Origin of the sequence: Actinomadura sp. GTD37, from assembly GCF_041951365.1 — a bacterium.
Classification (GTDB): Bacteria; Actinomycetota; Actinomycetes; order Streptosporangiales; family Streptosporangiaceae; genus Spirillospora.
This window is the reverse complement of the sequence record NZ_JBGNUS010000005.1, coordinates 454,931-512,601: the sequence shown is the minus strand read 5'-3', so window position 1 is coordinate 512,601 and position 57,671 is coordinate 454,931. Positions and strand designations below refer to the sequence as shown.

50 protein-coding genes (1 of these 50 cut by a window edge) are annotated in these 57,671 nt (G+C 72.9%); 35 read left to right on the top strand and 15 right to left on the bottom strand.

Features of this window, described 5'->3' with window-relative positions:
* Positions 1–8: 8 nt before the first annotated feature.
* The 5 genes from ACA511_RS26865 to ACA511_RS26845 form a co-directional block, all read right to left on the bottom strand.
* Positions 9–935 (bottom strand): SDR family NAD(P)-dependent oxidoreductase, encoded by a 927-nt coding sequence (locus ACA511_RS26865; RefSeq protein WP_375027382.1) that lies wholly within the window; start codon positions 933–935, stop codon positions 9–11.
* Positions 928–2,811 carry a flavin-containing monooxygenase gene (locus ACA511_RS26860; RefSeq protein WP_375027381.1) on the bottom strand — a complete coding sequence of 628 codons (1,884 nt, stop codon included), beginning with the start codon at positions 2,809–2,811 and terminating at the stop codon, positions 928–930. The genes ACA511_RS26865 and ACA511_RS26860 overlap by 8 nt, the downstream gene beginning before the upstream one ends.
* A 105-nt stretch (positions 2,812–2,916) precedes the next feature.
* Positions 2,917–4,275, bottom strand: coding sequence for an SRPBCC family protein (locus ACA511_RS26855; protein WP_375027380.1), 1,359 nt, complete (start codon positions 4,273–4,275; stop codon positions 2,917–2,919).
* A gap of 17 nt (positions 4,276–4,292) precedes the next feature.
* Entirely contained in the window at positions 4,293–5,141 is an 849-nt protein-coding gene (locus tag ACA511_RS26850; protein ID WP_375027379.1) for an SDR family NAD(P)-dependent oxidoreductase, read from the bottom strand.
* Positions 5,142–5,148: 7 nt separating this feature from the next.
* The gene (locus tag ACA511_RS26845) at positions 5,149–6,750 is read right to left on the bottom strand and encodes an SMP-30/gluconolactonase/LRE family protein (protein WP_375027378.1); all 1,602 of its coding nucleotides are present in this window, start codon (positions 6,748–6,750) and stop codon (positions 5,149–5,151) included.
* A gap of 253 nt (positions 6,751–7,003) precedes the next feature.
* Here ACA511_RS26845 and ACA511_RS26840 point away from each other — a divergent pair, with 253 nt between their 5' ends.
* Positions 7,004–7,750: a Clp protease N-terminal domain-containing protein gene (locus ACA511_RS26840; protein ID WP_375027377.1), complete on the top strand. Its 747-nt coding sequence runs from the start codon at positions 7,004–7,006 to the stop codon at positions 7,748–7,750.
* On the opposite strand, the gene ACA511_RS26835 is transcribed toward ACA511_RS26840, so the two are convergent.
* From ACA511_RS26835 to ACA511_RS26820, 4 genes are read right to left on the bottom strand one after another with little or no spacing between them, the layout of a single operon-like run.
* The gene (locus ACA511_RS26835; protein ID WP_375027376.1) at positions 7,701–9,419 is read right to left on the bottom strand and encodes a class I adenylate-forming enzyme family protein; all 1,719 of its coding nucleotides are present in this window, start codon (positions 9,417–9,419) and stop codon (positions 7,701–7,703) included. The genes ACA511_RS26840 and ACA511_RS26835 overlap by 50 nt on opposite strands.
* 28 nt (positions 9,420–9,447) lie before the next feature.
* Positions 9,448–10,734, bottom strand: coding sequence for a MaoC family dehydratase N-terminal domain-containing protein (locus tag ACA511_RS26830; protein WP_375027375.1), 1,287 nt, complete (start codon positions 10,732–10,734; stop codon positions 9,448–9,450).
* 15 nt (positions 10,735–10,749) lie between these two features.
* The gene (locus ACA511_RS26825; RefSeq protein ID WP_375027374.1) at positions 10,750–11,955 is read right to left on the bottom strand and encodes a CaiB/BaiF CoA transferase family protein; all 1,206 of its coding nucleotides are present in this window, start codon (positions 11,953–11,955) and stop codon (positions 10,750–10,752) included.
* Positions 11,952–13,451 (bottom strand): aldehyde dehydrogenase family protein, encoded by a 1,500-nt coding sequence (locus ACA511_RS26820; protein ID WP_375027373.1) that lies wholly within the window; start codon positions 13,449–13,451, stop codon positions 11,952–11,954. The genes ACA511_RS26825 and ACA511_RS26820 overlap by 4 nt, the downstream gene beginning before the upstream one ends.
* 153 nt (positions 13,452–13,604) lie before the next feature.
* Between ACA511_RS26820 and ACA511_RS26815 the strand changes: the two genes are divergently transcribed.
* From ACA511_RS26815 to ACA511_RS26765, 11 genes are all read left to right on the top strand, one after another.
* A complete protein-coding gene (locus ACA511_RS26815; protein WP_375027372.1) occupies positions 13,605–14,471 on the top strand; it encodes a mycofactocin-coupled SDR family oxidoreductase in 867 nt (288 codons plus the stop codon).
* A gap of 50 nt (positions 14,472–14,521) precedes the next feature.
* The gene (locus ACA511_RS26810; RefSeq protein ID WP_375027371.1) at positions 14,522–14,713 is read left to right on the top strand and encodes a ferredoxin; all 192 of its coding nucleotides are present in this window, start codon (positions 14,522–14,524) and stop codon (positions 14,711–14,713) included.
* 61 nt (positions 14,714–14,774) lie between these two features.
* Positions 14,775–16,133 (top strand): cytochrome P450, encoded by a 1,359-nt coding sequence (locus tag ACA511_RS26805; RefSeq protein ID WP_375027370.1) that lies wholly within the window; start codon positions 14,775–14,777, stop codon positions 16,131–16,133.
* Positions 16,133–17,458, top strand: coding sequence for a cytochrome P450 (locus tag ACA511_RS26800; RefSeq protein ID WP_375027369.1), 1,326 nt, complete (start codon positions 16,133–16,135; stop codon positions 17,456–17,458). The genes ACA511_RS26805 and ACA511_RS26800 overlap by 1 nt, the downstream gene beginning before the upstream one ends.
* A 44-nt stretch (positions 17,459–17,502) precedes the next feature.
* The gene (locus tag ACA511_RS26795) at positions 17,503–19,167 is read left to right on the top strand and encodes an OB-fold domain-containing protein (RefSeq protein ID WP_375027368.1); all 1,665 of its coding nucleotides are present in this window, start codon (positions 17,503–17,505) and stop codon (positions 19,165–19,167) included.
* 22 nt (positions 19,168–19,189) lie between these two features.
* The gene (locus ACA511_RS26790; RefSeq protein WP_375027367.1) at positions 19,190–19,702 is read left to right on the top strand and encodes a DoxX family protein; all 513 of its coding nucleotides are present in this window, start codon (positions 19,190–19,192) and stop codon (positions 19,700–19,702) included.
* Positions 19,703–19,784: 82 nt separating this feature from the next.
* Positions 19,785–20,636 carry an acyl-CoA dehydrogenase family protein gene (locus ACA511_RS26785; protein WP_375027366.1) on the top strand — a complete coding sequence of 284 codons (852 nt, stop codon included), beginning with the start codon at positions 19,785–19,787 and terminating at the stop codon, positions 20,634–20,636.
* Positions 20,633–21,781 (top strand): acyl-CoA dehydrogenase family protein, encoded by a 1,149-nt coding sequence (locus tag ACA511_RS26780; RefSeq protein ID WP_375027365.1) that lies wholly within the window; start codon positions 20,633–20,635, stop codon positions 21,779–21,781. The genes ACA511_RS26785 and ACA511_RS26780 overlap by 4 nt, the downstream gene beginning before the upstream one ends.
* 10 nt (positions 21,782–21,791) lie before the next feature.
* On the top strand, positions 21,792–22,604 hold the full coding sequence (locus tag ACA511_RS26775) for an enoyl-CoA hydratase (RefSeq protein WP_375027364.1): 813 nt from the start codon (positions 21,792–21,794) through the stop codon (positions 22,602–22,604).
* Positions 22,605–22,626: 22 nt separating this feature from the next.
* Positions 22,627–23,460, top strand: coding sequence for an NAD(P)-dependent oxidoreductase (locus tag ACA511_RS26770; protein WP_375027363.1), 834 nt, complete (start codon positions 22,627–22,629; stop codon positions 23,458–23,460).
* Positions 23,461–23,473: 13 nt separating this feature from the next.
* Positions 23,474–24,928, top strand: coding sequence for a class I adenylate-forming enzyme family protein (locus tag ACA511_RS26765; RefSeq protein WP_375027362.1), 1,455 nt, complete (start codon positions 23,474–23,476; stop codon positions 24,926–24,928).
* Here the strand turns inward: ACA511_RS26765 and ACA511_RS26760 are convergent.
* Positions 24,919–25,602 carry a TetR/AcrR family transcriptional regulator gene (locus ACA511_RS26760; RefSeq protein WP_375027361.1) on the bottom strand — a complete coding sequence of 228 codons (684 nt, stop codon included), beginning with the start codon at positions 25,600–25,602 and terminating at the stop codon, positions 24,919–24,921. The two genes, ACA511_RS26765 and ACA511_RS26760, sit on opposite strands and share 10 nt — an antisense overlap.
* Before the next feature lie 229 nt (positions 25,603–25,831).
* Between ACA511_RS26760 and ACA511_RS26755 the strand changes: the two genes are divergently transcribed.
* From ACA511_RS26755 to ACA511_RS26735, 5 genes are all read left to right on the top strand, one after another.
* A complete protein-coding gene (locus tag ACA511_RS26755) occupies positions 25,832–27,133 on the top strand; it encodes an amidohydrolase family protein (protein WP_375027360.1) in 1,302 nt (433 codons plus the stop codon).
* A gap of 52 nt (positions 27,134–27,185) precedes the next feature.
* Positions 27,186–27,380 carry a ferredoxin gene (locus ACA511_RS26750; protein ID WP_375027359.1) on the top strand — a complete coding sequence of 65 codons (195 nt, stop codon included), beginning with the start codon at positions 27,186–27,188 and terminating at the stop codon, positions 27,378–27,380.
* Between the two features lie 5 nt (positions 27,381–27,385).
* Positions 27,386–28,585, top strand: coding sequence for an NAD(P)/FAD-dependent oxidoreductase (locus ACA511_RS26745; protein WP_375027358.1), 1,200 nt, complete (start codon positions 27,386–27,388; stop codon positions 28,583–28,585).
* 78 nt (positions 28,586–28,663) lie between these two features.
* Entirely contained in the window at positions 28,664–29,272 is a 609-nt protein-coding gene (locus ACA511_RS26740; RefSeq protein ID WP_375027357.1) for a TetR/AcrR family transcriptional regulator, read from the top strand.
* Between the two features lie 29 nt (positions 29,273–29,301).
* Entirely contained in the window at positions 29,302–29,757 is a 456-nt protein-coding gene (locus ACA511_RS26735; RefSeq protein WP_375027356.1) for a hypothetical protein, read from the top strand.
* Between the two features lie 200 nt (positions 29,758–29,957).
* On the opposite strand, the gene ACA511_RS26730 is transcribed toward ACA511_RS26735, so the two are convergent.
* Positions 29,958–31,118 carry an amidohydrolase family protein gene (locus ACA511_RS26730; protein WP_375027355.1) on the bottom strand — a complete coding sequence of 387 codons (1,161 nt, stop codon included), beginning with the start codon at positions 31,116–31,118 and terminating at the stop codon, positions 29,958–29,960.
* 69 nt (positions 31,119–31,187) lie between these two features.
* Between ACA511_RS26730 and ACA511_RS26725 the strand changes: the two genes are divergently transcribed.
* Entirely contained in the window at positions 31,188–32,354 is a 1,167-nt protein-coding gene (locus ACA511_RS26725) for an aromatic ring-hydroxylating dioxygenase subunit alpha (protein ID WP_375027354.1), read from the top strand.
* A gap of 29 nt (positions 32,355–32,383) precedes the next feature.
* Here the strand turns inward: ACA511_RS26725 and ACA511_RS26720 are convergent, their stop codons facing one another.
* Positions 32,384–33,883 (bottom strand): aldehyde dehydrogenase family protein, encoded by a 1,500-nt coding sequence (locus ACA511_RS26720; protein ID WP_375027353.1) that lies wholly within the window; start codon positions 33,881–33,883, stop codon positions 32,384–32,386.
* Positions 33,884–33,975: 92 nt separating this feature from the next.
* Between ACA511_RS26720 and ACA511_RS26715 the strand changes: the two genes are divergently transcribed.
* From ACA511_RS26715 to ACA511_RS26700, 4 genes are read left to right on the top strand one after another with little or no spacing between them, the layout of a single operon-like run.
* Positions 33,976–35,199 (top strand): cytochrome P450, encoded by a 1,224-nt coding sequence (locus tag ACA511_RS26715; protein WP_375027352.1) that lies wholly within the window; start codon positions 33,976–33,978, stop codon positions 35,197–35,199.
* A 31-nt stretch (positions 35,200–35,230) separates the two neighbouring features.
* Positions 35,231–36,481, top strand: coding sequence for an amidohydrolase family protein (locus ACA511_RS26710; protein WP_375027351.1), 1,251 nt, complete (start codon positions 35,231–35,233; stop codon positions 36,479–36,481).
* On the top strand, positions 36,478–39,942 hold the full coding sequence (locus ACA511_RS26705; RefSeq protein WP_375027350.1) for an indolepyruvate ferredoxin oxidoreductase family protein: 3,465 nt from the start codon (positions 36,478–36,480) through the stop codon (positions 39,940–39,942). The genes ACA511_RS26710 and ACA511_RS26705 overlap by 4 nt, the downstream gene beginning before the upstream one ends.
* Positions 39,939–40,583 carry a hypothetical protein gene (locus ACA511_RS26700; RefSeq protein WP_375027349.1) on the top strand — a complete coding sequence of 215 codons (645 nt, stop codon included), beginning with the start codon at positions 39,939–39,941 and terminating at the stop codon, positions 40,581–40,583. The genes ACA511_RS26705 and ACA511_RS26700 overlap by 4 nt, the downstream gene beginning before the upstream one ends.
* Before the next feature lie 4 nt (positions 40,584–40,587).
* Here the strand turns inward: ACA511_RS26700 and ACA511_RS26695 are convergent, their stop codons facing one another.
* Together ACA511_RS26695 and ACA511_RS26690 are read right to left on the bottom strand one after the other, a co-directional pair.
* Positions 40,588–40,917 carry a hypothetical protein gene (locus tag ACA511_RS26695; protein ID WP_375027348.1) on the bottom strand — a complete coding sequence of 110 codons (330 nt, stop codon included), beginning with the start codon at positions 40,915–40,917 and terminating at the stop codon, positions 40,588–40,590.
* On the bottom strand, positions 40,914–42,401 hold the full coding sequence (locus ACA511_RS26690; protein ID WP_375027347.1) for an aldehyde dehydrogenase: 1,488 nt from the start codon (positions 42,399–42,401) through the stop codon (positions 40,914–40,916). Before ACA511_RS26690 ends, ACA511_RS26695 begins: the two co-directional genes overlap by 4 nt.
* Positions 42,402–42,509: 108 nt before the next feature.
* Here ACA511_RS26690 and ACA511_RS26685 point away from each other — a divergent pair, with 108 nt between their 5' ends.
* A complete protein-coding gene (locus ACA511_RS26685; protein WP_375027346.1) occupies positions 42,510–44,180 on the top strand; it encodes an amidohydrolase family protein in 1,671 nt (556 codons plus the stop codon).
* Positions 44,177–45,373 (top strand): cytochrome P450, encoded by a 1,197-nt coding sequence (locus ACA511_RS26680; protein ID WP_375027345.1) that lies wholly within the window; start codon positions 44,177–44,179, stop codon positions 45,371–45,373. Before ACA511_RS26685 ends, ACA511_RS26680 begins: the two co-directional genes overlap by 4 nt.
* 27 nt (positions 45,374–45,400) lie before the next feature.
* Here the strand turns inward: ACA511_RS26680 and ACA511_RS26675 are convergent, their stop codons facing one another.
* The gene (locus tag ACA511_RS26675) at positions 45,401–46,627 is read right to left on the bottom strand and encodes a PucR family transcriptional regulator (protein ID WP_375027344.1); all 1,227 of its coding nucleotides are present in this window, start codon (positions 46,625–46,627) and stop codon (positions 45,401–45,403) included.
* Positions 46,628–46,741: 114 nt separating this feature from the next.
* Here ACA511_RS26675 and ACA511_RS26670 point away from each other — a divergent pair, with 114 nt between their 5' ends.
* From ACA511_RS26670 to ACA511_RS26620, 11 genes are all read left to right on the top strand, one after another.
* On the top strand, positions 46,742–47,953 hold the full coding sequence (locus ACA511_RS26670; RefSeq protein WP_375027343.1) for a cytochrome P450: 1,212 nt from the start codon (positions 46,742–46,744) through the stop codon (positions 47,951–47,953).
* Between the two features lie 150 nt (positions 47,954–48,103).
* On the top strand, positions 48,104–48,949 hold the full coding sequence (locus ACA511_RS26665) for an MlaE family ABC transporter permease (RefSeq protein WP_375027342.1): 846 nt from the start codon (positions 48,104–48,106) through the stop codon (positions 48,947–48,949).
* Positions 48,950–48,960: 11 nt separating this feature from the next.
* Positions 48,961–49,812: an ABC transporter permease gene (locus tag ACA511_RS26660; RefSeq protein WP_375027341.1), complete on the top strand. Its 852-nt coding sequence runs from the start codon at positions 48,961–48,963 to the stop codon at positions 49,810–49,812.
* The gene (locus tag ACA511_RS26655; RefSeq protein ID WP_375027340.1) at positions 49,809–50,867 is read left to right on the top strand and encodes an MCE family protein; all 1,059 of its coding nucleotides are present in this window, start codon (positions 49,809–49,811) and stop codon (positions 50,865–50,867) included. Before ACA511_RS26660 ends, ACA511_RS26655 begins: the two co-directional genes overlap by 4 nt.
* Entirely contained in the window at positions 50,867–52,027 is a 1,161-nt protein-coding gene (locus ACA511_RS26650) for an MCE family protein (RefSeq protein WP_375027339.1), read from the top strand. The genes ACA511_RS26655 and ACA511_RS26650 overlap by 1 nt, the downstream gene beginning before the upstream one ends.
* Complete coding sequence (locus tag ACA511_RS26645; protein WP_375027338.1) at positions 52,027–53,112, top strand: MCE family protein; 1,086 nt, start codon at positions 52,027–52,029, stop codon at positions 53,110–53,112. The genes ACA511_RS26650 and ACA511_RS26645 overlap by 1 nt, the downstream gene beginning before the upstream one ends.
* Positions 53,109–54,161, top strand: coding sequence for an MCE family protein (locus tag ACA511_RS26640; RefSeq protein ID WP_375027337.1), 1,053 nt, complete (start codon positions 53,109–53,111; stop codon positions 54,159–54,161). The genes ACA511_RS26645 and ACA511_RS26640 overlap by 4 nt, the downstream gene beginning before the upstream one ends.
* A 10-nt stretch (positions 54,162–54,171) precedes the next feature.
* Positions 54,172–55,203: an MlaD family protein gene (locus tag ACA511_RS26635; RefSeq protein WP_375027336.1), complete on the top strand. Its 1,032-nt coding sequence runs from the start codon at positions 54,172–54,174 to the stop codon at positions 55,201–55,203.
* Positions 55,200–56,495, top strand: coding sequence for an MCE family protein (locus tag ACA511_RS26630; protein ID WP_375027335.1), 1,296 nt, complete (start codon positions 55,200–55,202; stop codon positions 56,493–56,495). Before ACA511_RS26635 ends, ACA511_RS26630 begins: the two co-directional genes overlap by 4 nt.
* 1 nt (position 56,496) lies before the next feature.
* A complete protein-coding gene (locus ACA511_RS26625) occupies positions 56,497–57,444 on the top strand; it encodes a hypothetical protein (RefSeq protein WP_375027334.1) in 948 nt (315 codons plus the stop codon).
* A protein-coding gene (locus ACA511_RS26620) for an acyl-CoA thioesterase (RefSeq protein ID WP_375027333.1) crosses the window boundary here: on the top strand, positions 57,441–57,671 show its start. The gene runs 669 nt beyond the window's last position; only the first 231 of its 900 coding nucleotides appear in the window; it begins with the start codon at positions 57,441–57,443; the stop codon falls past the right edge of the window. The genes ACA511_RS26625 and ACA511_RS26620 overlap by 4 nt, the downstream gene beginning before the upstream one ends.

Below are 57,671 nucleotides of genomic sequence, written 5' to 3'. Positions count from 1 at the left end.
GGTGTGTCTCAGTCCTCGTGGGTTGGCTGCGCGGCCGCCATTGCGAAGCTGTCGCGGATGTGGTCGTTGTGGCCGGAGGGCACGATCGGCAGGACCCAGGGGGCGGCGGTGTCGCGGATCTCCGCCATCCGCTCGCCGACCTGCTCGATCGTCCAGGACGGCCGGTGCACGCCCGGCGTCTCGGCGATGAAGGCGCGCGCGACCCGGCCCGCGATGGTCACCAGCATCTCGCCGGTGATCGAGCAGGACTCGTGCGCGAGCCAGCCCACGGCCGGGGCCGCGAGGCCGGGGTCCATGGGCGGGTAGGCCGAGGTGTCGATCCCCTCGGCCATCCTCGTCACGGCGGCGGGAACGACGACGTTGCATTTCACGCCCGCCGCCGCCCCTTCCAGGGCCACCACGTTGGACAGCCCGATCACGCCCGCCTTGGCGGCGGCGTAATCGGCGACCCCGTGGTTGCCGTAGAGCCCGCCGATCGACGAGGTCAGCACGACCCGGCCGTAGCCCGCCTCGCACATGTGCGGGAAGGCGGGCCGGACGACGTGGAACGCGCCCCGCAGATGGACGTCCAGGACGGCCTCGAAGTCCTCGTACGGCATCTCGGCCAGCGGCGCCGGACGATGGATCCCGGCGTTGTGGATCAGGACGTCGATCCGCCCGTAGCGGTCGAGCGCCGACTCGATGACGGCCCGCCCGCCGGCGGCCGTCGCCACGGACTCGGTGCAGGCGACGGCCTCGCCCCCGGCCGCCGCGATCTCCTTGACGACCGCCTCGGCGGGGCCGCCGTCGGCGCCCTCGCCGCGCAGGCCGACCCCCGGATCGTCGACGACGACCTTGGCCCCCTTCGAGGCGAGCAGCAGGGCGTAGGCGCGCCCCAGCCCGCGTCCGGCCCCCGTGATCACGGCCACGCGGCCGTCGAACCTGAGGTCACCCATGAGTGCCGCTCTCCGGGACGCCGCTCTCCGGGACGCCGCTCTCCGGGGCGCCGCCGAGGACGAGGCCGTCCATCGCGCCCGAGTCGCGCCAGTTCCGCAGCAGTTCCTCCATGGCGTAGAAGCCGAGCCAGTAGGGCTCGCCCAGGTGCGACCGCTGCTTCTGCTCGCCCTCGCTGTTGTAGTAGCCGGGCGTGCATTCCCGGTTGAACGTCGCGTTGCTCTCCATCGCGGTCGCTCTGACGGTCTCGCACCACTCGTCCTGGGCCTCGGCCGTGGCCTCCACGGTGGAGGCGCCGCGTGCCAGCGCCTCCTTGACGATGTGGGAGATGTGGACGGCCTGCTGCTCGAACATCGCCGTCGTGCTCGCGGTCACGCCGCCCTGGACGAACCCGGTGAAGAACAGGTTCGGGAAGCCGTGGCTCGTGATGCCGTGCAGGGTGCGGTACCCGTCGGCCCAGTGGTCGTAGAGCGACAGGCCGCCGCGCCCGCTGAACGGCGCGATGCCGAGCCGGCGGTCGAGGTCGGTGGTGATCTCGAAGCCGCTGGCGAAGACGATGCAGTCGACCGGGTGCTCGGCGCCGTGGGCGATGACGCCCCGCTCGGTGATGCGCTCGACGCCCTTGGTGCCCGAGACGTCCACGAGGGTGACGTTCGGGCGGTTGAAGGTCGGCAGGTACTGGTCGTTGAAGCACGGCCGCTTGCACAGGAACCGGTAGTAGGGCTTGAGCGCCTCGGCCGTGTCCTCGTCGTCGACCAGGGCGTCGACGCGGTCGCGCAGCCGCTGCATGACCTCGTAGTCCTTGATCTCCCTGAGTTCCAGGAACGTGGGCAGGTCGGCCAGCGCGGCCCAGCCGCCGGTGGCGTCCAGGTGCGCGGCCAGGTTCCGGCTGATCTCCGTCCAGCCGTCGCAGACCAGGTCCGGGTCGCCGGGCCCGAACGCCTCGAACGCCGCGGTGTGGAAGTTGCGCTGCCGCTCCTTCTGCCACCCCGGCTTCAGCGTGCTCGCCCACTCGGGGTCGGTCGGCACGTCGCCGCGCTCGTCGATGGTGGACGGCGTGCGCTGGAAGACGTAGAGGTGCCCGGCGGAGCGGGCGATGTGCGGGATCACCTGGATGCCGCTCGCGCCCGTGCCGATGACGGCGACGCGCTTGCCGTCCAGTCCGTCCAGGCCGCCGGTCATGTCGCCGCCGGTGTACGCGTAGTCCCAGCGCGCCGTGTGGAAGGTGCGGCCCTGGAAGTCGGCGATGCCGGGGATGCCGGGCAGTTTCGGCTTGTTGAACGGGCCCTGGCACATCACGACGAAGCGGGCGCGGATGTCGTCGCCCCGGTCGGTGCCGACCCGCCAGCGGCCGATCTCCTCGTCCCACTCCAGGGAGCGGACGAGGGTGCCGAAGACCGCCCTGTCGTAGAGGCCGAAGTGCTTGCCGATGCGCCGGCAGTGCTCGAAGACCTCGTCGCCGAAGGCGTACTTCCGCTTCGGCATGTAGCCGGTCTCTTCGAGCATCGGCAGGTAGCAGTAGGAGTCGGTGTCGCACTGGATGCCCGGGTACCGGTTCCAGTACCAGGCGCCGCCGAAGTCGCCGGCGTGCTCGATGATCCGGAAGTCGGCCACACCGGCCTCGGTGAGGCGGGCCCCGGCGATGAGTCCCGCGAAGCCGCCGCCGAGGACCGCGACGTCGATGTCCTCCGAGATCGGGGGCCGGGGGACGGGCGGCGTGTACGGGTCCCCCTCGTGGAACTCCCCGAACGCGCCCTCGGCCGCGATGTACTGCCGCTGCCCCTCGGAGCGGAGCCGTTTGTCGCGCTCGGCGAGGTACTTCGCCCTGAGGGCCGCGTGGTCGATCTCGGGTGTCCGCGTCGGTTCGCAATGCTGCATGGTCGAGAGTCCTCAGGGGTCATGCGGGACGGTGGTTCGGGGCGGGCCGTTGGTTGAGGCGGGGCGGCGGTTCGGGCGGGGCGGCGGTTCGGGCGGGGCGGTGGTTCAGGTGAGGTCGCGCGGTGCGCCGGTGCCCATGTACCGGGCCAGGTTGCGGTGCAGGTTCACGACGCTGCGCTCGCGGTAGGGGTTGGGCTTGGGGCCGGAGAAGCCGCGCGCCTTCATGCCCTGCTGGACGGCGGCCATGTTGGAGAAGTCCTGCGGCAGGACGGTGCGCCAGCCCGGGTCGTCCTCGGGCGTGAACACCCATTGCGTCTCCGGCTCCTCGCCGGCCGGGAACAGCTCGTAGACGGCCGCCTCGAAGACGCACCTGTCGGGGTCGTAGCCGTAGGGCCGGGCGCTGTAGCACAGCATGTTGTTCAGGCCGTGCCCGATCTGGAAGTTGGGGAAGATCTGCCAGGCGGTGCCGCTCTTCGCGACGATCTCGGGGTCGACGGTCGGCCAGACCACGCCGCGCTCGGCGTCCTCGCGCCGGGACGTCTCCAGCCAGTAGCGGAGCACGTCGGCGGGGGGAGTCCCCTCCGGCAGCTCGTCGACCAGCCGGTTCGCGACCTCGACGAGGGTCTCGGTCGTGTTGGTGTTGGCGTTGGCCCAGGTGAAGTTCTGCAGCTCGGCCGTCGACACGCGGGCGTCGGGCCCGTCGCCGACCCGGATCTTCGCCTGGTTCTCCTCCATGCCCTTCGGCGCGTCATAGCCGATGTTGCTGTGCTTGCCCTGCGCCCTCGCCCAGCCGAGGAAGGCGCCGAAGGGCCTGAACTCCGGGTGCGTGTACGGGACGTGGTAGGTCTCCATGAACGCTTCGAGCGCGGTCTTCCAGTTGCAGTCGAAGACGAGCCAGCGGCGCCACCGGTACCGCATGTTCTCCAGGTGGAACGGGTCGAGGAGGGTGGCGGCGGGCTCCAGGTAGTCGCGCAGGGGCTCGCAGTCCGGATCCGGGTTGATCCAGATCCAGCCGCCCCAGGTGTCGGCCTCGACCTGCTTGAGGGCGATCCTCTCGTCGGTCAGCCCGCACGGCCAGTCCTCGCGCTCGGCCACGAAGGTGCACCGGCCGTCGATGTCGTAGCGCCAGCCGTGGAAACCGCAGACGAACTGCCGGCCCCGGCCGCGGGCGTCGTGCGCGCCGGGCGGGGTGTCGACGAGCCGGCGGCCGCGGTGCGAGCAGACGTTGTGGTAGGCGCGGAACCGGTCCGGCGCCGTCCGCACCACGATGAACGAGTCGTCGAGGATCTCGTAGGTGAGGAAGGACCCGACCTCGGGCAGCTCCTCGACGCGGCCGACCTGCTGCCACACCTTGGCCCACAGCCGGTCGCGCTCGCGCCTGGCGTACTCCTCGGAGATGTACGCCTCCACGCCGATCGTCTGCGGCTCCGACAGTTCCTGGACCTTCTCCGTGGTTTCGCCCATGACCTTCTCCGCGGGTTTCAGAAGCGCGTTATCTCCGCGCGGAACGATTCGTCCTTGAGGAATAGTGAGGTGTTGTCGGAATCCAGCCACGTCCATTTCAGGTTGAGGCCGCCGTCCACCAGAATGGTCTGCCCGGTGATATAGCTCGACAGATCGGAGAGCAGGAAGAGGATGGGACCGGCCTGTTCCTCCGGGGCGGCGCGCCGCCCCATGGCGATGGCGCGCGCGTCCCGTTCGGGGTCCTCGTCGACGTAGGTGCGGGAGGCCGGGGTCGCGGTCACGCCGGGGGCGACGGCGTTCACCCGGATGCCGTGCAGGGCCAGTTCGACGGCCATGGTGCGGGTCGCCGCCACCAGCGCAGCCTTGGCCGTGCCGTAGCCGATGTGGAACGGCGCCGTGTTCATGCCGCTGATCGAGGAGATCGAGACGATCGACCCCGGCCGGCCCCGCGAGCGCAGCTCGTCCGCGACCGCCCGGCTCATGAAGAACATCGTTTCGAGGTTCTGCGCGAGCAGCGCCCGCCACGACTCGCGGGTCACCCTCGTCCACGGCATCCACTCCGAAGGCGCGGCGCCGCCCGCGACGTTGACCAGCCCGTACAGCTCGCCGTCCGCTCGCGCGGCGCAGTCCAGCGCCGCCGCGATGCCCTCGTCGGTGGACGCGTCGGCCGCGACCGGCACGACCGGCAGGCCCTGCTTCACCAGCGGCCCGATGTGCGTGTCCAGGTTCTCCCGGGAGCGGCTCACCGCGATCACCGTGGCCCCGGCGCGGGCGGCCATCTCCGTGACCGTGGTGCCGATGCCGCCGCCGGCCGCGCCGGAGACGATGACGACGCGTCCGCTCATGCCGAGGAAGTCGTGGCCCATGCCGCGCTCACCTCGCCCTGCGGAGCGCGAGGACGCTGCCCTCGGCGTCGGCGGTGACGTAGAGGGTGCCGTCCGGACCGGCGGCGATGCCGGCGAACAGGCCCTGGGGCCCGGTGAACGGCATCAGCCCCTTGAGGGGCTTCGGCGGCTCCCCGAGCGGGGCGCCCACCGGCAGGTCGCGGGCGATGACGGTGCGGGCCTTGGTGCCGAGGTCGACCTCGACCAGCGTCTTGGCGCCGGCGTCCACGATCGTGAGCGTGCCGTCGCGCACCAGGATGCCCTGCGGCGCCTCCAGGCCGTCCACCACGGTGTCGACGCCGGAGCCGGTGACCGCGACGACGCGTCCGGCGCCGGACTCCGAGACCAGGCAGGCGCCGTCCGCGCCGAACGCCACGCCCATCGGCCGGTCGAGCCCGGCGGCCAGGGTCGCGACCTTGCCGCCCCGCACCGACACCACGCGGCCGGCGCCGAGCTCGGCGGCCGCCACGGCGCCGTCCGGCGCCGCGGCCACGCCGTAGAGCTGGTCGAACGGTACGTTCCCGCCCGCCAGCACCTCGTGCTCGCCGCTCGCGGGCCGCCAGGCGGAGATCTGCCCGAGGGACGTGGTGACGACGAACTCGCCGTCGCCCGCGGCGGTCACGCCGCGGATGTAGCCCGGCCAGCCGGGGCTGAAGAGCATCCCCAGCGTCTGGAGCGCGCCGCCGGGCGGCAGGGCGTAGAAGTACGTGCCGTCGGCGATGTACAGGGTGCCGTCGCCGCCCACGGTGAGGTCCAGCGGCCAGGTGAGGCCGCCCGGGAGCACCGTCCGGGTCCGGCCCTCGCCGAGGATCTCGGTGATCTGCCCGGTGAAGCCGGAGACGAACAGGCGGTCCCCGACGAACGTCAGGTTGTCCAGGCCGGGGGCGATCGTGGCGAGGACGGTGCGCTCGCCGCTGCGGGGGTCGATCCGCAGGACCTCGCCCGTGCCGACCTGGGTCGAGACGATGCGGCCCGCGGCGTCGAACTTGACGGCGTCCGGGACGCCGAGGTCGCCCGCGACGCGCTCGGGCTCGCCGCCGTCCGGGTCGATCCGCCAGATGTCGTTGGTGCCGAGGAGCGGGTAGTACAGCTTGCCGTCCGGCCCGAACTCCATGGCGTTGGGCAGCGGCAGGCCCTCCAGCAGGACGCGGGGGGCGCCGCCGTTCAGGTCCATCTCCAGCAGGCGCCCGCCGATCCGGCACTCGTCGACGAACAGCCGGCCGTCGTGGAAGGTGATGCCGTTCGCGCCCGGCACGTCGTCGCGCAGCACCCGCGTGCGGCCGTCGGCGCCGCGCACGCTCACGCGCCCGTCGTAGTACTCGGTGGCGTAGAGGTCGCCCCGGGCGTCGAAGGCGACGTCGTCGGGCGCGACGATGTCGGATCCCTGCGCGCTGACGGTCTCCAGGTCGCCGGTGTCGACGTCGAGGGCGCTGATCCGGCTGCCCGCCACCTGCGCCACGTAGATCCGGCCGTCCGGGCCGGTGCGCAGGCCGTTCGCGCCGAACAGCCTGCTCGGCGGGGTGAGCCGCGCCAGGCTCCAGCCCTCGGCGAGTTCGATCGATGTGGCGCCGCTGTGGCGCGTCCCATTCATCAAGGCGGAGTCTCCCGTGCCGATGAGCCCGTGCCGACGAGAACGCACAGGGGAACACGGGTCCGCTCCGGCCGGACGTAAAGGAGGCCGGGGGTGGTAATCGTGTTTTCTGTGCTGAGAATGATGCTTCCACGCAGCAGTGCGAGCGTCAAGGCGAACATTTCGAGCAGATTGGTCCGTCAAGCCGCGGTTGACATTTCGGAACTGTCAACGAGCCATTGACAAAGTGGAATCGCGGACCGATTCTGGTGGTGTGGCACTCCCGGATCTCGACGCGCTCGTCGCCGAAGTCGAACGCACCTGCGGACCGTCCGCCGCCGGGGACCGGCCCGCCCGGACCGGCCGGCTCACGGCCGCGGCCGCGGTGGCCGAGCGGCTCCGCGGGCTGGCCGACGACCTCATCGACGACCAGGTCGAGCAGTGCCGGCTCGACGGCCTCTCCTGGGCCGAGATCGGCACGGCGCTCGGCGTCAGCCGCCAGGCCGTCGAGCAGCGGTACCGCGCGCCCCAGGGCGCGGGCGGCCCCGGCGAGTTCGCCGAGGAGATCTGCACCGCGGTGGCGCACATGAAGGAGGCCGCCGTCCGGCACCGCAACAACGTGATCGGCACCGAGCACGTGCTGTGCGGGCTGCTGGCCGAGAACAACAGCGCGGTCCGGCTGCTGTCGTCCCTCGACGTCCCGGCCGGCCCGCTCCGGCGGCGCGTCCAGGACTCCCTGACCGTGGGGGCGTCGCACGCCGCCAAGCGCTTCGCCTGGACGCCCCGCACCCGCAAGGTCCTGACCACCGCGCAGCGGCTCGCCGCCGAGGACGGGCGCCCGGTCGGCTGCGAGCACCTGCTGCTGGGGCTGGCCGCGCTGGGCCGCGGCCCGGCCGCCGCCGCGCTCGCCGAGGCGTCCGCCGGCCCGACCGCGCTGGCCCGGGCCCGGTCCCGGCCGCCGGGCGGCCCGGCTACGCCCGCAGGCGCGCGGCGACCAGATCGCGCAGATCGCTCGTCTTGATCTTCGCGCTGCCCGTCAGGGCGACCTCGTCCTCGCGGAGGAACAGCACGTGCCGCGGCACCTTGTAGCTCGCCAGCCGCTCCCGCAGGAACCCGCGGACGTCCTCGGCGCCGAGGCTCCCGTCGGCGTGCGGCACGACGCACGCGACGACGACCTCGCCCAGCGTCTCGTGGGGCACGCCGAGGGTCTGCGTCACCTTGACGCCCGGGTGCGCGGCGATCGCCTCGTCCACCTCGCGCGGCGAGACGTTCGCGCCGCCCGTCTTGATGATGTCGGTGAGCCTGCCCTGCCAGAAGAGCCGGCCGGCCTCGTCGAGGTGGCCGCCGTCGCCGGTGTGGAAGAACCCCTCGGCGTCGAGGGTCTCGTCCAGCGGCACGCCGAGGTAGCCCAGCATGAGCGTGGGGCCCTTGACGCAGATCTCGCCGCGCTCGCCGCGCGGGACGACGCCGCCCGCGAGCGGCTCCACGATCTTCACCGTCACTCCCGGCAGCGCCTCGCCCATGCTGCCGCCGTGCACCTCGTCCGGCGTGTTCGCGGGGAAGCAGGTCGCGATCGTGAACGTCTCCGTGGTGCCGAAGGCGTGGCCCGGCTCGTACCAGGTGCACGACACCGTCGGGTGGCGGGCGAGCGCGGTGCCCGCGTCCACGAAACGCAGGCTGCTCAGGTCCGCCTCGGCCCAGTTCGGCGCGGCCTCCAGCTGCGCCCACTGGTGCGGCCAGGCGATCGGGCAGTTCACCCGCTCCGCCTCCATGAGCTCCAGCGCCCCGGCCGCGTCGAAGCTCTGCTGCAGCACGACGGCCCCGCCGCTGGAGAACGTGGCGCCGAGCACCATGCCGACGTTGCCGGACCAGAAGAAGCCGTTCGCGGTCCAGCTGCGGACGTCGTCCTCCGGGCCGAACCCGTACATGCGTCCGAAGCGCCACAACTGGACGGCGACGCCGCGGTGCGAGTTCAGGATGCCCTTCGGCCGGCTGGTGGAGCCCGACGAGAAGAAGAGCGCGGCCGGGTCACTCGGCCGCGCCGCCGCCGCCGTCGCCTCGACCAGCTCCCGCGGCACGTCGTGCCCCCGTGCCAGGAAGCCCGCCCAGGTCTCGATCGCCCCGTCCGGGCCCGCCGTGCCCGGCGCGGGCACGCCGACGGCCGCGAGACGGCGCAGGAACGGGAAGCCCGCCGACCGCAGCGCGCCCGGCGCGGCCTTGCCGATCTCCGGCTCCAGCTCCCGCAGCATGGCCGCGAAGTCCTTCTTCAGGACGTTCCGCTCGAACAGCAGGACCGAGACGCCGGACTCCCGCAGCAGGTGCTCCAGCTCCGAAGGCGTCGAGAACGTGCTGAGCGCGACGGCGACGCCCCCGGCGAGCGAGGTGCCGAACACCGACGCGATCCACTCGGGGCGGTTCGTCATCAGGACGCCGACGCGTTCGCCCAGGCCGAGCCCGCACGCGCGCAGGGCGCACGCCACCTCGACCGCGCGATCCCAGAGGTCGGCGTAGGTCCAGCGCGTGCCGCCCTCGGGCATGCGGTGGACGACGGCCTCCCGTTCGCCGTACTTCGCGGTGACCTCGCGCAGGAACCCGGGGAGCGTGAGCGCGCCCAGCCCCGGTTCGGCGCTGAGCGGCGGGCCGGACACGATCGAAGGCTCCCGCAGGGATGCCGGCCTGGGGTCGTCCATCGTCCACCTCTCGGTCGGTTGGCGGCCGCTAGAACGGCAGCTCGATCTCGGCCGTGCAGGTCACCAGGACGCCGCCGTCCTGGTCGGTGAGGCGCAGTCTCACCTGGACGAGCGGCACCCCCCACACCGACTCGTCCTGCTTGCCGACCACCTCGGCGTCGAACCAGGTCACGTCGCCCTCGAAGGCGGGGCCGCGGAAGTCCGCCTTGGAATGGCGCACCATGCCGTCCGTCCCGGCCCAGTAGGCGAGGTAGTCGGTGCACCAGGCGCCCATCGTCGCGCCGTAGCCGTAGGCGCGCGCCATTCCCACCCGGCTCGCCTTGTCGCTGTCGATATGGCCGCGCGAGGGGCCCACATAGAGGCCGTCGCGCTCGCGCGGGTCGATCCTGGCGCCTTCCTCGTCGAAGGCGAAGCCTTCGGTCCAGCCGGGGTCCTGGTTGATCCAGGGGTCCTCGACGCCGTCCGGCGCGGTCCAGTGGAAGGTGCCCCAGATGTTGAAGAGGAAGGCGCGGTACTCGGTGGTGAAGCTCGCGATGCTGTGCGGGCCGATCACGCGCCGGGGCAGCGTGTCACCGACCTCGACCTCCCCGAAACGCGGCGAGACGCCCGCGCGGTTGGACAGGAGCCAGTCGTGCCGCGCCTTCCCGATCTCGGTCAGCTCGCCGTCCGTCCAGCGCCGCGCCTCGCCGATCCGGTCGTCGTACATGCCGCGCCTGCCCGCCTCGTCGGCGAGGTAGCGGATCGCGGTCGACCGCTCGCGCGCCACCAGGGCGCCGTGCTGGTTCCGGTGGACGGTGTCGCCGCGCGAGAACATCGTGGGGCCGGCGAACTTCGTCTCGACCACCTTGTAGTCGTGGAAGCGCCGCTCCTGGAACAGCGTGTCGCCCGGCCGCACGGGGCAGCCGTAGAACCACCACTCCTCGCCGCCGAAGATCAGGTGGCTGCCGGGGATGCGGCCGACGCAGGCGGGCTGCGCGCCGTGCCCGTAGTCCAGGGCCACCGCGATGGACTGCGGGGCGACGATGCCGCCGAACCGGGACTCGCGGGCGAACTCCTCGTCCCAGTGCAGCGGGTTGGGGTAGTCCATGGCCATCACCCAGCGCCGGACGTCGGAGGCGCTGCACGGATCCCACAGCTGCCCTCCGCCGACCGGCTTCCCGACCCGGTGATCGACATCCGTGAGGTCGAGTCCGGCGGCCTTCTCCCGCGCGGCCTTCTCGTTCACGGCCTTCCCACTCGCGGCCCTCTCGCTCACGGCCCTCCCACTCACGGCGTTCTCGCTCACGGCCTTCTCGCTCACGGCCTTCTCGCTCACGGGGCTCCCGACTCCTCAGGTGACGGCGCCGGCCTCTTTCAGCGCGATGATCCGTTCCCAGTCCAGGCCGAGTTCGAGGAGGATCTCCTCGGTCTGGGCGGCGAACTCGGGCGCCGGTCCGAGGCCGGGGGCGGCGACGTCGAACTGCACGGGGCTGGCGGCCAGGTCCAGCTCCCCGGCGCGGACGATGTACTCGTTGGCGCGCACCTGCGCGTCGTCGCCGACCTGGAGGGAGTCCTGGACCGGGGCCCACGGCCCGGCCAGGGTGGCGAAGCGCTCGGTCCATTCGGCGAGGGTGCGCGTGCCGATCGCCTCCCGCAGGATCCCGACGCCCGCCTCGGTGTTGGCCGCGATCAGCTCGGCGGTCGCGAAGCGGGGGTCGCCGGCCAGCTCCGGCCTGCCGATGTGCTCGCACACGTCCGCCCAGAACTTCGTGGGCTGGAGCATGACCAGGCTCAGGTAGCGGCCGTCGGAGGTGCGGTACAGGCCGGTGAGCGGGTTGTGCGGCGACCCGTGCGCGCCCAGCGGGCCGGGCACGATCGGCTCGCCGAGCCGCAGGGACAGCGCGATCCCGTGCCCCATGCTCCACACGCCGCTGCCGAGCAGGGAGACGTCCACGACGGACGGCTCCCCGGTGCGCTCGCGCTTGAGCAGCGCCGCCGCGATCCCGCCGGCGAGGTTGGTGCCGGAGATCGTGTCGCCGTACGCGGGACCGGGCGGGGGGACCATGCCCTCGACGCCGGCGGGGGTGAGGCTGGCCGCGGTCGACCCCCGCGCCCAGAACGCCGTCATGTCGTATCCGCCGCGCTCCGCCTCGGCCCCGCGCGGGCCGAGCGCGCTGCCCCGCGCGTAGATGATGTCCGGGTTCACCTTGCGGATGTCGTCCACGTCGATGCCGAACTTGCGGCGGGCCCCGGGCAGGAAGCTGGTCAGGAACACGTCCGCGCGGCGGGCGAGGTCGAGCAGGACCTCCGTGCCCTCGGGGCGGCCCATGTGCAGGCCGATGCTGCGCTTGCCCCGGTTCGCGTGCTCGATGTTGGGGTTCGGGTCGTCCGTGACGACCATGGTCCCGGTCCGGCGCAGCCCGCGCTGGGGGTCGCCGGTGACGGCGTGCTCGACCTTGACGACGTCGGCGCCCCAGTCGGCGAGCACGGCGCCCGCCGACGGGACGAACCCGTACATCGCGACCTCCAGGACGCGGATGCCTTCGAGCGGCCTCACTTGACCACCGTCGCGAAGGTCTTCGCCTGCAGGAACTCCTCCAGCCCGGCGCGGCCCATCTCGCGGCCGATGCCCGACTGCTTGAAGCCGCCGAACGGCGCGTCGGGCGCGAAGTAGTTGCCGCCGTTGATGCTGAACGTGCCGCTGCGGATCCGGCGCGCCACGCCGACGGCCCGCTCGTCGCTCGCGCTGAACACCGCGCCGGACAGGCCGAAGATCGTATTGTTGGCGATGCGGACGGCGTCGTCCTCGTCCCGGTAGGGGATCACGGCGAGGACCGGCCCGAAGATCTCCTCCTGCGCGAGTTCGCTGTCGGGGTCGACGTTCGCGAGCAGGGTGGGGGTGTAGAAGAAGCCCGGGTCGACCTTCTCGCCGCCGGTCACCAGCGTGGCGCCGTCCGCCACGGCCCGGCGGACCATCCCGTCCACCTTGTCGCGCTGCCGCTCGCTGATGAGCGGGCCCATGAAGTTCTTCGGGTCGCCGGGATCGCCGAACGGCACGTTCGCCATGGTGCCCGCGACCTGCTCGACGACGGAGTCGTGCCGGTCGGCCGGCACCAGCAGCCGGGTGGTGATCGCGCAGCCCTGCCCCGCGTGCGAGCAGACCATGAAGCCCGCGAACATGGCGGCGGTGCCGAAGTCGGCGTCGTCGAGCAGGACCATGGCCGACTTGCCGCCGAGTTCGAGGAAGACCTTCTTCACCGTGCGGCCGGCGGCCTCCATGATCAGCCGCCCGGTGGCGGTGGACCCGGTAAAGGTGATCATGTCGACGTCGGGGTGGGTGGTGAGCACCTCGCCCACCGCGACCTCGGACGAGGACAGGACGTTGACCACGCCCGCCGGGATGTCGGTGTGCTCGGCGATCAGCTCGCCGAGCGCGAGGGTGATCAGCGGGGTGTCCGGGGCCGCCTTCAGCACGATCGTGCATCCGGCGGCGAGCGCGGGGGCCAGCTTGGCCAGCGCGAGGTGGTTGGGGAAGTTGTAGGCCACGATCGCGGCCACCACGCCCGCGGCCTCCTTCTCCACCCAGCGGCGGTGCCGCTGCCCGCGCGCCTCGATCTCGCCCAGCTCCTCGCTCAGCGGATACTCCGCCAGCAGGTCCGCGTAGTACCGGACGGTCTTGATCGCGTCGTCCAGGTGGGGGCCGTGGGTCAGCGCGCGCGGCGCGCCGACCTCCGCGATCGTCAGCTCCCGCAGCTCCTCGCGGTGGTCGGTCAGCGCCTGGTGCAGCTGGTCCAGGCAGCGGATCCGCAACCGCACGTCGGTCGACCACGTCGTGGTGTCGAAGGCCCGCCGGGCGGCCGCCACCGCGGCCTCGGCCTCGGCGGCCGTCGCGTCGGGGGCGTCCGCGAGGAACTCGCCGGTGGCCGGGTTCACCGAGGCGAACCCGCGTCCGGCGTCCACGAGCCGCCCGTCGATGAGAAGGCGCCTGCCGGCGGCGCGCACGCCCGCCTCTCCGGCGCCCGCGACCTGCGCCGCCGTGTCCTGAGATCCCATCCCGCCTCCTCCAGGTAGTGAGGTGGAAACTACATTCTCCTCACGCGTAAATCAACATCCCGTTGGGCCTTCCACGGGACGTGATGTCGAGAGTATGGTTCTCATTCAAGAAAGGCTGATTTTCGTCGCCGGGCCGCCGAGAGGACAGCGCGAATGGGACGGGTTCAAGGCAAGGTCGCCTTCATCACGGGTGCGGGGCGCGGCCAGGGCCGCAGCCACGCCGTGCGGCTGGCGCAGGAGGGCGCCGACATCATCGCCGTCGACCTGTGCCAGGACTACGAGACCGTGGGCTACCCGATGTCGAGCCCGGACGACCTCAAGGAGACCGCCCGGCTGATCGAGGAGCAGGGCCGGCGCTGCGTGCCGGTGCAGGCCGACGTGCGCGTCGCCGCGCAGCTCGCCGAGGCGCTCGAGCAGGGCATCGCCGAACTCGGCAAGATCGACATCGTGGTGGCCCAGGCGGGGATCGCGCCGCTCAAGGGCGAGCCCCCGATGCAGGCGTGGATCGACGTCGTCAACGTCAACCTGATCGGCACGATCAACGCCATCCAGGTCGCGATTCCGCACCTGAGCGAGGGCGCGTCCATCATCGCGACCGGCTCGGCCGCCGCGCTCATGCCCCAGGGCATGGCGCAGGGGCAGCAGCCCGGCGCCAACCCCGGCGGCACCGGCTACGCCTACACCAAGCGCGCGCTGGCCGAGTACGTCCACGAGCTGGCGACCAACCTCGCGCCGCGCGGGATCCGCGCGAACGTCGTGCATCCGACCAACTGCAACACCCCGATGCTGCAGAGCGAGCCGATGTACCGGTCGTTCCGCCCGGACCTGGAGAACCCGACGCGCGCCGACGCCGAGCCGGCCTTCTACGTCCAGCAGGCCATGAAGGTCCCCTACGTCGAGCCCGAGGAGATCAGCAAGGCCGTGGTCTTCCTGGCGTCGGACGAGGCGGGCTTCGTGACCGGCATGCAGATGCGCGTCGACGCCGGCGGCTACCTCAGATGGCACGGCTACCGGGTCTGAGGCACCAGGACGACGAAGAACACCGATCAACCGCGACAGGGGAGGACGCCGTGAAGGTGCGGGTCGACTCGGAACGCTGCCAGGGCCACACGCTCTGCTCCATCATCGCCCCGGAGGTCTTCGAGCCCAGCGAGATCGACGGCCACTCGACCGTCGTCAAGGCGGACGTCCCGCCGGAGCTCGAAGAGAAGGTCGTCGAGGCCGTCAACTCCTGCCCGGAACGGGCGATCTCCACTTTCTAGAGATGCAGCCGCTGTCCGGGTGTCGTACTCCAGCCCAACCCCTCCGGGAGGGACCACCGCCGTGAGCACGGAAGACGTCGTCAACGACGGAGATCGCAAGAAGGTCCGGTACCAGTTCGACAAGCACGCGCCGGACTATCGCGAACGCTTCGACGAGATCACCCAGGAGATGCACGGCACGTGCCCCGTCGCCTGGTCGGACACCCACGGCGGGCACTGGGTCGCCGCCGGCGCCCGCGAGGTCTTCGAGCTCGCCACCCGCGCCGACGTCCTGTCCAACGACCACGACGTCCACGGCGAGCGCCGGGGGTACGCGGGCATCTCGATCCCGGCCGCCAAGCGGTCCGGGCGCGGCGGCTTCCTGGAGATGGACCCGCCCGAGCAGCGCTACTACCGGCAGGCGCTCAACCCGTACCTGTCCCCGGCGGCGGTCAGGCGCTGGCTCCCGGTGGTCGACGAGATCGTGCGGGCGACGCTGGACGAGCGGATCGAGGAAGGGCGGATCGACTTCGTCGACGACTTCGTCAACATCGTGCCGGCCGTCCTCACGATGGCCATGATGGGCATCCCGCTGAAGAACTGGGTCCTCTACAACGAGCCGTCGCACGCCGCGATCTACACCCCGCCGGACTCGCCGGACATGCAGCGGGTCATCGAGATGCACATCGCGATGATGGTGAACCTCGTCGAGCAGATGGAGGAGATCAAGGCCGACCCGCGGCCGGGCCTGATCGACGCGGTCGTCAACGCCGACATCGGCGGGCGGAAGCCGTCCGACGAGGACGCCCGCGGCGTGCTGGGCCTGCTCATCGGCGGCGGCTTCGACACGACGACGGCGCTCAGCGCGCACGCGCTGGAGTGGCTGTCGGAGAACCCGGAGGAGCGGGCGCGGCTGAGCCGCGAGCGGGACGCCCTGCTCGACTCGGCGACCGAGGAGTTCCTGCGCTTCTACAACCCGGCGGTCGGCGACGGGCGCACGTTCTCCCGGGACTGCGAGATCGGCGGCGTCCGGTTCGCGGAGGGGGAGCGGCTGTGGCTGTCGTGGGCGATGGCCAACAAGGACCCGTCCGCGTTCCCCGACCCCTACACGATCGACCTGGCCCGCAAGAACAACCGGCACAACAGCTTCGGTCTCGGCGTGCACCGCTGCATCGGCTCGAACGTCGCCCGGACGATCTTCAAGCGGATGATCGTCCAGGTGCTCGACCGGATCCCCGACTACGTGTGCGACCCCGCCGGCACGGTGCACTACGACACCGTCGGCGTGATCAACGGCATGCGCCATCTCCCGGCGACGTTCACCCCGGGGGAGCGGCTCGGCCCCGGCCTGGACGAGACCCTGGCCAGGCTGCAGAAGGTCTGCGACGAGCAGCAGCTCGCCGCGCCGGTCACGCGCATGCGGGGGCAGGCGAAGATCTGATGGAGCGGTACGACTTCGACCGGCACGCGCCCGACTACCGCCACCGGTTCGAATCGATCACGCGGGAGATGCACGAGAAGTGCCCCGTCGCCTGGTCGGACACCCACGGCGGCCACTGGGTCGCGGCCGGCAACCGCGAGGTCTTCGAGCTGGCCACGGCCGCCGAGTACCTCTCGAACGACAACGACATCGACAACGAGAGGCGCGGGTACGCGGGGATCCTCGTCCCGACGCCCGAGGTGCGGACGCGGGGCGGCTTCCTGGAGATGGACCCGCCCGCCCAGCGCCACTACCGGCAGGCGCTCAACCCGTACCTGTCGCCCGCGGCGATCAAACGCTGGATCCCGCTGGTCGACGAGGTCGTCCGGGCGGCGCTGGACGAGCGGATCGAGGACGGCCGGATCGACTTCGTCGAGGACTTCGCCAACGTCGTCCCGGCGGTCGTCACGATGGCGCTGATGGGCATCCCGCTGAAGAAGTGGGCCATCTACAACGAGCCGTCGCACGCCGCGATCTACACGCCGCCGGACTCGCCCGACATGGAGCGGGTCCTCACCCAGATGTTCGCGATGCTCGACGACCTGCGGGGAACGCTGGAGGAGATCCGGGCGAACCCCCGGCCGGGCCTGGTCGACGCGCTCGCCACCGCGCGGATCGACGGGCGGACGCCCCCGGACGAGGAGCTCCTCGGCGTGCTGGCCCTGCTCATCGGCGGCGGCTTCGACACGACGACGGCGCTGACCGCGCACGCGCTGGAGTGGCTGTCGGAGAACCCGGACGAGCGGGCCCGGCTGAGCCGCGAGCGGGACGCCCTGCTCGACTCGGCGACCGAGGAGTTCCTGCGCTTCTACACGCCGGCCCCGGGTGACGGGCGCACGATCGCCGCCGACTGCGAGATCGCCGGGACCCGGTTCGCGGAGGGGGAGCGGCTGTGGCTGTCCTGGGCGATGGCCAACCGCGACCCGGCGGCGTTCCCCGACCCGCACACCATCGACCTGGCCCGCAGGAACAACCGGCACAACAGCTTCGGTCTCGGCATCCACCGCTGCATCGGCTCGAACCTGGCGCGCACGGTGTTCAAGCGGATGCTCGTCCAGGTGCTCGACCGGATGCCGGACTTCGCCTGCGATCCCGATGGCGCCGTGCACTACGACACCATCGGCGTCATCAACGGCATGCGGAACCTGCCCGCGACGTTCACGCCCGGCGGGCGGCGCGGCCCCGGCCTGGACGAGACCCTGGCCGGGCTGCAGAAGGTCTGCGACGAGCAGCGGCTCGCCGAACCGGTCACGGCCAGGAGCACGCCGTCCGGGGCCGGCGGCTGAGCCCGCCCGCGCCGGCGACGACACCGAACGAGTGAGGAGACGACGTGGCCGGAGCGCCCGGACGTTCGCTGCCGCAGGTGACGCTGGAGAACGAGTTCTTCTGGACGTCGGGCGCCGACGGCCGGCTGCGCGTCCAGGAGTGCGGGTCGTGCGCGGCCCTGATCCATCCGCCGCGGCCGGTGTGCCGGTACTGCCGCGGGCGCGAGCTGGGCGTGCGGGCCGTGTCGGGGCTCGCGACGCTCATCGGCTTCACCGTGAACCACCGGTTCAGCCTGCCGGGGCTGCCCGCGCCCTACGTCGTCGCCCAGGTGGCGATCGAGGAGGACCCGCGCGTCCGGCTCACCACCAACGCCGTCGAGTGCGACCCGGACGACCTCCGGCTGGGCATGCGCATGGAGGCCGTGTTCGAGCGGCACGGGGACGTGTGGCTGCCGCTGTTCCGTCCCGCCGCCGAGCAGGGCGAGCCGGCTCCGCCGCCGCGTGACGAGATCGAGCCCGAGGACATGTGGCGGCACGTCCGCCCGATGGTCACCGAGGACAAGTTCGAGGACAAGGTCGCGATCACCGGCATCGGGACGTCGGAGATCGGGCGCCGGCAGCTGCGCCCGCCGCTGGCGCTGACGGTGGACGCCTGCGAGCGGGCCGTCGCGGACGCCGGCCTCGCCATGAGCGACGTCGACGGCCTGTCGACCTGGCCGGGCGCGGGGCAGCTCAGCGGGTTCGGCGAGGGCGGGGTCACGGCCCTTGAGGACGCGCTGGGCATCCGGCCGACCTGGTACAACGGCGGCGGCGAGACGTTCGGCCCGGGCGGCTCGGTGATCGGGGCGATGCTGGCGGTGGCCTCCGGCATGGCCCGGCACGTGCTGTGCTTCCGGACGATCTGGGAGTCCACCTACAACGAGCTGGTGAAGGCGGGCAGGATCGCTCCGCCGTCGGGCGGCGGCGGGATGATGGACGCGCTGCTCCCGTTCGGCGCGGTGTCGGCCGCGCACACCCTGGCCCAGACCGCGCAGCGCCACTTCGACCGCTACGGGACCACGCGCGAGACGCTGGGCTGGATCGCGCTGAACCAGCGGGCGAACGCGGCGATCAACCCGGCCGCCATCTACCGCGACCCGCTGACGATGGACGACTACCTCCAGGCCAGGACCATCACCACGCCGTTCGGGCTCTACGACTGCGACGTGCCGTGCGACGCCGCGGTGGCGGTGATCGTGTCGGCGAGGGACGCCGCGCGGGACCTGCCCCGGCCGCCCGTCCTGGTGGAGGCGGTGGGCACCCAGATCATCGAGCGGCTCGAATGGGACCAGAGCACGCTGACGCACGAACCGCAGGTCCTGGCGCAGGCCGCCCACCTCTGGACGCGCACGTCGCTGCGCCCCTCGGACGTCGACGTCGCGCAGCTGTACGACGGGTTCACGTTCAATTGCCTGTCCTGGATCGAGGCGCTCGGCTTCTGCGGCATCGGCGAGGCGGGCGATTTCCTCGACGGCGGCAAGAACATCGCCAGGGACGGCGTCCTCCCGCTCAACACCCACGGCGGCCAGCTCTCGCACGGCCGCACCCACGGCATGGGGCTGGTCCACGAGGCCGTCGTACAGTTGCGCGGCGAGGGTGGGCCGAGACAGGTGCCGGGAGCGCGGGTCGCCGCGGTCAGCGGCGGCGGGCTCACCCCCAGCGGAGTGATGCTGCTGAGAACGGACGCGTGACGTCCGGAAAGGTGAGGGACACATGGACGCCGAAGTCGCCGCACTGCTGCTCGTCCGGGTGGTCGTGGGCATCACCATGATCGCGCACGGGCTCAACCACTGGCGGGGCGGTGGCCGCATCGACGGCACCGCCCGCTGGTTCTCGGGGCTCGGCCTGCGGCAGGGGAGGCTCCAGGCGTGGATGAGCGTGGTCACCGAGATCGGCGCGGGCGCGCTGCTGATCGTCGGCCTCCTCACGCCGCTGGCCTGCGCGGCGGTCATCTCGGTGATGCTGGTCGCGGGGATCCTCGCGCACCGGCCCAACGGCTTCTTCGTCTTCAAGGAGGGCTACGAGTACGTCCTCGTCCTGGCCGTGGTCTCGCTGGCGCTGGCGCTGCTCGGCCCCGGGGAGTGGTCGGTGGACGACGCCGCCGGCATCGTGCTGGACGGCTGGGCGGGCGGGGCCGTCGCGCTCGGCGTGGCCGTGGCGGCGACGGCCGGCCTGCTGGCGACGTTCTGGCGGCCCGTGCCGAAGACGGCCGAACAGCAGGTTTGAGACTCTTACTTACAGCAGGCGAGAATGTTATTCTCGTCAGCATGGGCCGCGCGGTCGGCACGCTTCCCCCTGGAGGTCGCTGGTGGAGTTCGAGTTCGACGAGGACCAACGGCTCCTCCAGCAGATGGTCCGCGAGACGGTGACGAGGGCGCGGTCGCTGCCCGAGGAGCGGCTCTGGAAGGAGTACCGCGAACTCGGCTGGCTGGAGGCGCCGCCCGTCGAGCTGGCGATCGTCCTGGAGGAGCTCGCGTACGCCGCCGACCCGACGCCCTTCCTGGCCACGGTGACCTGGTTCGCGCCGCTCGCCGGACGGCTGCCCGAGGGATCGGGCACGGCGGTGTGCGACGGGACGGGCCGGTTCGTCCTGGACGCCGACCGCGCCGACGAGATCGCGCTGCTGACCGGCGACGGCGTCTCCGTGGTGAAGGGCCCGGACGTCGCCGCCGAGCGGGTCGACACGTTCGCCGGCACCCTGCACGTCGGCCGCGTGGACGCGCCCGGCCTCGTCGCCGGCGTCCCCGACCTGGCGCTCATGGGCCTGGCGATCTCCACGGTCGGCAGCTGCCGCCGCGTCCTGGACCTGGTCGTCGAGCACGTGAGGCAGCGGGTCCAGTTCGACGCGCCGATCGGCTCGTTCCAGGCCGTCAAGCACAAGGCCGCGGACATGCACGTGGCGATCGAGCGGGCCCGGGTGCTGGCCTACTTCTCGGCGCTGACGATCGCCGAGGACGACCCGCGCCGCCGCCGCGCCGCCGCGATGGCCAAGGCCGCCGCCGGCGAGTGCCAGCGCGTGGTGTTCAAGCACGGCCTGCAGCTGTTCGGCGCGATGGGCTTCACCTGGGAGAACGAGCTCCAGGTCCATCTCAAGCGGGCCAAGGCCTGCGACCTGCTGCTGGGATCGGCATCGGTGCACAGAAGGGCGCTGCTCGCATGAGGCTGGCCTCCGACCCCGGACTGGAGACGTTCCGCGCCGAGTTCGCCGCCTTCCTCGACGCGCACCTGCCGAGCGAGGCCGAGGCCGTGCCCCGGCCGCGGTCCAGCGCGGACGTGCCGGAGTGGGCCCGGCGGTGGCAGCGCACGCTGTTCGACGCGGGCTGGCTGCTGCCCGGCAATCCGCCCGAGTACGGCGGGCGGAACGCCACCCTGCCGCAGCAGCTCGTCCATCTGGAGGAGCTGTCGCGGCGCCGGATCTACCACAGCTTCAACCCGCAGGGCGTCGGCATCATCGCGGCCTCGATCCTGAGCTTCGGGACCGCGGAGCAGAAGCGGCGGTGGGCCGTCCCGATCCTGCGGGCGGAGATCACGGCCGCGCTCGGCATGAGCGAGCCGGGAGCCGGATCCGACCTCGCCGGACTGCGCACCCGCGCGACGCTCGAAGGCGGCCACTTCGTGCTGGACGGGCAGAAGGTGTGGACGTCCGGGGCGCACCACGCGGACGTCCTGCTGACCTTCGTGCGCACCGACCCCGACGCCCCGAAGCACAAGGGCATCAGCGTCCTGCTCGTCCCGACCGGAACCGAGGGAGTGGTGCGGCGGCCGTTCGCCTCCATCGTCGGGGAGGACGACGTCGACTTCAACGAGGTCTTCTTCACCGGCGCGCGGGTGCCGCGGGAGAACCTGATCGGCCCGCTCAACGGAGGCTGGCGCGTGGCCCACGGGTCCCTCGGGCACGAGCGGAACCTGCTGTGGCTGAGCTACGCCGAGCGGATGGAGGACCTGGTCCGGGACGCGCCCAGCGACGCCGAGTGGTACGCGACGCTGCAGATGGACCTGCAGGCCCTCCGCCTGCTCGGCTACCGGCAGCTCACCGGCGGCCGCGACCCGGCGGAGCTGTCGGTGCTCAAGCTGCTCGGCTCCGAGGCGGTGCAGACCGCGGCCCTGCACGCCTTCGAGGAGCACGGCGAGGACGCGCTGCCGCATCCCGGCCGGACCGCTCCGTACAACCACATGAACCTCGAGGTCTTCACCGCCAGCTGGTTCGACCGGTACGTGCGGAGCTTCGCCGGGACGATCGCCGGCGGGACGTCGGAGATCCAGCGCAACATCATCGCCGAGCGCGTCCTCGGCCTGCCCCGATGAGGAGAGACCGGTGGAGCAGAAGGACCAGATCCTGTACGAGGTCGAGGGCCGCGTGGCGGTCATCTCGCTGAACCGCCCCGAGGCGGCCAACGCGCAGAGCATGTCGTTGCTCGACGACCTGGACGCCGCGTGGTCGCGGGCCGAGGCCGACGACGAGGTGCGGGTCATCGTGCTGCGCGGCAACGGCCGGCACTTCTCGGCCGGCCACGACATCAAGGGCTCCGGCCCGGCCCCGGAGAAGTTCACGCTGGAGGACCTCTACAAGCTCGAAGCGCGCCGGTACCTGGGGTACTCGCTGCGGTGGCGGAACGTCCCCAAGCCGTCGATCGCGGCGGTGCAGGGCAAGTGCATCGCCGCCGGGCTCATGCTGTGCTGGCCGTGCGACCTGATCGTCGCGGCCGACGACGCGCAGTTCTCCGACCCGGTGCTGCACCTCGGCATAGGCGGAGTGGAGTACCACGGCCACACGTGGGAGCTGGGGCCGCGCAAGGCCAAGGAGATCCTGTTCACCGGCCGGCCGATGACCGCGCGGGAGGCGGAGCAGGTCGGCATGGTCAACCGGGTCGTCCCGGCCGCGGAGCTGGACGGCGCCGCGATGGAACTGGCCGGGCAGATCGCGCAGATGCACCCCTTCGCGCTGCGGCAGGCCAAGCGGGCCGTCAACCAGACCCTGGACGTGCAGGGCTTCTACGCCGCGATCCAGTCGGTGTTCGACACCCACCAGACCGGGCACGGCAACGCGTTCAGCGTCGGCGGCTTCCCCGTCCTCCTCCAGCGCGAGGACGTCCTCGACGGGATGAAGGACCGCCTCAAGGGCCAGTGACCGTTCGGACCGGATCGATCGAGTGGGAGGCCTGCTGATGCGGGTGGGGTTCATCGGACTGGGCAGTCAGGGCGCACCCATGGCGCGCCGGATCGTCGAGGCGGGCTTCGCGACCACGCTGTGGGCACGGCGCCCCGCGTCGGTGGAGCCGTTCGCCGCGACTCCCGCCGAGGTCGCCGGCACGCCCGCCGAGCTGGCGGCGGCCAGTGACCTGGTCTGCCTCTGCGTGGTCAACGACGCGGACGTGTCGGAGGTCGTCCTCGGCGAGCACGGCGTCCTGGCGGGCCTGCGCGAGGGCGGCGTGATCGCGGTGCACAGCACCGTCCACCCCGACACGTGCCGCCGGCTGGCCGCCGAGGCCGGGGGCGCCGGGGTCGCCGTGGTCGACGCGCCGGTCAGCGGCGGCGGCCCGGCGGCGGAGGAGGGGCGCCTGCTGGTGATGGCGGGCGGCGACCCGGACACGGTCGAGGCGTGCCGGCCGGTGTTCGCCTCCTACGCCGACCCCGTCGTGTACCTGGGGCCGCTGGGGTCCGGGCAGGTCACCAAGCTGCTCAACAACGTGCTGTTCACCGCCAACCTGGCCACGTCGGCGGGCGCGGTGGCGCTCGGCGGCGCGCTGGGCGTCGAGCCGGGGCGGCTCGCCGACGTGCTGTCCCACGGCAGCGGGAACAGCTTCGCGCTCGGCAGCATCGCCCGCGCCGGCGGCACCCTGGAGCATCTGGCCGCCCTCGCCGGGCCGCTGCTGCAGAAGGACGCCCGGCTGGTCGCCGCCCTCGCCGAGGCCGCCGGCGCGCGGCCCGGCGCGGTCATGGACGCCGCCGACGCCGCCCTCGCGCTGATGGAGCACCCTCGCTGATGGAGCACCCCCGATGAACATCACCATGATCCTGGAGATGGCGGTCTCGGCCGGGGACAGGACGGCGGTGACGGCGGGCGACCGGTCGTTGAAGGCGTCCGAGGTCCTGGCCCTCGCGGGCGCCGCCGCGGACCGCTTCCGGCGCCACCCCGCCGTCGTCTACCTGGGGGCCAACCACCCGGCCTACCCGGTCGCCCTGTTCGGGGCCGCGCTGGCGGGGATCCCGTTCGTCCCGGTGAACTACCGGCTGGGCGACCGCCAGCTCGCCGCCCTGCTGGACCGCCACCCGGGCGCCCTGGTCCTGCGGCCCGGCGACCTGGACGAGCTGGCCGAACCGGCGGAGCCGCACACCGGCGCGCCGCCGGGAACCGCCGCCCCGGCGGACGGCGACGCCGTGGCGGTGATCCTCTACACCAGCGGCACGACGTCGGAGCCCAAGCCGGCGGTGCTGCGGCACCGGCACCTGATGGCCTACATCCTGAACACCGTGGAGTTCGGGGCGGCGGGCGAGGACGACGCGGCGCTCGTCGCGGTCCCGCCGTACCACATCGCCGGCCTGGCGAACCTGCTGAGCAACCTCTACACGGGCCGGCGGATCGTCTACCTGGCCGCGTTCGACGCGGGGGAGTGGCTGGCGGCGGTGCGCCGGGAGCGGATCACGCACGCGCTGGTGGTGCCCACGATGCTGGCCCGGATCGCTGCCGCGGTGCCCGGCGGCGACGCGGGCGTGCCGACGCTGCGCAGCCTGGCCTACGGCGGCGCCCGGACGCCGCGGCCCGTCATCGAACGCGCGCTGCGGATCTTCCCGGGCACCGGGTTCGTCAACGCCTACGGGCTGACGGAGACGGCGTCGTCGGTGGCCGTCCTCGGGCCCGAGGACCACCGCGCCGCGCTGGCGTCGGCCGACCCGGCGGAGCGGGACCGGCTCGGGTCGGTCGGCAAGGCGCTGCCGGGGGTCGAGTTCCAGATCCGCGGCGAGGCCGGCGGGCTCCTCGGCACGGGCGAGACCGGGCTGGTGTTCGTGCGCGGGGAGCAGATCTCCGGCGAGTACGGCGGCCGGACCGCCCTCGAAGCGGACGGCTGGTTCGCCACCCGCGACCGGGGCCGGCTGGACGCGGGCGGCTACCTGTTCATCGAGGGCCGGGCCGACGACACGATCATCCGGGGCGGCGAGAACATCGCGCCCGCCGAGATCGAGGACGTCCTGCTGGCGCACCCGGCCGTCGCCGAGGCGGCGGTGCTCGGCGTCCCCGACCCCGAGTGGGGGCAGCGGCTCGTCGCCGTCGTCGTCGGCGCGGGCGGCGTCGGCGCGGGGGACCCCGGCGAGCTCAGGCGGTGGGTGCGGGAGCGGCTCCGCTCCTCGAAGACCCCCGACACCGTCGTGTTCCGTCCCGAGCTGCCGAGGACCGACACCGGCAAGCTGCTGCGCCGCGTCCTGCTCGCCGAGTTCGAGGCCCCTCAGGACTGAACGATCCGGCCGGAGACCCCGCCGGCGCAGAACTCCCAGACCTCCTCGGCGGTGAGCGGGTGGACGTTCTCGCCCGAGGCCGAGTGGGACCGGGCGATGAACATGGCGGTCTGCATCACCAGGGCGGCCGCGCGCCGCGGCCGGACGCTCGCGCGCAGCCGGCCGGCCGTCTCCATCTCCGCCATCAGCTCGGTGAACAGCGCGAGGAGCGGCGCGTGCGCGATCGCCACCTCGGTGGGGTGGGACATCATCAGCTGCGAGGCGAACTCGCTGAACAGCGGGTGCTTGGTGGCCGGGTCGGGGCGGGACAGCTCGAACAGCAGCTGCACGGCGATCTTGAGTCGCTGCAGCGGGTCGGCGGGCCCGGACGCGGCGGTGCGGATCTGCTCGGTGGAGCGGCGCAGCGCGTCCTCGAACAGGGCGAGCAGCAGCTCGTGCTTGCCGTCGAAGTGCTGGTAGAAGCTGCGCAGCGACTGGCGGGACCGGTCGACGACCTCCTGCACGGTGAAGTCCGTGGTGCCCTTCTCCATGATGATCACTTGGGCCGCGTCGAGGAACCGCTCCACCTTCTGCTCGGCGCGCAGCTTGACCGCTCGCGTGGAGCGCTCGACCGCGCGCTGCTTCCAGAGTGGTTCCTCGTTCGACGCCGTCACGGCCAGATCCTTCTGCGTCACATCGATACCTAACCGCCGGATGCGGGGTGCGCGTCCGGCCCTCGACCACGTCCGTCTCGTGGACGGGCGCGAGATGATTGTTCACCTTCTCTGAGAATAATATCTCCCCAGTAGCCACGCCGCTCACCCGTATCCTCTCTGCCTTCGTTCACCTCCTTTGAATGCTTGATTCTCATAGATGGAGAAGATAGTTTCCTTGATGTCGGGCCCCGGACTGGAGGAGACGGTCATGCGGAAGGACGACCTGATTCTGATCAGCGTCGACGATCACATCGTCGAGCCGCCGGACATGTTCGTGAACCATCTGCCGGAGCGGTACCGGGCCGAGGCGCCCCAGCTGGTGCACCGCGACGACGGCACCGACGTGTGGACGTTCCGCGGCGCGGTCATGCCCAACGTCGCCCTCAACGCGGTGGCGGGCCGGCCGAAGGAGGAGTACGGCCTGGAGCCGCAAGGCCTGGACGAGATCCGGCCCGGCTGCTACGACGTGCACGAGCGGGTCAAGGACATGAACGCCGGCGGCATCCTGGCGTCGATGAACTTCCCGACCTTCCCGGGGTTCGCGGCGCGGCTGTTCGCCACCGAGGACCCCGATTTCTCGATGGCGCTGGTGCGGGCGTACAACGACTGGCACATCGAGGAGTGGTGCGGGGCGTACCCCGGCCGGTTCATCCCGATGGCGCTGCCCGCGATCTGGGACGCGGAGCTCTGCGCCGCGGAGGTGCGGCGGGTCGCCGCCAAGGGCTGCCACTCGCTGACCTTCACCGAGAACCCGGCCGCGATGGGCTACCCCAGCTTCCACAACGAGCACTGGGACCCGCTCTGGCGGGCGCTCTGCGACACCGGGACCGTCCTGAACGTGCACATCGGCTCGTCGGGTCGGCTGGCGGTCCCGGCGGCGGACGGCCCGCCGGACGTGATGATCACCCTGCAGCCGATGAACATCGTCTCGGCGGCGGCGGACCTGCTGTGGTCCCGGGTGATCAAGAACTACCCGGACATCCGGATCGCGCTGTCGGAGGGCGGCACCGGCTGGATCCCCTACTTCCTGGAGCGGGTGGACCGCACCTTCGAGATGCACGCCACCTGGACGCTGCAGGACTTCGGCGGCAGGCTGCCCAGCGAGGTGTTCCGCGAGCACTTCCTGACCTGCTTCATCAGCGACCCGCTCGGGGTGCGGCTGCGGCACGACATCGGCATCGACAACATCTGCTGGGAGGCGGACTACCCGCACAGCGATTCGATGTGGCCGGACGCGCCCGAGGAGCTGCACGCGGTCCTGGAGCGCGAGTCGGTGCCCGACGAGGACACCCGCAAGATGACCTTCGAGAACGCGATGCGCTGGTACTCCTTCGACCCGTTCGCCCACGTCCCGCGCGAGCGGGCGACGGTGGGCGCGCTGCGCGAGGCGGCCGAGGGGCACGACGTGTCGATCCGGTCCCGCAGCCACCAGATCATCGCGCCCGCCGAGAAGCTCAAGGCGTACGAGGCCCGCGCGAAGGCCGCCGTGGCCGCCGCGGCCGGCGACTGAGCCTGCGGGGGCGCGGTCGTGAGGGTGCGCGGTTCATGAGGAGGCGCGGTTCGTGGAGGTGACCGTCGACCGGGACGTGTGCGTCGCGGCCGGGCAGTGCGCCGTGACCGCCGCCGGGGTGTTCGACCAGCGGGAAGAGGACGGCCTGGTCGTGCTCCTCCAGCAGGATCCGCCCCCGGAACTTGCCGCCGAGGTGCGGCTGGCCATGTCGCTGTGCCCGTCGCGGGCGATCACGGTGCGGGACTGACGCCCGTGCCCGAGCAGCCCGTGCCCGAGCAGCCCGTGCCCGAGCGGGTCGTCATCGTCGGTGCTTCGGCGGCGGGCCTGGCCACGGCCGAGGCGCTGCGCGAGAAGGGGTACGGCGGCGCGCTGACGCTGGTCGGGGCCGAGCGGCACGCCCCCTACGACCGGCCGCCCCTGTCCAAGCAGATCCTCACCGGCGCCTGGGAGCCGGAGCGGGCGGAACTGCGCGACGAGGCGGCGATCGGCAAGCTCGGCGCGGAGATCCTGCTGGGACGGCGCGCGACCGGGCTCGACGTCGCCGGGCGCACGGTGCCGCTGGACGGCGGCGACCGGCGGCCCTTCGACGCCCTGGTGATCGCCACGGGCGCCGCCCCGCGCCGGCTGCCCGGCCGCCGGCTCGCGGGGGTGCACGTCCTGCGCACCCTCGACGACGCCCTCGCGCTGCGCGAGAGCCTGCTCGGCGGGCCGAGGCTGGTCGTGGTCGGCGCGGGCTTCCTGGGCTGCGAGGTGGCCGCGGCGGCGCGCCGGATGGGCGTGGACGTCACCCTCGTCGACCCCCTGCCGGTGCCGATGCTGCGCCAGTTCGGCGACCGGATCGGGAGCCTGGTCGGGCGGCTGCACCGCGATCACGGGGCGGAGCTGCGGACGGGCGTCGGGGTCTCCCGGTTCGCCGAGTCCGCCGGGCGCGTGACCGCCGTCGAGCTGGCGGACGGCTCGGTGCTGGACGCCGACGCCGTCGTGGTCGCCGTCGGCGCGGCTCCCGCGACCGGATGGCTGGCGGGCTCGGGCCTGCCGCTGGGCGACGGCGTGGAGTGCGACGCCCGCTGCCGGGCGGCGCCCGGGATCTACGCCGCGGGCGACGTCGCGTCCTGGCGCAATCCCCGCTTCGGCGTGCGCATGCGGGTGGAGCACCGGCAGAACGCCACCGAGCAGGGGAGGGCCGTGGCGGCCGGCATCCTCGGCGAGCGGCGGCCGTTCGCGCCGGCGCCGTACTTCTGGACCGACCAGTACGACGCCCGCATCCAGGCGTACGGGATCTTCCCGCCGGACGCGGTGCCGGCCGTCGTGTCCGGGGACGTGGCCGGCCGCAAGTTCGTGGCCTCCTACAGCCGCGGCGGACGGGTGGTCGGGGTGCTCGGCTGGAACAGCCCGCGCGAGCTGATCAGGCAGCGGCAGGCCGTTCTCCCGGCGGCGCCCGGACCCGGCTGAACCGGCCGCCGAGTGAGCCTTGTCACACGGATGGAGAGCGACCTACTATTCGTTCAGTAGGTTTTCGAAGGGGGTCACGTGCCCGATCAACGGCCGTACGCCGCGCTCTTCGCGAAGGGCGAGGACCGCCGGCAGCGGATCCTGGCCGTCGCGCAGCGGCTGCTGATGCGCAACGGGTCGCGCGGCACCACGCTCGGGCAGATCGCCCGGGAGGCCGGCGTCACCTCGGCCGGCCTGCTGCACCACTTCGAGTCGAAGGAGAAACTGCTCCACGCGGTCCTGGACGCCCGCGACTCCTACGACGCCGAGAACATCGACGCGTTCGGCGACGTCGTCGACGAGCTGCGCGACTACGCCGAGCGGCTCCGGGAGACCCCCGACCTGGTCGGGATGTTCGTCGTGCTGCTCGCGGAGAGCCTCGTCCCGGAGGCTCCGCTGCACGAGCGCTTCCTCGACCGCTATCAGTTCTCCCTCCACGCCGTCGCGGAGAGCATCCGGCGCGGTCAGCGCGCCGGCCGGTACCGCACCGACCTGGATCCGGCCTTGAAGGCCGTGGAGATCATGGCCTTCCTCTACGGGATAGAGACATCATGGCTGCTCGACCCTTCGATTCCGCTGGCCGAGACGTGCAGGGAGTACACCGAATCGCTCGCCCGGCAGCTCGCCGTGCCGTCCGACGCACGCTGAGGCACCGGCTGGTCGTGGTCTCGCCGAACGTGGCCGAGGTGGTGCGGTTCACCGGCGGCTGGCTGTTCGACCAGGGGATGGCGGGCTGGGACGTCACGGTCCTGCGGGCCGACAACGCCGACCCCCGGCCGCTGCGGATCCTCGGGGCCCGCGTCGCCAGCCTGGAGCCGGTGCTCGCGTCGCCGGTCCGGGGCCCGCGGTCGCAGGCCGTCGCCGTCCACGCGGATCTGTACGACTCCGATCCGCGGGTGCGGCGGATGGTGCGGGGCGCCGTCGACGAGGACTTGGGCGAGGTGCGGGTCTGGGGCGGCCCGCGGGCCGTGGAGCCGGGCGACGGCAGCGGTTCGGTGCGCTACCGGCTCAGCGTGGCGGCGCGGGCGTTCAAGGCCCAGGCGCTGGCCGCGGTCGCCGTCCCGGACGTCGCGGAGGGGGCGGTCGAGGTGTTCCGGGGGGTCGAGCTGCTGCGCTCGTCCAACCCCGCCTGACCGGGGCCAGTGACATAGACCGGCTGACATAGACCGGCTGACGGAGACCGGCTGACGGAGACCGGCTGACGGAGACCGGCTGACGGAGACCGGCTGACGGAGACCGGCTGACGGAGACCGGCTGACGGAGACCGGCTGACGGAGACCGCCCGCCGTCCTCCGGGCCGTTCCGGCCGGAAGGGCGGCGGGCGGGCGCCGGGTCAGAGCCGGTAGAGGGCGCGCGCGTTCTCGCCGAGGATCTTGGTGCGCGCCTCGGCCGACAGCCCGGCCATCTTCCCCTCGACCGCCGCGAGCGGGTTCGGGTAGAGGCAGGTGGGGTGCGGGAAGTCGGTCTCGAACATGATGGAGTCCTCGCCGATCGCCTCGACGAGCGCGGGCAGCCTGTTCCGGCTGGACTCGAACCAGTACGTCGCGTACAGGTTGCTGCGGAAGTACTCCGACGGGAGCTTCTTGAGCCTGGCCAGGTCGCCGGGCGCGTTCTCGGTCATCTCGTAGTCGAGCGCTTCGAGGATGAAGGGCACCCATCCGCAGCCGCTCTCCACCGACACCATCTTCAGGCCGGGGTGGCGGTCGAACATGCCCGAGACGATCACGTTGGCGACGACGCGGGCGTTGCCGATGAACAGCAGCGTGCCGCCGAGCGCCAGCCTGGTGTCGGCCGGATGGGACGGCCACGAGTACTTGCCGTAGAACGTCATCGAGGTGACGCTCGCGCCGATGTGGAAGTGCACCGGCAGCCGCAGCTCGGTGCAGGCCTCCCAGAACGGGTCCCAGGCGCGGTCGGCGAGGTCGGGCGCGCCGAGGTCCTGCGGGTCGGACGTCATGTTGATGCCGCGCGCCCCGAGGGCCCCCACGCGGCGGGCCTCGGCGACGCACGCGGCGACGTCCCAGGCGGGCATCAGCGGCAGCGGCAGCAGGCGGTTGCCGGACTCCTCCTGGATCTGGGCCTGCCGGTCGTTGTAGAGCTCGATCGTCCTGCGGCCCAGGTCGCGGTCGCTCGCCGCGTTGAAACCCTGGCCGCCGAGGCCGATCGTGCTGGGGAAGACGACCTGCGCGTCGATGCCCGACTCGTCCATGACCCGCAGGCGGACCTCCGGGTCCCAGGCTCCGCGGTGGATCTCCTCGTGGTCCCAGTGGTGCAGCGCCAGGTCCGCAGGCGCCTTCGAGCCGTCGCGGCCGACGACGCCCCCGGCGCTGAAGCGGCCCATGGGGTGGCCGTCGAACACCCACATCTTCTGGCCGTCGACCTCCTCCACGCGGGGGACGCGGTCGCGGATGGAGGCCGGCGCGATGCTGGTGAACAGATCGGGGTGCTCGCACCAGTGAGAATCTGCATCTACCACAAAGCTTGTCTTCTCCATGACAATGAGAATACGGTTCTCATCACGAGTAGAGCAAGCATTCACTCACATGGATCTCCGGAGCCAGCCGTGGACAAGGAAGCCCTGGACCGCAGCCTCGCCCGGCGGTTGCTCGACCACATCGAGCACCGCACGACCGACCTCGCCGACGCCGTGCTGGAGCTGCCGACCGGCGGCTACTCGGACGAGAGCCACGCGGAGGAGGTCGAGGTCCTGTTCCGCGACCAGCCGCTGGTCCTCTGCCTGTCGGGAGCGCTGCCGGGGCCGGAGACCTACCGGACCGTCGACCTGTGCGGCGTCCCGATCCTGCTGACCCGGGACGCCGGGGGGCGGGTGCGCGCGATGGCGAACGCCTGCCGGCACCGCGGCGTCCGGGTCGCCGACGGCGCGGGGAAGGCCAAGCGGCTCAGCTGCCCCTTCCACGCCTGGACCTACGACCTCGCCGGCCGGCTCGACCGGATCCCGTTCGGCGAGGCCTTCGAGGGGATGCGCCGGGAGGACAAGGGCCTGGTCGAGCTGCCGGTCGCGGAGGGCCACGGGCTGATCATCGGCCGGCTCCGGCCGGGGCCCGTCCCGGACGTCGACGGCTACCTGGGCCCGGGGCTCGCGGACGAGCTGTCCATGTTCGGCTTCGCGGACTGGGAGCCGCACGGCGACCCGCACGTCCACCCGGTCGCCGCGAACTGGAAGGTCACGCTGGACACGTTCCGGGAGAACTACCACTTCAACGTCCTGCACCGGCGGACGCTGGCGACCTACGCCCACGGCGGCGTGCTGACCTTCGACCCGTTCGGGCCGCACCTGCGCAACTGCTCGGCGCTGCGCTCGATCGACGAGCTGCGGGACGTGCCGGAAGAGGACTGGCGCGACGTCGGCAGGCACTTCAGCTACCAGTACGCGCTCTTCCCCAACACCAGCCTGACGCTGGACGGCCGGCACATCGAGCTGTGGCAGATCCTCCCGGTGGACGCGCGGACGTCCGAGGTCGTGCACACCGCGTACCTGCGCCCCGGCCTGAGCGGGGAGGAGCGCGCGAAGGTCGTGGAGATGGCGCCGTGGATCTGCGAGACCGTCGTCGACGGCGAGGACTTCTGGGTCGCGGGCCGGACCGAGCCCGGCGTCCGGAGCGGCCTGCTGGACACGGTCGTGTTCGGGCGCAACGAGCCGGCGCCCCAGCACCTGCACCGGGGGTTCGCCGCGGCCCTCCGGGCCTCCCGGGAGCGCCGGTCGGAGTGACGGCGCCACGCCCGGGACCGCGGCCGGCGTCAGCCGGTGTCGATCCACACCGACTTGACGTTCAGGTACTCGTCGAGCGCCCGCTCGCCCATCTCGCGGCCGTACCCGCTCATCCGGTAGCCGCCGAACGGGACCGCGGGGTCCATGAGCAGCATCGAGTTGACCCACACCGTCCCGGCCCGCAGCTCGCCCGCCAGCCGGTGCGCCGTGCCGACGTCCCGCGTCCAGACGCCGCCGGCGAGCCCGTAGGACGTGTCGTTGGCCCGGACGGCGACCTCCTCGGCGGTGTCGAACGGCAGCACGCACGCGACCGGGCCGAAGATCTCCTCCCGGGCGACCCGCATGTCGTCCCGCACGTCCGTGAGGACGGTGGGCGCCACGAAGTAGCCCTTGGCGAGGTCTCCGGTCTCGACGCGCCCGCCCCCGGCGGCGGTGCGCGCGCCCTCCTCCCCGGCCACGTCGAGGTACCCGGTGACGCGCGCCAGCTGCTCGGCCGACACCACGGGCCCGATCCTCGTCTCCGGGTCCAGGCTGTCGCCGACCTTCAGCCCGTCCGCGAACGCCGAGACGCCCTCGACGAACTCGTCGTAGACGGGGCGCTCCACATAGACGCGGGTGCCGGCGCAGCACACCTGGCCGGAGAACATGAACACGCCCATGGCCGCGCCGGGGATCGCGCGCGCGAGGTCGGCGTCGGCGAACACGATGTCGGGGGACTTGCCGCCGAGTTCGAGCGAGAGCCGCTTCAGGTTGCCCGCCGAGGCGCGGACGATCTTCTGCCCCACCTCGGTCGACCCGGTGAACGCCACCTTGTCGACGCCGCCGTGCTCGGCCAGCGCCGCGCCGGCCTCGCCGAAGCCGGTCACGATGTTCAGGACGCCGTCCGGAAGGCCGATCCCGGTCGCCAGCTCGCCGATGCGGAGCGCGGCGAGGCCCGCCTCCTCGGCGGGCTTGAGCACCATCGTGCAGCCGGTGGCGAGCGCCGGCGCGATCTTCCAGACCGCGTTGTTGACCGGCCGGTTCCACGGGACGATCGCGGCGACGACGCCGACCGGCTCCCGGAGGGTGTAGCTCAGCACCCGTCCCGGGACCGAGTTCGGGATGGTCTCGCCGTGGATCTTCGTGGCCCAGCCGGCGAAGTAGCGCAGCACCTCGGCCTCCCACGGGGGCGTCCGGCCGGACCGGGGACGCCCGACCGGGAGGCCCATGTCGAGCACTTCCAGCAGGTGCAGCTCGTCGTAGTGCTCCTCCACCGCGTCCGCGAGCCGCCAGAGCAGGGTCTGGCGCTCCCGCGGGGCCATCCGCCCCCACGGCCCCTCCAGCGCCGCCCGCGCCGCGCGGACCGCCCGGTCGGCGTCCTCGGCGCCGCCCGCCGCGAGTTCGGCGATGACCTCGCCGGTCGACGGGTTGACGCTCGGGAAGGTCCGGCCGGACGCCGCCGCGGCCCACCGCCCGCCGATGAGCAGCTCGCCGGGCCGTCCGGCGAGGAAGGAGGGCGCCGGCGCTCCGGCGCGGGGGAGTGTCGACATGCCCGTCACTGTAACGACGCGGGCCTCTATATAAAAGAGCGTTCACTCACTACACTAAAAAGTAAACACTCACCTTGTATGCGGGGGGAGCGATGGACGCGAGCACGCCGGAGAGCGGCGCCCTGCCCGACGACTGGTGCCTGCGGCACTTCGACCACCTGTCGCCCGACCTGGCCGCCACCATGCCGGCGACGATGGCCCGGATGCGCGAGCTGTGCCCCGTCGGCCGCAGCGACGAGCACGGCGGCTTCTGGGTGGTCTCGACGTACGAGGAGGCCCTCCGGGTCGCCCAGGACTGGGAGGTCTACAGCTCCGCGCACGGCCTGGCGATCACCGGGCGCAAGGGCGTCGTCCGCAACCTGCCGGTCGAGGCCGACCCGCCGGAGCAGCGCGTCTACAAGCGCCTGGTCAACCCGCACTTCACCCCCGCCGCCGTCGCGCGCTGGGAGCGGGCGACCCGCGACCTCGTGAACCGGCTCATCGACGGCTTCGTCGCGGACGGCGAGTGCGAGTTCATGGACGGCTTCGCCCGCCCGCTGCCCAGCCTGGCGTTCTTCGAGCTGGCGCTGAACGCGCCCGCCGAGGACCTGGAGAAGGTCGCCTACCTGGCGTCGAAGTCGTCGGTCCCCGACGATCCCGAGCAGCGCGAGTGCTGGCTCGGCCTGTACGCGTGGATCAAGGAGTTCACGGCGCGCCGGCGCGCCGAGCCGCCGCGCGGCGACGTCGTCGACGCCGTCCTGGACGCCGAGATCGACGGCCGCCCCATCACCGAGGACGAGGTCATCGGCACCGTGCAGCTGCTGATCCTCGGCGGGCTGGAGACCACGGCCGGGGCGCTCGGGCTGATGGTCGAGCGGTTCTGCCGCCGTCCGGAGATCCCCGACCTGCTGCGCGCGCGGCCGGAGCTGATCCCGGGCGCCGTGCCGGAGCTGCTGCGGATCGACCCCCCGTTCGTCTCCGTCGGCCGCACCGCGGTGCGCGACGCCGAACTCGGCGGCCGCGAGATCAAGCGCGGCGACAAGGTGCTGATCCACTGGGCCTCGGCGAACCGGGACGCCGCCGAGTTCGCCGACCCCGACTCCGTCGTCCTCGGCCGCGAGCGCAACCGGCACCTCAGCTTCGGCGCCGGGCCGCACCGCTGCGCGGGCTCCAACCTCGCCCGCCTCAACCTGCGGGTGGCGCTGGAGGAACTGCTGCCGCGGCTGCGGGACCTCCGGCTGCGGGACGGCGCGGCGATCGAGTACCACCGCGGCCTGACCCGCTCGCCGCTCACCCTGCCGATCACGTTCACGCCCGGCCCCCGCCTCGGCGGCTGACCCCGGGCCGACCCGAAGAGGAGGCCGGCCCATGGCCGAGCGGACGCTTCTGACGAACGCACGCGTGCTGACCTGCTCCGGCGATCCGGCGGAGCGGCCCTTCGACGGCGACGTCCTCATCGAGGGCGACCGCATCGCCCGCGTCGCGCCGGGCCGGCTGGAGGTGGACCCGGCGTCGGTCCGGGTGGCCGACCTGCGCGGCGCGACCGTGCTGCCCGGCCTCGGCGACGCGCACACCCACATCAGCTGGCCGCTGGACTTCGTGTTCGACCACGCGGGCGTCGCGGCGGCGCCGCCCGGCGCCCACATGCTCGACGTCGCCGCCGTGGTCCGGACGTTCCTGGAGAGCGGCTACACCTTCATCATCGGCGCGGGCACCACCCAGCCGCTCGACGACCTGCTCGCCAAGGACGGGATCGACCGGGGCCTGATCCCGGGCCCGCGCATCGTGCCCGGCGGACCGATGATCGCCGGGGTGGGCGGGCTCGGGTCCGAGGGCGAGCTGATGGAGGTCGCCGCGGACGCCCGGCGGCTCAGGGAGATCGTCGCCCGCCAGTGCGACCTGGGCGTGCGGTCGCTCAAGCTCTTCATCTCCGGGGACGGCGTCGTGCCCGAGCACCCGTCCGAGGACGTCTACATGAACGACGAGATGCTGCTCGCCGCCGTCGCGGAGGCCGACCGGCACGGTGCGTTCGTCACCGTCCACGCGCGCGGCTCGGCGAGCGTCGCGATGGCCGCGCGCACCGGCGTCCGGATCATCCACCACGCGTGCTTCCTCGACGACGAGGCGTTCGCCGCGCTGGAGGCCCGGCGCGACGACGTCTGGGTGTGCCCCGGTCTGCACTACCTCTACGCGATGGTGAGCGGGCACGCCGAGCCGTGGGGCATGACGCCCGAGCGGATCGAGGCGTCGGGCTACCACGACGAGTTCCGCTCCCAGGTGGACGGGCTGCACAAGCTGAGGGCGGCCGGCATCCGGCTGCTGTCCGGCGGCGACTTCGGCCACCAGTGGACGCGCCACGGCACCTACGCCGCCGAAATGCAGCGGTACGTCGAACTGGTGGACATGGCGCCGGTCGAGGCGCTCCACACGGCCACCCGCAACATGGGGCACGTCGCCGGGCTGGACATCGGGCAGGTCCGGGAGGGGTTCCTCGCCGACCTGGTCGTCGTGGACGGCGACCCGGCCGCGGACGTGACCGTCCTGCAACGGCCCGACCTGCGGCGGGCCGTCATCAAGGACGGGAAGTTCGCCCACGTCAACCCCGGGGTCTACCCGTGACCGACGCGTCCCGCGAGTTCCTCGTTGAGCCCGGGGCGGGCGAGATCCTGTCCGGGGTCGACACGCTCGCGCGCCTGCTGCTCCTGCGGCAGCGGCTGGACGAGCGGGACGGCCTGACCACCGCCACGATGGTCTCCGGCTACCCCGGCTCGCCGCTCGGCGCCTTCGACCTGGCCTTGGAGGGCCTGGGCGGCGACGCGCTCGCCGCGCACCGGATCGTCCACCGCCCCGGGCTCAACGAGGAACTCGCCGCCGTGGCCGTCTGGGGCAGCCAGATGGGCGCGGCCGTCGAGTACGACGGCGTCGACGGCGTCGCGGGCGCCTGGTACGGCAAGGCCCCGGGACTCGACCGCAGCGGGGACGCGCTGAAGCACGCGAACGCGATGGGCGCCGGCCCCAACGGCGGCGTCGTCATGTTCTGCGGCGACGACCCGGCGTCCAAGTCGTCCACGCTCGCCTCCGACAGCCACCACGCGTTCGAGGACGCCTGCGTCCCCGTGCTGTTCCCCGCCGACCAGCAGGACGTCCTCGACCTCGGCGTGCACGCCTTCCGGCTCTCCCGGTACTGCGGGGCGTGGGCCGCCCTGAAGATCGTCACCGCGGTCGCCGACGGCATCGGCGCGGTCGACCTCGATCCCGCCCGGCACGCCCCGCGCGAGCCGGACGGCGTCGTCGTCGACGGGCGGCCGTGGCGGCATCGGCCGCTCGCGAGGATCGGCCCGCACGCCGTGCCCGACCAGGAGGCGCTCGTGGTGGAGCACCGGCTCCGGGCCGCCCGCGCGTACGCGCGCCACAACGGGCTCGACCGGGTGGTGGGCGCGGACCCGGGGGCGGGCCTCGGCGTGGTGTGCGCGGGCAAGACCTACCTCGACGTCGTCCAGGCATTCGCCGACCTCGGCGTGCCCCTCGCCGGCCTGGCCGGCGCGGGCGTGCGGATCCTCAAGCTCGGCATGACGTATCCGCTGGTGGAGGAGACGGTCCTGGAGTTCGCCGACTCGGTGGACGAACTGGTCGTCATCGAGGAGAAGCGGCCGTTCATCGAGAACCGCCTGCGCGGCATCCTGCACGAGGCCGGAAGCGGGACGCCCGTCTCCGGCAAGCGCCGCGCCGGGAAGACCCTCGCGTCGTCGGTCGGCGAACTCGACCCCGCGGCCGTGGCCGCGATCCTCGGCCGCGTCATGCCCGCGCTCACCCCGCGCCGGGCGGCGCGCGTCCCGCTGCCGCTGCTCGGCCTTCCGGCGCGGGCGCCGGGCTACTGCAGCGGATGCCCGCACAACAGGTCCACGCTCGTCCCGGACGGCGCGCTCGCCGGCGGCGGCGTCGGCTGCCACGGGATCATGTACTTCGAGGCGCGCAACGCGGGAATGCGGGCCCTCCCGCCGACCCCGATGGGCGCCGAGGGCGTCCCGTGGATCGGCCTGGCGCCGTTCGTCGCCGACCCGCACCTCATCCAGAACCTGGGCGACGGCACGCTCAGCCATTCCGGGACGCTCGCCGTCCGGGCGAGCGTCGCCGCCGGGACCGACATCACCTTCAAGATCCTCTACAACGCGGCCGTGGCCATGACCGGCGGCCAGGACGTCACCGGGCTGATGGACGTCCCCGCGCTGACCCGGGCGCTGGCGGCCGAGGGCGTCGCCAGGATCGTCGTCTGCGCCGAGGACCCCGCGCGCTACGGACGCGGGGCGCGGTGGGCGCCGGGCGTCCGGGTGCACGGCCGGGACCGGCTCCCGCGGGTGCAGGAGGAACTGCGCCGCGTGCCCGGCGTCACGGTGATCGTCTACGACCAGCGGTGCGCGGCGGAGGCCCGCAGGCTGCGCAAGCGGGGGCTCCTGGCGGAGCCGCCGCGCCGGGTCGTCATCAACGAGGCCGTGTGCGAGGGATGCGGCGACTGCGGCGCCAAGAGCAACTGCCTGTCGGTGCTGCCGCACGCCACCGAGTTCGGCGAGAAGCGGCGGATCCACGAGTCGTCGTGCAACCGGGACTACAGCTGCCTCGACGGCGACTGCCCGTCGTTCGTGACCATCACCCCGAAGCGCCGCGGCCGGCGCCGGACGTCCGTCCGCACGCGGAACCGTCCGTCGCCCCCGCCCGGGTCGCCGCCGGATCCCGCGCCGCCGCCGATCGACGGGCGGTACGGCATCTACTTCACCGGGATCGGCGGCACCGGCGTCGTCACCGCCAACCGCATCATCGCGTCCGCCGCCGAGGCCGCCGGGCTGGCGGTCGGGGGGATCGACCAGACGGGCCTGTCCCAGAAGGCCGGCTCCGTGGCCTCGCACCTGCAGCTCGCCGAGACCAGGGGCGCCCTCGGCTCGGCGGCCGTGCACGGCGGCGGCGCCGACCTCTACCTGTCCGGCGACATCCTGCAGGCCGCCGCCGCGCAGCACCTCGCCAAGATCCGCCCCGGCCGGACGACCGCCGTGGTCGACCGGGCCGTCACGCCCACCGCGGCCATGCTGCAGAGCGGCCTCGGCCCGCCCGATCTGCCGAGCCTCGAACGGGCCGTCACCGAGGCGGCCGGCGAGGACCGCGTCACCTTCGTCGACGCCAAGCGCATCGCCGAGGCCGTGTTCGCCGACCACCTCCTCGCGAACACCGTCCTGCTCGGCGCGGCGTTCCAGCTCGGCGGCCTGCCGCTCGCACCGGCCGACGTCGACCGGGCGATGGGGCGCCGCGGCCCCGCCTCCGCCGCCGGACGGGAGGCGTTCCGGTGGGGCCGGTGGGCGGTGCACGACCCCGCCGCCGTCGAGGCGGCCCTGGACGCCGCCGAGCGCGCGGACGGCGTCCTCGACCCGTCACCGGCCGCGCGCACGGCGGCGGCGGAGCTGGTCGGCCGCCGCGACCTGCCGGGGGAGCTGCGCGACCTGCTCGCCCGGCGCGCGGCGCAGGCGATCGACTACCAGGACGTCCGGCGGGCGGAGCGGTTCCTCGGCCTCGTCGAGCGCGCGGCGGCCCGGGACGACGCCGGGCACGGGTGGGAGCTCACCCGCGCGGTCGCCGAGTCCTGGTTCAAGCTCCTCACCTACAAGGACGAGTACGAGGTGGCCCGCCTGCACCGGAAGGCCGACTACGGCCGGATCGCGCGCGATCTCGGGATCGAGGGCCCGTACTCGGTGGCCTACCATCTGCACCCGCCGATCCTGCGCCGGTTCGGCCTCACCCGGAAACTGTCGCTGACCTGGCCGTACGCGCTCGCCTTCCCCGTGCTCGCCCGGCTGAGGCGGCTGCGGGGGACGCCGCTGGACGTCTTCGGCCTGCACCCCGACCGGCGCACCGAGCGGGCCGTCATCGGGGAGTACGAGCGGCTGATCGGCGAGGCCGTCCGGCCGTCGTCGGCCGCGCCGTACGACGCGCTGGTGCGGGCCGCCGCCTCGGCCATGTCGATCAAGGGCTACGGCCCGATCAAGGAGGACGCCGTGGCCGCCTGGCGCGGGACCGCCGGGGGAGGGGTGCCGTGATCAAGCGGATCACGCTCGTGACCGGGGACGAGGGCGCCGCCGACCTGCGGGACGCGGCCGCCGGCGCGCTGGACGCGCCGCCGGGCGTCAGGCCGTCCCGGGTGGCGGTCTCCACGGCCCTGCCCGGCCTCACCGGCCCCGAGCCCAGGCATGACGGGATCGGCGTGGAGTGGTTCACCGACGCCGGCCACCTGCGGCGGTTCGAGAAATGGCTCGGCGCCCCCGGCAACGCCCCCGGCAGCGCCCCCGGCCCGGTGCTGGTCGCCGAGGAGTCCGTCATGCGCGGCGCCGCCTGGCTCGACCGGCGGTGGCGGGACGGCGGCGAGAAGCTGAAGCACATGGCCGTCGCCGTGCGCGCCGAAGGGCTGACGCCCGCCGGGTTCTCCGAGCGCTGGCGCGGCCACTCCGGCCGGAACATCGCGGACCAGGTCAAGGGGCTCGCCTACGTACAGAACCACCCGGTCCCGCGCGCCACCGGCCAATGGGCGTACGACGCCGTGAACGAGGTCTACTTCGACGACATCGCGGGTCTGCGGGCGAGGATCGAGTGGTTCCGCGAGAACCTCCCCGGCCCGGTACGAAGCGACCTGTTCCGAGCGTCGTGGTTCCTGGCCGTCCGCGAAGAGGTCCTCTCGGCGTAGCCGCCTAGGACAGCAGCCTCCGCGCGATGCGGACCTCCGCCCCGGCGAGGATCATCGGCAGCGCCGCGGAACTCTGCAGCGCGGGCCCGAGCACACCGTCCAGGAGTTCGTGGGCCTGCACGCCGTAGCGTCCGAGCGTCAGCGCGAGCGGGCCGCCGGGCTCCGCCGGGCAGCGCGGCGGCTCGGGGAAGCACCACTTGAACGGCACGCCCGGCGTCGTGAAGCACACCTCGACGTAGTCGGAGCGCGCCGGGCACGGGTGGACGCCTTCGAGCGCCGCCGGCACGAACGCCTCGTCCGACCGGGGGCCGGGAGGGGAGGACGGCGCGGTCACGGCCGCGCCGACCGGAGCGACGGGGGGAGGCCGATGCTGCGCGGTTCGAGGTAGCCGCGCAGCCCCTCGGGGCCGAGTTCGCGGCCGAGCCCGGACTCCTTGAAGCCGCCGAACGGCGCCAGCGGGAACGGCGGGTAGCCGCCGTTGATCGCGACGCTCCCCGTCCGGACGCGCCGGGCGACCCGCAGGCCCCGGGCCGGATCGCCGGTCCACACGCCGCCCGACAGGCCGTACGGCGAGTCGTTGGCGATGCGGACGGCGTCGTCCTCGCCGTCGTAGGGGATGAGGCAGAGGACGGGGCCGAAGATCTCCTCGCGGGCCGTCCGCATGGAGTTGTCCACGTCGGCGAGGACGGTCGGCTCGACGTACCAGCCCTTCGGCAGGTGCGGCGGGCGTCCGCCTCCGGACGCCACCCGGGCGCCGTCCGCGACGGCGAGGCCGACGTACCCGAGGACCCGCTCGCGCTGGCGTTCGGCGACGAGCGGCCCGACGACGGTGGCGGGGTCGTGCGGGTCGCCCACCGGCACCGCCGCGGCCGCCGCGGCGGCGGCCTCGACCGCCTCCGCGTAGCGCGACCGGGGGATCAGGACGCGGGTGTGCGCGCCGCAGACCTGCCCGGACAGGTGCATGGCGCCGGCCACGAGCCCCGGCATGAGGCCGGCCGCGTCGGCGTCGTCGAGGACGACGGCGGCCGACTTGCCGCCGAGTTCGAGGGAGACCCGCGTCACCCGCTCGCCGCACAGGCTCATGATCCGCTTGCCGGCCGCCGTCGATCCGGTGAACGCGACCTTGTCGACGCCGGCGTGCGTCACGAGGTGCTCGCCGGCCTCGCGGCCTCCGGGGACGACGTTGAGCGCGCCCGGCGGGACCCCCGCCTCCGCCAGGGCCTCCGCCAGGACGAAGTTGCTCAGCGGAGCCTCGGGCGGCGGCTTGAGGACCACGGTGCATCCCGCCGCCAGCGCCGGGGCCGCCTTCCAGGCCGCCAGCGTGACCGGGGCGTTCCACGGGACGATCGCCGCGACGACCCCGACCGGCTCGTTCGTCACGAGGCCGGCGCGGTCTCCGGCGACGACCTCGCGCTCGAACGCGAACTCGGTGATCAGCCGGGCGTAGTAGTCGAACAGGGCGGCGACCATCCCGGTCTGGGCCCGCGGCGCCTGGCTGACCGCGCAGCCGGTCTCCTCGACGGTGATCGCGGCGATGTCGGCCTCGCGTCCGCGCAGGATCCCGGCGGCGCGCGCCAGCACCTCGGACCGCTCCGCCGGCGGCATGCGCGGCCAGGGGCCGTCGTCGAACGCCGCGCGCGCCGCGTCGACCGCGCGGTCGATGTCGGCCGCCGTGGCGACCGGGACCTCGCCGACGACCTCCTCCGTCGCGGGGGAGACGACGGCGAGCAGGTCGCCGCCGGCCGGCGGCGCCCACGCGCCGCCGATGAAGAACGCGCGCCGGCGCATCAGCCGGCCGTCCACCGCGCCTCCAGCCATCGGGCCTCCCGCGATCGGCTCCGGGGGGCCACACGATAGCAAAGTAAGTGAACGCCCGCTACGCTAAGCGAAAGTATGTGAAGGCTCACTTGCCGAGAGGACGTGCCGATGGACCTGCTCCTGCGCCGGGCCTCGCTGATCGACGGCACCGGCGGCCCGGCCCGGCCCGCCGACGTCGCCGTCGACGGCGGCCGCATCTCCGCCGTCCGCGCGCCCGGCGAGCTCGCGCCCGGCGAGGGCGCCGAGGTCGTCGATCTGGACGGGCTGGTCCTGGCCCCCGGCTTCATCGACGTCCACACCCACTACGACGCGCAGATCCTCTGGGACGGCGACCTCACCCCCTCCAGCTGGCACGGCGTGACGAGCGTCGTCATGGGCAACTGCGGCTTCGGCGTCGCGCCGGCGCTCCCGGCCCACCGCGAGACCCTCGTCCGGACGCTGGAGAACGTCGAGGGGATGTCGATGGAGGCCCTCGAAGCCGGCATCGACTGGTGCTTCGAGTCGTTCCCCGAGTACCTGGCCGCCATCGACCGGCGGCCCAAGCGGCTCAACGCCGGCGCGTTCATCGGGCACTCGCCGCTGCGCCTGTTCGTGGTCGGCGGCGAGGAGCGGCCGGCCACCGCCGCCGAGATCGACACGATGCGGCGCGTCGTGCGCGAGGCCGTCCAGGCCGGCGCCATCGGCTTCTCGACCTCGCGGCAGCCCGCCCACCAGGGCGCCTACGGGCGGCCGGTGCCGAGCCGGTTCGCCGAGACCGCGGAGGTCTACGAGATCGCGTCCGTGCTCGGCGAACTGGGCAGGGGCATCGTGCAGGTGTCGATCGGCCCCGGCATGTTCGTCGGCCAGTTCTCCGAGCTGGCGGTGCGCACCGGGATCCCGGTCACCTGGACCGCGCTGGTGGCGCGGGCCGACAAGCCCGGCGCCGCGCTGCGCACCGTGGAGCGCGGCGCCGCGCTGCCCGGCGAGGTCTACCCGCAGATCGCCTGCCGGCCGATCGTCATGCAGATCGGCATGGCCGACCCCGGGCCGCTCGCCGAGATCGACGCCTGGAAGGACGTCCTGGCCCGCCCCCGCGCCGAGCGCGCGGACCTCTACCGCGACCCGGCCTGGCGCCACCGCGCCCGCGAGGCGACCCTGGACGCCTGGAGCCGCCGCTGGCCGAAGACCAGCGTCGAGGAGACCGGCGCCCACCGCGACGCGATCGGGATTCCGCTCGACCGGCTGGCGCGCGACCGGGGCACGACGCCCTTCGACCTGATGCTCGACCTGGCGCTGAGCGACGGGATGGCCACCCGGTTCCGGATCGTCCTGGACAACGACGGGGACGACGAGGTCGGCGAGCTGCTCGCCGACGACCGCACGCTGCTCGGCCTCTCCGACGCGGGCGCGCACGCCACCCAGCTCTGCGACGCCTGCTTCTCCACCCACCTGCTCGGGCACTGGGTGCGCGAGCGCAAGGCGATCACGCTGGAGCACGCCGTCTGGCGGCTGACCGGCCACCCGCACCGGGCGTTCCGCATCGCCGGCCGCGGACTCGTGCGCGAGGGCTTCCACGCCGACCTGGTCGCCTTCGACCCGCGCACGGTCGGCACCACGCCCATCGAGCGGGTGCACGACCAGCCCGGCGGCGCCGACCGGCTCGTCGTGCGCAGCACGGGCGTCGAGCACACGTGGGTCAACGGGGCGGCGATCCGCTCCGGCGGCCGGGACGTCCCCGGCGCCGCCCCGGGCGCGCTCATCTCGGCGGCGGGCGCCGTCCAGGGGAAGGGGCGGGCATGACCGCCACCGACGCGCCCGGCGTGTACTTCGACCCGTACGACGTCGCCGTCAACGCCGACCCCTACCCGGTGTACCGCCGGCTGCGCGAGGAGGCCCCGCTCTACCGCAACGAGGAGCACGACTTCTACGCGGTGAGCCGGTTCGAGGACGTCGACCGCGGGCTGACCGACCCGGCGACCTTCATCTCGGGGCGCGGCGGCATCCTCGAACTGATCAAGGCCGGGATCGAGATCCCGCCGGGCACGCTCATCTTCGAGGACCCGCCGATCCACACCGTCCACCGCAGGCTGCTGTCCGGGGTGTTCACGCCGAAGAAGGTGACGGCCCTCGAACCGAAGATCCGCGACTTCTGCGCCCGCAGCCTCGACCCGCTGGTCGGCGCCGGCGGCTTCGACTTCATCGCCGATCTCGGCGCGCAGGTGCCGATGCGGACCATCGGGATGCTGCTCGGGATCCCGGAGCAGGACCAGGAGGCCATCCGCGACCGCGTCGACGACAGCCTCCGCACCGAGGCCGGCAAGCCCATGGACCCCTCGGGCTTCATGGCCCACATGGAGATGTTCGCCGAGTACATCGAGTGGCGCGCCGGGCACCCGTCCGACGACATCATGACCGACCTGCTCAACGCCGAGTTCGAGGACGAGACGGGGACGCGCCGCCGGCTGGCCCGCGAGGAGATCCTCACCTACGTGAACGTCGTCGCCGGCGCCGGCAACGAGACGACGAACCGCCTGATCGGCTGGACGGGGAAGGTGCTGGCCGACCATCCGGACCAGCGGCGCGCCCTGGCCGAGGACCCCTCCCTCGTCCCCGCCGCCATCGAGGAGCTGCTCCGCTACGAGCCGCCCGCGCACAACATCGCCCGGTACGTGGCGAGGGACGTCGAGGTGCACGGCCGGGTGGTGCCCGAGGGCGCCGCCATGCTCTTCATCGCGGGCTCGGCCAACCGCGACGACCGGCGCTACCCGGACGGCGACCGGTTCGACATCCACCGGGAGTTCAGCCAGCCCCTCACGTTCGGCCGCGGCATCCACTTCTGCCTGGGCGCGGCGCTGGCCCGGCTGGAGGGGCGCATCGTCCTGGAGGAGGTCCTCAAGCGGTTCCCCGAGTGGGAGGTCGACACCGGCGCCGCCAGACTGGTCTCGACCTCCACGGTCCGCGGCTGGGACTCGCTCCCGGTGCGCACCGGGTAGCCGGCGGCGGGGGCGGCCCGCACCGGCTCAGCCGATCGCGCGGCGCGGCTCCGCGGGCGCGGCCCGGCCGAACAGCCGGTCGGCCTGGAGGGCGAGCAGCGTCTCGTACCTCCAGCCGGGGTCCTGGAGGCGGTCGCCGAACAGCTCCTCCAGCCGCCGCATGCGGTAGCGGACCGTCTGCGGGTGGACCGACAGGCGCGCGGCGACCTCCGGGAACGTGCCGCCCGTCGCCAGCCATTCGAGCAGCGTGCCCTCCAGGCGCCTGCGCTGGTCGGGCCGCATGCCGGCGAAGACGGCGAGGCGGCGGGCGACGAGCCGCCTCGCGACGTCCTCGTCGCCGGCCATCAGCAGGGCCGGGAGGTGGTCGGTGCAGCGGACGTGCTCCACGTCCCCGAGGCGGCCGCCGCGCAGCAGGGTGAGGGCGCGGTCGGCCAGGCGCCGCGACAGCTGCGCGTCCCGGGGCGGGACGCCGGGGCCGACCGCGTGCCGGATCCCGCGCAGCGCCCGCCGGAGCACGTCCAGGCGGCCGGGCCCGTCGGGGTCGGGCAGCAGCAGGCAGGGGTCGGGCCGCTGCAGGTCGACGAGGACGTCCGGGTCGAGCGCGGGCGCCATCCGGTCGGCGGCGCGCGCCGGCCCGTCCAGCGCGACGCACGCGACCGCGCGCGGCAGCCGCCAGTGCGCGGCCCGGGACAGCTCGGCGGCGGTCTCCGCCGTCGGGCCGGAGAGCAGCGCGTCCAGCAGGCGCGCCCGCTTGGCCCGCAGCGCGCCGCAGTCCCGGTCGGCCCGCTCGGCGTAGCCGGCCGTGAAGTCCGAGCTGATCTTGTCGACGGCGGCGAAGAGCGCCTCGGTGAGCCGGCAGAGCTGCTCGGACGAGGCGCCGGTCTCGCGGCAGACGCGGGCGAATCGCCGCCAGGCGATCTGCGTGCCGACGCGGAAGGCGGCCTGGAGCGAGTCCAGCGGGAGGCCCTGGGCGCAGGCGTCCTCGCCCAGCGACCGGAACAGGGCGGCCTCCTCGCTCCGCGACATGCGCGGGTTCGCGAGCCGTTCGAGGTAGGGCCGCGCCGGCCCGCCGGCGCCGGGCCGGCGGGCCGCGGCGTCGCCGCGCAGCAGCGCCGCGACCAGCGGGACCGTCCGCGCGGACTCTTCGAGGATCTCCTCGGCGAGAGAGGGCAGCTCGGCCCGGACGCGTGCGATGGGATCGCGGTCCGCCGCGGCCACCGGGAGGGGCCACTGCCCGCAAGACACTTGCCACATGCGGCCTCCTTCGTCTCTAATGTGAGAACGGTACTCTCAAAATCGGATACATCAATGCCCCATCGGGAGCATGGTCTTGCCCCACCGCCATGCCGCGGGAGCCGGAGGACGTACGTGAGCACCGACAGCACCGTGAGCGCCGACAGCGCCGTCTACTGGGACCCCTACGACCCCGCCTGCTCCGAGCAGCCCTACCCGATCTACCACCGCCTGCTGGACGAGGCGCCGCTCTACTACAACGACAAGCACGACTTCTACGCCGTGACCCGGTACGCCGACATGGAGCGGGGCCTGCCGGACTGGCAGACGTTCTCCTCGTCCCGGGGCAACATCCTGGAGATCATCAAGTCGGGCATGGAGATCCCGCCGGGCACCCTCATCATGGAGGACCCCCGGATCCACGACATCCACCGCCGGCTGCTCGCCCGCGTCTTCACCGTCCGCCGGATCGCGGCACTGGAACCGCAGGTCCGCCGGTTCTGCGCGGGCGTCCTCGACCCGCTGGCGGGCGCGGACGGGTTCGACCTCGTCGCGGCCGTCGGCGCCGAGATGCCGATGCGCGTCATCGGCATGCTGCTCGGCATCCCGGAAGGCGACCAGGCGTCCATCCGGGACACGGTCGACGACTTCCTGCGCACCGAGGAGGGCGGGCAGATGGACCTGTCCGCCGGCGCGGTCCTCAGCAACGAGATGCTCGCCGAGTACATCGACTGGCGCGCGAAGAACCCGTCCGACGACCTGATGACCGAGCTGCTCAACGCGGAGTTCGAGGACGAGAACGGCGTGACGCGCAAGCTCACCCGCGACGAGGTCCTCATGTACGTCACGGTCGTCGCCGGCGCCGGGAACGAGACGACGGGACGGCTCATCGGCTGGACCGGGTCCGTGCTGGCCCAGCACCCCGGCCAGCGCCGGGAGCTCGTGGACGACCCGTCGCTCATCCCGAACGCCGTCGAGGAGCTGCTGCGCTACGAGCCGACCGGCCACGCCATCGCCCGGTACGTCACCCGGGACGTGGAGTTCCACGGCCGGACGGTCCCGGCGGGCAGCTCCATGGTGTTCATCGTCGCCGCGGCGAACCGCGACCGGCGGCGCTACACCGACCCCGACCGGTTCGACATCCACCGCTCGATCGGCCAGCAGATGACCTTCGGCCACGGGGTGCACTTCTGCCTGGGCGCCGCGCTGGCCCGGCTGGAGGGCCGGATCGCCCTGGAGGAGCTGCTCAAGCGCTTCCCCAGGTGGGACGTCGACTGGGACCGCGCCAGGCTCGCCTCGACCTCGACCGTCCGCGGCTGGGAGACCCTGCCGATCACGATCGGGTGACCGGGCCGCCGTGCCCGCGCCCGTGCCTCAGAAAGATAACAAACACTCACTTACTTGTGTACAACACCGTGATCAACTGATTAGGCTGTCGCGACCTTCCGTGGTGTGACGTAGCACACACTGACTGTCCGACGTGGTCGGGAGCGCTGAATGGCGGGAACGAGCGAGGGAGCGCGGGCCGCGGGCTCGCGGGCCGGCCGGGGCGCGGCGGCCGGCCGCGAGTTCTTGTGGCGGCGGGCGGACGGCGCGGTCTACCAGACCGGCGTCCTGTTCATCACCACCATCGAGGGCTTCCGCAAGACCTGGGACGTCCGGCAGTGGTGGGGCGAGTACATCGAGCAGTGCTACTTCATCTCCCGGGTGACCGCGCTGCCCGTCATGCTCATCGCGCTGCCCCTCGGCGGCACGATCTCGCTCCAGGTCGGGCAGATCGTCCGGCAGATCGGCGCCCAGTCCGGCACCGGGGCCGCGGTCGTCCAGGCACTGGTGACCCAGGTGGCGCCGATGGCCGCGGCCCTGCTCATCTCCGGGGCCGGCGGCTCGGCGATGACCTCCGACATGGGGGCGCGGCGGATCCGCGACGAGCTGGACGCCATGGAGGTCATGGCGATCAACCCGATCCACCGGCTGGTCACCCCGCGGCTGTGGGCGGCCAGCACGGTGGGCGCGATGCTCTGCTCCGTCGTGATCCTCGCCGGTGTCGTCGGCGGCTACTACTTCAACGTCGTCCAGCAGGGCGTCACGCCGGGCTCGTACTTCGACGGCGCGACCACGCTGCTCCAGACGTCCGACCTGATGATCACGCTCTTCAAGGCATGGATCTTCGGCTTCATCGCCGCCTCGGTCGCCTGCTGGAAGGGGATGAACTGCGCGTACGGGCCGAACGGGGTCGGCCGGGCGGTCAACCAGGCCGTCGTCATCGCGGCGCTGCTGGTGTTCGCGGCCAACTACGTGATCTCCACCCTCGCCTACGTGCTGTTCCCGCCCCGGACGTGAAGGTGCGACCGATGCTGCCCATCTCCCCCCGCACCCGCCGGCTCGCCGCGGCGATCCAGGTGCGCCCCACCGCCGCGGGCGTCAGCGACTTCCTGATCTTCGTCGGCCGGCTGCTGCACGTCACGGCGGTGGACATCCTGCGCGGCCGGCACCTCAGGACGGTGTTCCGCCAGGTCTCCGACATCGTCGCCGGCGTCGGCGCCACCGTCGTCGGCCTCGGCATGATGTTCGTCGTCTTCTTCATGTCGTTCTTCACCGGCACGACCGTCGGCCTGCAGGCGGTGCCGGGCCTGGAGCGGGTCGGCGCGCAGTCGCTGGTCGGCCTGGTCGCCAGCTACGCCAACGTCCGCGAGGTCACCCCGATCATCGCCGGGATCGCACTGATCTTCCAGCTCGGCGCGGCCTTCACCGCCGAGATCGGCGCGATGCGGATCTCCGAGGAGATCGACGCGCTGGAGGCGATGGCGATCAACTCGCTGTCGTACCTGGTGGCGACCCGGGTCGTCGCGACGCTGATCGCGCTGGTCCCGCTGCACCTGATCGCGCTGTTCGCCGCCTTCTTCGCCACCAAGCTGATCTCGGTCGGCTTCTTCGGGGTGTCACCGGGGATCTATGACTACTACTTCCACCTCTACCTGCCGCCGATCGACGTGTTCTACAGCGTCGTCAAGGTGCTGGTGTTCGCCTTCATCATCATGGTCATCCACTGCTACCGGGGCTTCACCGCCGCCGGCGGCCCGGTGGGCGTGGGCATCGCCACCGGACGCGCCATCCGCGAGTCGATGGTGGCGATCATCATGGTGAACCTGCTGCTCTCCTACATCTTCTGGGGACAGGGCGGGACGGTGAGCCTGACCGGATGAACAACAGCGATCTGTCCCCGCGGTCGCGGCGCGTGTTCGGACTCCTCGGCGCCGGAGCCATCGCCGCCGGAGCCCTGGCGGGCTACCTCGGCGTCCGGCAGAGCCATCCCGAGGCCACCTACTACGAGGCCGTGTTCAGCAAGGTCGGCCCCGGACTGGACGGCCAGTCGGACGTGAAGATCCGCGGCATCAACGTCGGCGGGGTCGACAAGGTCACCCTCGACCCGGGCGGCGCCGTCCGGGTGCGGCTCCGGCTCGACAAGGGCGTCCGGATGCCGGCGTCCGGCACGCTGGCGATCCAGCCGCTGTCGGTCTTCGGCCCGAAGTTCATCGAGCTGGATCCCGGGACGGGCGAGGTGTCCGGCCCCTACCTGCCCGCCGGGTCGACCGTCACCAGCACCCGCGTCCCGCCGGAGCTGAGCGACATGGCGGGGCCGGCGCACGAGCTGCTCAGCGCGATCGACCCGGACGACGTCGCGACCATCCTGCGGACGTTCTCGCAGGGCCTCGACGGACGCGGCCCGCAGCTGGCCGAGACCATCGACGACGGCGCCACGCTGCTGTCGGTGTCGACGCGGAACCTCCGCGACCTGCGGACGCTGATCGGCAACACGGCGGCGCTGAGCGCCACCCTCGACGACAGCGGCGAAGCGGTCGTCCGGCTGACCCGCGCGCTCAACGTCATCGACCCGATCCTGGTCAGCGACCCGGCGGCGTTCAACGCGACGCTGAAGCGGACCAGCCGGGTGTCCACCGAGATCACCTCGCTGCTGCGCGCGAACCCCGGGGCGCCCGGCGCCATCATCTCCAGCGTCGTCCCGGCCGTCGATGTCGGCTACCGCCACCGCGACACGACCCCGCAGTTCATCACCGCCTCGGGCGCCTTCTTCGACCAGGTGGCCGGGCTGCTGAAGGTCAAGGGGCCGCACGGCACCGTGCTGTCCACCGAATCGGTGCAGCTGTACGTCGACGACCTGCTCTGCACGTCCGTCCTCGGGCTGTGCAGGCCCGCCCCCGGGCCGCTGCCGGGCCGTCCGGGCCGGGGAGGATCATGATGAGCCTTCGCAGCCTCCTGCGCCGGCCGCGCCGCGGCGGCACCGCCGGCGGGCCGAGCCGGCGGGCCTCCGTCCGCTTCGCGCTGTTCGCGGTCCTCACGGTCGCGCTGACCGCCTACCTCGCCGTCAAGATCATGGGCACCGACTTCGCGTCGTCCTACCGGCTGGTCGCCACCTTCGACGACGTCTCCGGGCTGAAGGAGGGCGACCTGGTGAAGGTGCGGGGCGCCACGGTCGGGCGGGTCGACGGCATCGCCGTGACGAGCGGCCGGGCGCGGGTCACGGTCTCGGTGCGCGACGGCGTCCGGCTGCCGGTCGACTCGGTCGCGGAGGTCCGGTGGCGCGACCTGATCGGGGCGCGCGAGCTCTACCTGAACCCCGGTGCGAGCGGCCGGCTGCTGCCGCCCGGGGGCACGGTGAAGCACACCAAGGGGACGGTCGACCTCGGCGCCGTGATCAACAGCCTCGGGCCGCTCACCGGCAGCCTCGACCCGGACCAGCTCAACCAGATCCTGCGGTCGTTCTCGGTCGCGCTCGACGGCAACCAGGGCGACATCAACCAGATCATCAAGAACCTGGGCCTGCTGCTGGACACCTTCGGCTCGCGCGGCGCCACGATCGACCAGATGCTCAAGGACTACCGGACGGTGACCGGCGCCGTCGCCACCCGGGACCGGCAGATCGCCGAGGTGGTCGACAACCTGTCGTCGCTCACCGAGGCGTTCGCGTCCAGCGGCACGACGCTCGACACCGCGCTGGTGCGGATGAGCCGGTTCAGCGGCCGCCTCGACCAGGCCGTCGGCGGCGGCGCGCGGGAACTCGGGCAGGTCGTCACCTCCACCAAGGACCTGCTGGAGATCGCCCGCACGAACATGAAGGTCCTCAGCGGCGTCGTCAACGGGCTGCCCGCCTCGCTGCAGGCGCTGCTGTCGGTGATGGACGGCGGCCACTTCGTCCGCTCGGCGATGGTGTGCCTCAGCCTCAACGAGCTCCAGGACCCGTGCCCGTTCACCCCCGTCCTGCCGTTCCCGCCCGCGCAGGTCCCGGGCGGGGGCGGCGGGGGCGGCGCGCCGAAGATGACGGCCGCCCAGCGCGCGGAGTTCGCCAAGGTGGCCTCGCTGTTCCTGCTGAACGCCGCGAACGCCGGAGGTGAACGCTGATGGCCGGCCGGACCTACCGGGGGTACCGCACCACCCGCGTCACCCTGATCGGGGTGGTGGGGATCGCGGTCGCGCTCCTGCTCGCCTACGCCTACGGCGCCCTCGGGCTCGGCGAGCGCGGGTACACGATGACCGGGGTGTTCACCGGCGCGGGCGGGCTCAAGGCCGGGGACGACGTCCAGCTCGCCGGGGTGCGCGTCGGACGGGTCGAGAGCGTCCGCCCCGACTTCCGCCGCGGGCACGTGATCATCAAGTGGAAGGTGCACGGCGGCATCGACCTCGGGCCGCAGACGCGCGCCGACGTGCGGGCGGCGAACCTGCTCGGCGGGCAGTACCTGAAGCTGTCCGGCCCGGTCGCCAAGCCCTACCTGGGCAGCCTGCCGGAGTCGCGGCGCCGCGTCCCCCTCGACCGGACGAGCATCCCCTACACGCTCAACCAGGCGATCAACTCCTCGACGGGCCTGGTGACCCGGCTCGACACGAAGTCGATCGACCGGATCCTGAAGGAGGCCGCGGGGATCAGGCTGCCCGGTCAGAAGGAGCTCGCCGCCATGCTGGCCGACCTGGACACCCTGACCACCACGCTCAACGAGCGCGCCCCCGAGGTGCAGGCGATCATCGCGGGCAGCGGCAGGCTCACCTCGGTGCTCGCGAGCAAGGACCGGCAGCTCGGCACCCTCCTGGAGCAGGCCGAGGAGCTGCTGGACGTGCTGGCCCACCGCCGCGCCGAGCTGGCGACCGCGCTCGGCCGGGGGTCCAGGGCCGTCGGCACCCTCGGCCGGGTGATCTCCAAGCACCGCGCCGACCTGCGCACGATGCTCGACGACATGCACTACGTGCTGCGGAACCTCGGCGGCGCGGAGAGCCTGCGGAACCTCAACATCGCCCTCGCGTGGCTCGGCCCGGCGGCCACCCAGCTCACCCAGACCACCAACTCCAACGGCCGCTGGCTCGAAGGCTCGATCGCCGGGATCGGCCCCCTCCAGCCCAGCATGCTCGGGCCGCAGCCGAGCTACCTGCCGCCGAACTACCCGCATCCGGCGGTCACCCCGGTCCCGCCCGACGTCGCCGGAGGTGGCAATTGATCCGCCGTTCGATCCACCGGCCGGTCCACCGGCGGCGTCCCCTCGCCGCCGTCCTGGCGGCCTGCGCGCTCGCCGCGGGCTGCACCGCCCTCCCGGTGGGCGCGGGCTCGGGCTCCTACCGGGTGACGGCGTACTTCACCAAGGCCGTCGCCTTCTACCCCAAGTCGCAGGTCCAGGTGATGGGCATGCGCGTCGGGACGGTCGAATCGGTCACCCCGCAGCAGGACGGCAGGGTCAAGGTGGTCGCCTCGATCGACGAGGACGTCCCGCTGCCCGCCGACGCGCGCGCCGCGATCGTCCCGCTCAGCCTGATCGGCGAGCGCACCCTGACGTTCGCGCCCGCGTGGCGGCCGGGCACGTCCAGGCTGCGCGACGACGCGGTCGTCCCCGTCGAGCGCACCGAGGTCCCGGTCGAGGTCGACCAGGCGCTGAAGTCCTTCACCACCCTGCTGAAGTCGTTCAACCTCGCCGACGCCAACAAGATGCTGCACGACGGGGCGCAGGCCATGTCCGGCAACGGCACCGCGTTCAACCGGGCCCTGCAGCAGACCGCCGACCTCACCACCACGCTGGCGGGGCAGGACCGGCAGCTGCTCCAGGTCGCCGCGAACCTGCACAAGCTGGCGAAGCAGGTCAACGGCCGGCAGCGCACCGTGACCAAGCTGATCGACGACTTCGCGACGGTGAGCGACGCGCTCGTGGGGGAGCGGCGGGAGATCGCCGCCTTCATCACCTCGCTCGCCGACCTGGTGCGCGAGGGCAAGGTCCTGATCACCGACTACCGGGAGTCCCTGGTCTCCGACCTCGGCACGATCGCGCAGATCTCCCTGGTGGTGAAGGGGAACTCGGCGCGGACCGCGGAGTTCGTGCGGGCGATCGGCCCGCTGGTCTACGGGTCGCAGAACATGACCAACTACAAGACCCACTCGTTCACCAGCCGGGTCGCGCTCGACAACGTGCTCCGCGGCTACCTGGCGGCCGCGATGCGCGAGCCGTCGGTCAGCGAGAAGGTCCCCTGCCTGCCGCCGCCCTGGTCCAACTGCGAGTGAGGATGCCGTCATGAAGCAGATGATCGTGGTTGCCGCGCTGGCCGCCGCGCTCGCGGTCTCGGGCTGCTCCTACCAGACCGCCGGGTCTCCGCAGGGCGGCATGCGGCTCTCCGCCGACTTCACCGACGTGCAGAACCTCGCCGTCGGGCACGCCGTCCAGATCAACGGCGTGCGGATCGGCACCGTCACCGGGATCGAGCTCATCGGCACCGGGGCGAGCTCGCGGGTCCGGGTGAGCATGTCGCTGAAGGACGGGCTCAAGGTGCCGCGGGGCACCTCCGCGGAGCTGTCGATCACCTCGCTGCTCGGCGAGAACTTCGTGGGGCTCCTCCCGCCGCGCACCGGCCTGAACAGCGGGCCGTTCCTGGCCGACGGCACCGTGCTGTCCGCGACCCGTGTGGTGCCGGCGTTCGAGCAGGTGGTGGGCAAGGCGGCGCCGCTGCTGGAGGCGGTCTCGACCGGCGACGTCGGGACGATCGTGGACGCCGGCGCGACCGCGTTCGGCGGCAAGGGCGAGCAGCTCGGCACGATGACGCGCCAGGTCGACGACCTGGTCGCGCTGTTCGCCGCGCAGCGGTCCCAGCTGGACTCGGCCCTGACGCACTTCGCGAGCCTCGGGCGCACGCTGGCCGCGAACGAGAAGCAGCTCGGGAGGCTCCCGGGCGGCCTCGCCGAGGCGACCCGCGTCCTGGAGCGGAACAAGGACGAGATGATCGACACGCTCGACAAGATCACCAAGCTGGTCGGCGCGATGGACGACACGGTGCTGCTGGGGCGCGTCGGCGAGATCAGGCAGCTGGTCCGGCAGCTGGGCCCGCTCCTCCAGACGGTCGCCGCCGACGACTCCAACCTGGGCGGGCTCATCGCCAAGATGGAGAACTTCGTGACGAAGCTTCCGAAGGGCGTCTTCAACGGCCAGCTGCTCACCTATCCGGTGCTCAGGCCGGTCATGAGCGGGAAGACCCGGGCCGCGCCCGGTCCGCCGCAGGCGGCCCAGCTGTTCACCTCGCTGAACAAGCTGATGGAGAGGCGGTCGGGATGACCCGGCGGATCATCGTCAACCTCGCCGTCTTCTGCGTACTCGGCGTGGTGCTGACGGCCTGGGCCCTGGGCAACGTGGTCACGGTCAACGTGCCGGAGCGCTACTACAGGCTCGGCGTCGAGTTCGAGTCGTCGCCCGGCCTGCAGCCGGGCTTCGACGTCGGCTACCTCGGCGTCGGCGTCGGCAAGATCCACTCGGTGCGGCTGGAGGGCCGCAAGGTGATCGCCGACCTGGACATCGACCGCGGCCAGCGGATCCCCGGCAACGCCGTCGCGGTCGCGGGCCGCAAGTCGGCGATCGGCGAGCCGTACGTCAGCCTCGAACTGCCGCCGGGCACCGCCGGCGGCCCGCCGCTGCGCCGCGGCGCGGTGATCCCGCTGTCGCGCACCAGCGTCGCGGCGTCCTACGACGAGCTGTTCACCGCCGCCAACCAGGCGGTCACCGGCCTGAACGCCCAGGACCTGCGGACCTTCAGCCGCGAGCTGGCGGCCGGCTGGGACGGGCGGTCGGACTCGCTGCGCAAGATCCTGGACGGCACCGGCCAGCTCACCGGGACGTTCGCCGCGAACAGCGAGCTGCTCGACGGCCTGATCGGCGAGATGACGACGACCACGACGCTGCTCACCGCGAAGCGCGGCGAGCTGGCCGGCGGGCTCGACGACCTCTCCCGGGTCGTGGACTCGCTCGCGCGGAGCGACACGGAGCTGAAGCGGCTGACCGAGGACGCCCCCGGGCTGCTCGGCACGTTCGAGAGGATCCTGTCGCGGACCCGGGCGCAGAACGGCTGCACGCTCAGGAACCTCGGCACCGCGATGCCCGTCGTCCTCGACGACCGGTCGATCGAGTCGCTGGAGTACGCCGAGTCGCACGCGACCGAGATGGTCAAGGTGCTCGAGATGGTCGCCCCGCCGGACGAGGAGCCGGCCAGCCTGCACATCGACTTCATCATCACCGGCGACAAGCCCGCGCCGGCCCCCGAGTACAAGAACCTGAAGCCCCTGCCGGACGTCGGCTCGATACCGGCGTGCTCGGGCGTCCGGGTGCCCGCGCCGGAGAGGGCGGCGAAGGGCGCGGCGGCGAACGGCGCGGGGGCGTCCCCGGACTCCTGGGCCGCGGCGACGCCGGACGACGTCGCCGTCCGCAACGCCTCCGGCAAGGAGCACGACTCGGGCGGCGGCCCGTGGCTGATCTACACCCCGGCCCTGATCGCGCTCGCGATATTGATCTTCACCACCCGCCGGACGCTCGCCGTCGTCTGGCAGACCCTGCGCCGACGCACCCCTGGAGCCTGATATGACGTCCGAACCGGCGAAGAAGCCTGGAACGCGGGTCGAGCCCGAGTACGAGGACGACCTGCGGGAGCTGTTCGAGCGGCTGCTGCAGGGAGCGCGGATCGCCGCGGAGCCGGCGGAGGGCGGGGACGAGTCCGCCGCCGGCCCCGCGTCCGGCCCGCAGGAGGGCAAGGCCGAAGAGCGGGAGAAGACCGGGAAGCGGAAGAAGGCCAACGAGCCCGAGAAGGCCGGGACGGAGACCGAAGCCGAGGAGGAGAGCGAAGCCGAGGAGGAGACCGCGGCCGAGGAGGAGGCCGAGGCCGAGCCCGCGGCCGAGGCGGAGAAGCCCGCCGCCGGAGAGGACGAGCCCGCGAAGGGGCGCCTCCGCCGCAGGCCGGGTCCCGTGCCGGGCCTCCGCCGCTGGGCGGCGCCCGCCCTCGCGGTGCTGGTCGCCGCGGCCGTCGGCGCCTCGGGGTTCTTCGCCGGGCGCGCGACGAGCGCGGACGAGGACGCGCCGCGCAGGCAGGTGGCCGTCCGCGCCGGCGAGATCGCCAACACCCTCTACAACTACGACTACCGGCAGGTCGACCAGTACCTGACCCGGCAGTCGTCGGTGATGACGGGGAAGCTGGCCGCCGAGGCGAAGCAGAGCCGGGACACGATCTCGGCCATCATCACCGGAGGGAAGCTGGTCTGGACGTCCCGCGTCACCCGCGTCTACGTGGCCGACGTGAGCGCGACGGCCGCCTCGGTGATCGTCGAGCTGAACGGCAAGGTCACCAACAGCAAGGGGATCTCGAACCTGACCGGCACCGTGATCCGCTTCGAGCTCGCCCGGGAGCGCGGGCGCTGGCTGGTCTCGAAGGCGCCGGCGACCCTCAGCGTGGGCGCCGAGTCCGCCACCGACCTCGACGGCAAGCCGGTGCCGAGCGCGTCGCCGTCGGCCTCGCCCACGAAGAAGTCGCCGTGACGGAGTCGTCGCTCGACCGGATGATCGCCATCTTCGACGTCGAGCCCGCAGAGCCCATAGAGCCCGCTGAGAGCGCCGGGGAGCGGGCGGTCCGCTTCCTGGGGGACGGCGACGGCGGGGGGCGGCGGGTCGTCGACGGCAGCCAGCTGCTCGCCCAGTGCCTGGTGGCGGCGGGCAAGGCCCTCCCCGGCCGGACGGTGCGTTCGGCGCACGCGATGTTCGTCTCC

What these genes read in the sequence shown, in the direction of transcription:
- ACA511_RS26815 (WP_375027372.1), top strand. Translation starts at nt 13,605, where the DNA reads ATGGGACGGGTTCAAGGCAAGGTCGCCTTCATCACGGGTGCGGGGCGC.
- ACA511_RS26630 (WP_375027335.1), top strand. Translation starts at nt 55,200, where the DNA reads ATGACCCGGCGGATCATCGTCAACCTCGCCGTCTTCTGCGTACTCGGC.
- ACA511_RS26680 (WP_375027345.1), top strand. Translation starts at nt 44,177, where the DNA reads ATGACCGCCACCGACGCGCCCGGCGTGTACTTCGACCCGTACGACGTC.
- ACA511_RS26715 (WP_375027352.1), top strand. Translation starts at nt 33,976, where the DNA reads ATGGACGCGAGCACGCCGGAGAGCGGCGCCCTGCCCGACGACTGGTGC.
- ACA511_RS26645 (WP_375027338.1), top strand. Translation starts at nt 52,027, where the DNA reads ATGGCCGGCCGGACCTACCGGGGGTACCGCACCACCCGCGTCACCCTG.
- ACA511_RS26650 (WP_375027339.1), top strand. Translation starts at nt 50,867, where the DNA reads ATGAGCCTTCGCAGCCTCCTGCGCCGGCCGCGCCGCGGCGGCACCGCC.
- ACA511_RS26720 (WP_375027353.1), bottom strand. Translation starts at nt 33,883, where the DNA reads ATGTCGACACTCCCCCGCGCCGGAGCGCCGGCGCCCTCCTTCCTCGCC.
- ACA511_RS26835 (WP_375027376.1), bottom strand. Translation starts at nt 9,419, where the DNA reads ATGGACGACCCCAGGCCGGCATCCCTGCGGGAGCCTTCGATCGTGTCC.
- ACA511_RS26710 (WP_375027351.1), top strand. Translation starts at nt 35,231, where the DNA reads ATGGCCGAGCGGACGCTTCTGACGAACGCACGCGTGCTGACCTGCTCC.
- ACA511_RS26655 (WP_375027340.1), top strand. Translation starts at nt 49,809, where the DNA reads ATGAACAACAGCGATCTGTCCCCGCGGTCGCGGCGCGTGTTCGGACTC.
- ACA511_RS26780 (WP_375027365.1), top strand. Translation starts at nt 20,633, where the DNA reads ATGAGGCTGGCCTCCGACCCCGGACTGGAGACGTTCCGCGCCGAGTTC.
- ACA511_RS26660 (WP_375027341.1), top strand. Translation starts at nt 48,961, where the DNA reads ATGCTGCCCATCTCCCCCCGCACCCGCCGGCTCGCCGCGGCGATCCAG.
- ACA511_RS26675 (WP_375027344.1), bottom strand. Translation starts at nt 46,627, where the DNA reads ATGTGGCAAGTGTCTTGCGGGCAGTGGCCCCTCCCGGTGGCCGCGGCG.
- ACA511_RS26625 (WP_375027334.1), top strand. Translation starts at nt 56,497, where the DNA reads ATGACGTCCGAACCGGCGAAGAAGCCTGGAACGCGGGTCGAGCCCGAG.
- ACA511_RS26865 (WP_375027382.1), bottom strand. Translation starts at nt 935, where the DNA reads ATGGGTGACCTCAGGTTCGACGGCCGCGTGGCCGTGATCACGGGGGCC.
- ACA511_RS26665 (WP_375027342.1), top strand. Translation starts at nt 48,104, where the DNA reads ATGGCGGGAACGAGCGAGGGAGCGCGGGCCGCGGGCTCGCGGGCCGGC.
- ACA511_RS26855 (WP_375027380.1), bottom strand. Translation starts at nt 4,275, where the DNA reads ATGGGCGAAACCACGGAGAAGGTCCAGGAACTGTCGGAGCCGCAGACG.
- ACA511_RS26820 (WP_375027373.1), bottom strand. Translation starts at nt 13,451, where the DNA reads ATGGGATCTCAGGACACGGCGGCGCAGGTCGCGGGCGCCGGAGAGGCG.
- ACA511_RS26845 (WP_375027378.1), bottom strand. Translation starts at nt 6,750, where the DNA reads ATGAATGGGACGCGCCACAGCGGCGCCACATCGATCGAACTCGCCGAG.
- ACA511_RS26765 (WP_375027362.1), top strand. Translation starts at nt 23,474, where the DNA reads ATGAACATCACCATGATCCTGGAGATGGCGGTCTCGGCCGGGGACAGG.
- ACA511_RS26790 (WP_375027367.1), top strand. Translation starts at nt 19,190, where the DNA reads ATGGACGCCGAAGTCGCCGCACTGCTGCTCGTCCGGGTGGTCGTGGGC.
- ACA511_RS26730 (WP_375027355.1), bottom strand. Translation starts at nt 31,118, where the DNA reads ATGGAGAAGACAAGCTTTGTGGTAGATGCAGATTCTCACTGGTGCGAG.
- ACA511_RS26860 (WP_375027381.1), bottom strand. Translation starts at nt 2,811, where the DNA reads ATGCAGCATTGCGAACCGACGCGGACACCCGAGATCGACCACGCGGCC.
- ACA511_RS26690 (WP_375027347.1), bottom strand. Translation starts at nt 42,401, where the DNA reads ATGGCTGGAGGCGCGGTGGACGGCCGGCTGATGCGCCGGCGCGCGTTC.
- ACA511_RS26755 (WP_375027360.1), top strand. Translation starts at nt 25,832, where the DNA reads ATGCGGAAGGACGACCTGATTCTGATCAGCGTCGACGATCACATCGTC.
- ACA511_RS26800 (WP_375027369.1), top strand. Translation starts at nt 16,133, where the DNA reads ATGGAGCGGTACGACTTCGACCGGCACGCGCCCGACTACCGCCACCGG.
- ACA511_RS26850 (WP_375027379.1), bottom strand. Translation starts at nt 5,141, where the DNA reads ATGGGCCACGACTTCCTCGGCATGAGCGGACGCGTCGTCATCGTCTCC.
- ACA511_RS26685 (WP_375027346.1), top strand. Translation starts at nt 42,510, where the DNA reads ATGGACCTGCTCCTGCGCCGGGCCTCGCTGATCGACGGCACCGGCGGC.
- ACA511_RS26635 (WP_375027336.1), top strand. Translation starts at nt 54,172, where the DNA reads ATGAAGCAGATGATCGTGGTTGCCGCGCTGGCCGCCGCGCTCGCGGTC.